Below are 54048 nucleotides of genomic sequence, written 5' to 3'. Positions count from 1 at the left end.
GCGGAATTCATGCGCCGCGCCCGCGAGCTGTGCGACCAGCACGGCGCGCTGCTGGTGCTGGACGAGATCCAGGTGGGCATGGGCCGCACCGGCGAGCTGTTCGCGCACTGGAACTGGGGCGTGACCCCGGACATCGTCAGCCTGGCCAAGGCGCTGGGCGGCGGCTTCCCGATCGGCGCCATGCTGGCCGGCCCGAAGGTGGCCGAGGTCATGGGCGTCGGCGCCCACGGCACCACCTTCGGCGGCAACCCGCTGGCCGCGGCGGTGGCGCGCGTGGCGCTGCGTACCCTGGCTTCGGATGGGATCAAGGCCAACGTCGCCCGCCAGTCGGCCGCGCTCAAGGCTGGGCTGGAAGCCATCGGCGCCGAGTTCGGCGTGTTCGAGCAGGTGCGCGGCATGGGCCTGATGATCGGCGCGGTGCTCAAGCCCGACTACGTGGCCGACATCGGCACCCTGCTGGACCTGGCCGCCGAGAAGCAGGTGCTGATCCTGCAGGCCGGCACCAGCGTGCTGCGATTCGTGCCGCCGCTGAACATCACCGACGAGGAACTGGCCGAAGGCCTCAAGCGCGTGCGTGCGGCGATTGCCGCGTACATGGCCGCGCGCTGAGGCAGGCCCGGCAGCCCGAGCCTGCCGCGTCGAGGAAGGGCAGGGGGGCGCACGGCTCCCTGCCTTTTTTCTTGCCCGCCTGCGGCCGCTGGCGGTGCGTTCCTAGCAGCTTCGGCAAAGGGAACGGCCACGGATGTCCTTCGGGCCGATGCAGTGGCGGGGGCCAGCGTGTTCGCGCCCAAGCGGCAGCCCGTTGACGGCCCCGGCGCGCCCGCGCCAAGGGGCGTGATTGGATGGCCCCGCTTTCTGCGGTTGGGTTGTTGAAGGTTTCTTTCGTGGATGGGCGCCGATCGCCGGCCCGTCTCTGTGTGATGGTGGACAGGGGAAATTGCATGCGGCAGATGAGTCGGCTCCCGGCGTGGGGCGGAAAGGTTGTGCGTTGGCTGTCGGCATGGGGTCCGCAATCGGCTCGCCATGCATATGGCCGCGCGCCTGGGCTGACGGGCGGGTGCGTCGCGCTGGTATTGGCGCTGCTGCTGTGCGTCCCGCAGCTGGCCCATGCCGTGCCCACCGACATCCAGCTCAGCAACCAGTCCGTGGGCGTCGGCGGCGGCCTCAATGCGACGGTGGGAACGTTCTCTACCAGTGATGCAGGGGTGGGCGAGACCTTCACGTACACGCTGGTGGCCGGTACGGGTGACACCGACAACCCGGCTTTCCAGATCTCCGGCAACAGCCTGCTGGCCAACAATCCATCGACGTTCACCCCGGGGACGCAGAAGAGCGTCCGCGTCCGCAGCACCAATTCGCAGAACGCCACTTACGAGAAGGCGTTCACCCTTTCGGTGATGCCGGCGAACCTGGTGATCAGCGCCGGCGCGGCGTCCGCTCCGCGCGTGGGGGACAGCTACAGCCAGAGCAATGTGGCAACCGGCGGTGTCGCGCCCTATACCTATGCGCTGAACGCCGGCGCGTTCGTGCCGGGCACCTCGCTCGACGCGTCGACCGGACTGGTGTCGGGCACGCCGACCGTCGCCGGCAGCTTCGCCTATCAGCTCTGGGTCACCGACAGCCAGGCTCCATCCGCCATGGCGGTCGGCGCGATCGTCAGCGTGACGATCGCCAAGGGCAACCAGACGGTCAGCTTCATGCCATCGCTGCCAGGCGTGGCGCAGGTGGGCGGGGCGCCCTACAGCGTGAGCGCGGTGGCAAGTTCGGGATTGACGCCGACGGTGTCGCTGGCTGCAGGCAGCAGTGGTTGCGTACTTGCGGGCGGCACGCTGACCTTCACCGCTGTCGGCACCTGCGTGATCAACGCCAACCAGGCGGGCGACAGCAACTGGAACGCGGCCGCGCAGGCCCAGCACAGCATCAACATCGGTGCGGCCGGTGGCATCGCCGCTGCGGTCGATTTCGCACCCGGTTCGATCGGCGTCGGCGCGGCCGGGCAGGTCACGATCACCTTCACCAATCCGAACGCATCGAGCAGCCCCGCCTTCAGCGTGCTGCTCACCTCGCCGGCGCTGGTCTCGCGGATTCCGGCGATGCCGGGGGGGAGCTGCACGGTCGGCGCCGCATCGGTGCCGAGCATGAACACCGTGCAGCTCACCAATGTGGTGGTGCCGGCCGGCAGCTGCACCGTCACCTTCGGTTACAACGGGGCCACGGCGGGTTCCGCGGCGGGGTTCGCGCTGGACGCGTTCACGCCCAGCGGGTATCCGACCACGCAGCCGACGGTTGGCAACAGCATCGTCGTGGTGCCGACGGTCATCACGCTCTCGCCGAACGCCGGCCCGGTCAGCCAGGTCGTGACGGTCAGCGGCACCGGCTTCAGCACGACGCCGGGCAACAACCTGGTCAGTTTCGGCGGCGCCGGCAACGGCACGGTCACGGCAGCGTCGGCCACCTCGCTGACGGTGACCGCGCCGGCGGCCGGCAGCGGCCCGGTTGCGGTGACCGTCGCGGTCAACGGCCAGACCAGCACCAGCAACGCCACCTATACCTTCATCGACAAGCCGGTGGCCGCGGACACGACCGGCGTCACGGTGCCGTACAACAGCACCGGCACGGCGATCGACCTCTCCGGCGCGATCACCGGCACCCATCACAGCATCGCGATCGGCAGCGCGGCGGCGCATGGCACCACCAGCGTCGCTGGCGATGTGGTGACCTACACGCCCACGGCCGGCTATTTCGGCACGGACAGCTTCACCTATACGGCCACCGGGACCGGCGGCACGTCCAACGTCGCCACGGTGAGCCTGACCGTCGCCACCCCCGCCGCGCCGGTTGCCGCGGACAGGGCGGTGCTGGTGCCGTATCAGAGTCCGGGGACGCCGATCGATCTGGCGTCCTCGATCACCGGCGTGCATGCAGCGATCGCCATCGCCACCGCACCGCAGCACGGCACCGCCAGCATCGCCGGCGATGTGGTCAGCTACGTGCCGGTGCCCGGCTACTCGGGCCCGGACACCTTCACCTATGTCGCCACCGGCCCCGGCGGGACCTCCGCGCCGGCGCGGGTCAGCCTGACCGTGAGCGTGCCGCCCCTGGAACTGGGCCCGACCAGCCTGGCGGCGGCCACCGCGTCCAACGCCTACACGCAGCGGGTGACCGCCAAGGGCGGTACGGCGCCGTACACCTATGCGGCCAGCGCGTTGCCTGCCGGCCTGGTCCTGTCGGCCGAGGGTGAGCTGTCCGGCGTACCCACCGGCGCGGGCAGCTTTGGCTTCGACATCACCGCCACCGACAGCAGCACCGGTGCCGGTCCGTTCTCCGTGACCCGCCACTACACGCTGGTGGTGGCCACGCCCAGCCTGCAGCTGGACCCGGCACTGCCGCCGGCCACCGGCGACGTGGGCTACCAGCAGCAGCTCGGTGCCAGCGGGGGAACCAGTCCGTACCGCTTCAGTCTGTCCAGCGGCGCGTTGCCGCCGGGGCTGACGCTGCTCGAGTCCGGCCGCATCGAAGGTGAGCCCAGCGCGGCCGGCAGCTACGACTTCAGCGTGCAGGTCACCGACGCGAACGGCTTCACCGGTGTGCAGGCCTATCACTTCCAGGTGCAGGCCGGCGCGCAGGTGATCTCCGCCTTCGTCGCCACGCCGGCCGAACCGGTCTACGTGCAGGGCGGGAGCTTCACCCTGGGCGCCAACGGGGGCGGCTCGGGCAATCCGGTCAGCTTCGCCTCCAGCACGCCGGCGGTGTGCACGGTCAGCGGGGCGACGGTGACGATGCTCGCTGCCGGCACCTGCGGGCTGACCGCCGATCAGGCCGGCAACGCGATGTACCAGGCGGCCACGCAGGTCCGGCTGGACGTGAACATCGCGGTGGGGACGCCGCAGCTGTCCTGGCTGGGCGACCTGACCCGGACCCAGGGCGAGGATGCCTTCGAACTGCCGGTACCGCACAGCAGCAGCCCCGGTGCCTTCAGCTATGCCAGCAGCAACCCGGCGGTGGCCACGATCAGTGGGCGTACCGTCACCCTGGTCGGTGAGGGCACCACCGTGCTGATGGCGACCCAGGCGGCGACCGGCAACTTCGCCACGGTCACGGTGCAGCTGCAGCTGACCGTCAGTGCCCGCCCCGATCCGACCCATGACGGGCAGGTCAGTGCTGGCCTGCAGGCGCAGGTCGATGCCAGCGTGCGCTTTGCCCAGGTGCAGGGCGACAACATCCGCGCGCGCCTGCGCCAGGTACGCAGCGGCACCAACGCCAGCAACTTCAACTTCGCGCTGGCCTATGCGGGCAGCCAGCAGGCCTCGGGCCTGACCCTGCCGGTCGGCCAAGCGGCGTTGCCGGCCCTGCCGCAGGGCTGGGGGCTGTGGCTGGCCGGTACCGCCACCTTCGGCAAGGTTGGCCGCAACGGGGGTGCGGGCGGTGGCTTCGATTTCGACACCGGCGGCATCACGCTCGGTGCCGACCGCGCGGTGGGCGAGAACCTGTTGTTCGGCATGGCCGGCAGTTGGGGCCGGCAGGACACCGACTTCGACGGCAGCCCCTCCAAGGTCGATGCCGACCAGCGTTCGCTGGCGGCCTACGGGCTGTGGCGGCTGGGCGAGCACCTGTTCGTGGACGGCCTGCTGGCCAATGGCCGACTGGACTTCGACCTGACCCGCTGGAGCGAGCCGGCCCATGCCAGCGCGCAGGCCTCGCGCAGGGGTGACCAGTGGTTCGGGTCGCTGACGGTCGGCTATGAGCATCGCAATGCCAGCGGCATGAGCGTGACCGGGTATGGCCGCTATGACGGGCACCGCGCGACCCTGGATGGCTACCGCGAGCATGGGCTGGGCATCTACGACCTGGGCTATGGCCGCCAGCGCGTGGACAACAGCGCCCTGGCGGTGGGCCTGGAAGGCAGCCTGAGCTTCAAGCGCGAGCGGCTGAACTGGCGTCCGTACTGGAGCATCGAGTACCGCAGCGCATTGGAGAACCGCGGCGATGTCGCGATGAACTACGTGCAGCGGCCGCAGGGCACCGATTACGTGCTGGCGATGCGCAGCTACAACGACGACATGCTGGCGCTGGGCGCGGGCATGGACCTGCAGCTGGACAGCGGCTGGATGTTCTCGCTGCTGTTCGGCCACGAGCAGGGCCGCAATGCGATGCGCAGCAACAGCATCGGCCTGCAGGTGCGGTTCGGCCAGCAGGGGGCCCACGTGCCGATGTTCGGCGAGGGCGATGAACTGGGCGTCGGCGATGACACGCGGCGTCGCTGCCGTGGCGGTGCGACGCCGTGCGCGGCGCCGGCGGGCACTGGCGGTGACCGGCTGCCGTAAGGCCGAGGATCGCGCCGGCGTTGTCCGGCGCGATCACGGCATGTGATCACGGTGTCGTGCGTCGTGGCTGCCGTTCAGAGCAGGTGGTGACGGCGCAGGACGCGGCGCAGTGACTGGGTGTGGTGCGCGGTGTCGGCGTGCAGGCCGGCAGCGCGTGCGCCCTGCACGTGGCGGAACAGGTGGTCAACGAACAGCGTGCGCGCCGGCGCGCTGCCGAGCCTGTCGGTCGCGGCCAGGTAGATGCGCGGGTCGGGCTTGCGCACGCCCAGCGCGGCGCTGCACAGCACCTCGATGCCGGGCAGCAGCGCGACGATGGCGGCCGCGCTCAGGGGGCCGTTGTTGGTCAGCACGGCGACGCGCGCATCCGCATCCGCGCGCAGCCGCTGCAGGGCGAGCGTGTCGCGGCGCAGGGCGCTGGCGTGGGTACGCGCGGCGGACCAGTCGGCAGCGGAGAGCCGGCTGCCGAGATGCCCGTTCAAGGCTTTCAGCAGCGCATCGCCGTCCAGTTCGCCACGCGCGTGCGCCAGCTCCAGGCCCTCGCCGCGCAGCAGCGCGTCGATCTGCGCCGGCGCGCAGCCGGCCGCGTCCGCCAGATGCCGCAGATGGCGCGAATGGTCGTAGTCGGCGAGCAGGCCGTCGAAGTCGAGCAGCAGGGCGTGGATCATGGGCAGGGGCAGCGCTCTGTAGGAACGCACTTCAGTGCGCGATGGGCTTTCACGCACGCACCGCAGGTGCCGGGCTTGCCCGGCACGGGCGCTGGTCTGGAAGGCCCATGCGGGGCGAGCCCCGCATCTACGGAAGCATCAGCCGGCGACCACCTTGAACGCCTCGCGCGCGGCGGCCAGGGTGGCGTCGATCACCGCGTCGTCGTGCGCGCTGGACAGGAAGCCGGCCTCGTAGGCCGACGGCGCCAGGAACACGCCGCGCTCCAGCATCGCGTGGAAGAAGCGGTTGAACGCGGGGATGTCGCAGGCGGTGGCCTGGGCGTAGGTCTCCACCTTCTCGTCGGTGAAGAACAGGCCGAACATCGCGCCGACGCGGTTGGTGGTGACGGCGACGCCGGCTTCGCGCGCGGCCGCTTCCAGGCCCTCGCACAGGCGCGCGGTGCGCGCGGCCAGCGCATCGTGGAAACCCGGCTGCTGGATCAGCTGCAGCATCGCCAGGCCGGCGGCCATCGCCACCGGGTTGCCGCTGAGCGTGCCGGCCTGGTAGATCGGGCCGGCCGGCGCGATCTGCTGCATCAGCTCGCGGCGCCCGCCGTAGGCGCCCACCGGCATGCCGCCGCCGATGATCTTGCCGAAGGTGGTCAGGTCCGGGGTGATGCCGTAGTGCGCCTGCGCGCCGCCCAGCGCCACGCGGAAGCCGGTCATCACCTCGTCGAAGATCAGCAGCGCGCCATGCTTCGTGCACAGCGCGCGCAGGTGCTGCAGGTAGCCCTCGCGCGGCGGGATGCAGTTGGCGTTGCCGACCACCGGCTCGATGATCAGGCCGGCGATCTCGCCGCCCTGCTGCTCGAACAGCGCGGTGGCGGCGTCGAAATCGTTGTAGGGCAGGGTAAGGGTGAGTTCGCTCAGGCCGGCCGGCACGCCCGGCGAGGTCGGCACGCCCAGGGTCAGCATGCCGCTGCCGGCCTTGACCAGGAACGAATCGCCGTGGCCGTGGTAGCAGCCCTCGAACTTGACGATGCGGTTGCGGCCGGTGGCGCCGCGCGCCAGGCGGATCGCCGACAGCGTGGCCTCGGTGCCGGAGTTGACCATGCGCACCATTTCGCACGAGGGCACCAAACGGGTGATGGTTTCCGCCATCGTCACCTCGGCCGCGCACGGCGCGCCGAACGACAGGCCGTTGCCGATGGCCTGCTGCACCGCTTCGCGCACCGCCGGGTGGTTGTGGCCGACGATCATCGGGCCCCACGAGCCGACATAGTCGATGTAGCGGTTGCCGTCCACGTCGAACAGGCAGGCGCCGTCGGCGCGCTGCACGAAGAACGGCTCGCCGCCGACCGACTTGAACGCGCGCACCGGCGAGTTGACGCCGCCGGGCAACAACTGCTGGGCGCGGGCGAACAGGGCGTGGGACTGGTCGTGGTTCAGGGACATGGCAGGCACGGGGTCAACGAAAGAATGCGCCCATTGTCCGCTTTCGCGCCGGGCGCCGCCATGCGCTGGGGCATGCATGACCAATGGCCTGCAAGGGCGCGCGGCACGCGTGCAAGAATGCGGGACGATCCGTCCCGAAGGGAGAGCCATGAAGTTCGATACGACGTTCAAGGCCGGCGCGCTGTCGACCGCGCTGCTGCTGGCCTTCGCCGCCACCGCCCAGGCCGGTACCGGCCCGGCGGAGATTTCCGAGCGCGCGCGCGCCATCCAGGCCAGGGCGATCAACCTGGACACCCACCTGGACACGCCGGCGCTGTTCTCCAAGCCGGGCTGGAAGATCACCGACCGCCATGCCTTCCAGGACGACGGCTCGCAGATCGACTACCCGCGCATGGTCGAGGGCGGGCTGGATGGCGGCTTCTGGGTGGTGTTCACCGGCCAGGGCGAACGCGACGCGGCCGGCAACCTGAAGGCGCGCGACGCCGGCCTCCGGCGCCTGTCCGAGATCCGCGAGATGGTCGCGGCCAACCCGGACAAGTTCGAACTGGCCACCACCGCCGACGATGCGGCGCGCATCAAGGCGGCCGGGAAGAAATCGGTCTACATCAGCATGGAGAACGCCTACCCGCTGGAGTACGACCCCAGCCTGCTGAGTTTCTATTACAGGCAGGGGCTGCGCATGATTTCGCTGGCGCACATCAGCCACAACGATTTCGCCGATTCGGCCGGCATGGGCGTGGCCCCGGAAGGCGAGCACGGCGGCCTGAGCGAGAAGGGCAAGGCGATGATCGCCGAAGCCAACCGGCTGGGCATCATCATCGACCAGTCGCACGCGTCCAACACGGTGTTCGACCAGATGCTGGAACTGAGCAAGGCGCCGATCATCCTTTCGCACAGCGGCGCCTACGACGTATTCGCGCACTCGCGCAACATCGACGATGCGCGCATCCGCGCGCTGTCGAAGAAGGGCGGCGTGATCCAGGTGAACTCGCTGGGCGGCTACCTGATCGACACCGGCGCCACCCCTGAGTACCGCGCCGAGCGGCGCAGGCTCTACGAATCCTTCGGCGGCCGCGACGACCTGGGCGACGCCGAGCGCGCGCAGCTCAAGGCGCGTCTGGCCGAGCTGGACGCGAAGTACAACATCCGCAAGGCCGATTTCGACGACTACATGCGCCACCTGCTGCACATCATCAAGGTGGCCGGCTGGGAGCACGTGGGCCTGGGCGCGGACTGGGACGGCGGTGGCGGCGTGGACGGCTACGAAGACATCGCCGCGCTGCCCAAGGTGGTGCAGGCCCTGCTCGACGCCGGCTACGACGAGCGGCAGATCAGCGCCATCCTCGGCGGCAACACCGTGCGCCTGATCCGCGAGGTGCAGGCCCTGGCCGACCCGGCGGCGGTCAAGGCGGCGCTGGAGTAAGCGCTGCTCAAGCCCCTCTCCCCATGGGGTGGGAGGGCACGGTCTGCGCGCCACGGGCGCGCGCCTTCGAGCGCCCACGCCGCTGGCGTGGGCCGGGGCGCGGAGCGGGGTTGGGGTGAGGGAGCACGGTGAAGTCCGTGGCGCTCTGCTATCAGAAGCGTCCACCGCGCCTGCATCCGTTCTTCCGGAAACCTCAGCAGGCGACGCATCCTTCGGCCGACCCTTCGGAAGGCTTGGCGGTGCAGCCCGGCAATCCGGCCGAGCTGCTCAAGCCCCTCTCCCGATGGGAGAGGGGTTGGGGTGAGGGTACGCGGCGAAACCCCGGGGCTTCGCCGTCGGGCGCTGCCCCTCGACGGTATCGGGGAAGCAACGCGCCGCGGCCGCTCAGCGCGGAGAAAAACACGCCTGGTAGCCGCGCAGCGCCGCCACCGGGTCGGCGGCGGCATACACGCCGCTGATGACCGCCAGCAAATCGGCGCCGGCGGCGACCAACGGCGCGGCGTTGTCCGCGGTCAGGCCGCCGATGGCCACGCGCGGCACCCCCAGCGCCGCGGCCTCGCCCAGCAGCGACGGGTGCGCGCGCCGCGTGGTGGCCTTGCTGCGGCTGGGAAAGAACGCGCCGAAGGCGACGTAGCTGGCGCCGGCGGCCACCGCGCGCTGCGCCAGCCCGATCTGGTCGTAGCAGGATGCGCCGACGATCGCGTCCGCGCCGAGCAGGGCGCGCGCCGCGGCGATGTCGCCGTCGTCCTCGCCCAGATGCACGCCGGCCGCGCCGATAGCCGCGGCCAGCGCGGCATCGTCGTTGACGATCAGCGGCACGCCAGCGGCGGCGCACAGGGCCTGCAGCGCCTGCGCCTGTTCATGGGCGGTGGCGGCATCGACCGCCTTGTTGCGGTACTGCAGCCAGGTGGCGCCGGCGGCGAGCAGCGGCCGCGTGCGTTCGAGCAGGCGCGCGGTGTCGGTTTCGTCGGGGGTGATCAGATAGACGCCGCGGGCGGCGGGCATGGGGTGGGGCATGGATGGCTACCTGTACGGCGGCGGGAATGGGACAATCTGCGGCCGCCCCTGTGTTGCCGTGATTATCCAATGTCCGACGCTTCCGCCTCCACTTTCCGCACCTGGATGTGCGTCGTCTGCGGCTTCATCTACCGCGAAGCTGACGGCCTGCCCGAAGAGGGCATCGCCCCGGGCACGCGCTGGGAAGACGTGCCGGAGACCTGGACCTGCCCGGATTGCGGCACGACCAAGGACGATTTCGAGATGGTGGAGCTGGACTGAGTCCGGCCGGCGCCGGGATGCCGCAGGTGCGGGGCTTGCCCCGCACGGGCGTTTCCGGTGACGCCGCATGCGGGGCAAGCCCCGCATCTACAGGTCAATGCAGCACGGGGCAGGCCCCACATGCATAACGTCAATGAGGCCTGCGGGCCAGGCCGCGCATGCCAAGGTCAATGCAGCTGCGGCCGTTCGCCGCCGAGATCGATCAGGCGTTCGCGCACCTGCGCGGCGTCGGCGGCATCGGGTTCGCGCCGCAGGTACAGCGACAGGTCCGCGCGCGCGCCGGCCAGGTGGTCCAGGCGCAGGTAGGCCAGGCCGCGGTCGCGCAGCGCATCGTTCTGCTCCGGCGCGAGCTTGAGGATGCGGTCGGCGCTGCGCGCGGCGCGGTCCCATTCCTCGCGTTCGGCGTAGACGCCGTACAGGTTGCGAAGCATGCGCATCAGGATCGCGCGCGCCGGCGCCGGGTCCAGGATCTGCGCCAGCACCTGGTCGTCGGGCGTCTCGCCGCCGAGGTTGCTGCGCGCGCGCTCGCGCAGTTCGTCCACGCCCAGCGGGCGGCCGCCGTTGAACGGGTCCATGACCAGCACGCCTTCTTCCACCGGCAGCCGCACCAGGAAGTGGCCGGGGAAGGAAATGCCTTCCAGCGGCAGGCCGAGCCGGCGCGAGACTTCCATCTGCACCAGCGCCAGCGAGATCGGGTTGCCGAGCCGGCGCGTGACCACTTCGTTGAGGTAGCTGTTGCGCGGGTCGTAATAGGCGTCGTGGTTGCCGCTGTAGCCCAGTTCGTTGAACAGGTGGTGGTTGATGGCGGCGACCTTCAGCGGCCACTCGGCGATGGCGGCCACTTCCACCCGCAGGTGGTCGGCGTGGGCCTGCAGCAGGCGGTCGCAGCGGGCCGGGTCCAGCTCCGGGTATTCGTCGCGTGCGATCAGCAGCGCGGTGGGCAGCAAGGGCAGTGCGTCGTCGGCCAGCTCGGCCAGCGCATCCCAGTGCGGCAGGGTGAGGCGTGTGTCGGACATGGCCCAAGACTGGCGGCAAAGCGCGGCCGGTTCAAGGCGTGCGGCCTGCGCATGCGCGGTAGGAGCGACTTCAGTCGCGATGGGGCTTTCCTGGTAACGCCCCTTCGCGACTGAAGTCGCTCCTACGTGGGCAGGTCATTTGGCCTTTGGGATGCCGGGGCCGAACACCAGTTCGGTGCCGTCTTCCAGTTTCAGCTTCGCCGCCTGGCCGGCGTTGAGTTCCAGCACGTAGCGCGCCGGTTTGAAGCTGGGGTAGGGCGGGCAGGCGTCGCCGGCCGAGCACGGCGGCACGTCGCGCTGCTGGCTGACCAGCCGGCGGGCGTCGTCGAAGTAGAGGATGTCCAGCGGGATGCGGGTGTTCTTCATCCAGTACGCCTGCGGTTCCAGGCGATCGTGGATGAACAGCATGCCGCGGTCGGCGTCCATGCGGTCGCGGAACATCAGCCCGCGCGCGCGGGTGGCGTCGTCCTGGGCCAGTTCCACCTGGTAGCGGGTGCCGGCCAGTTCCACCCAGTGCCCGCCGGCGCTGGCGCAGCCGCCGAGCAACAGCAACAGGGACAGGCAGGCGGCGAGGCGCGGCAGGGACATGGCGGGTTCCACGGGTGAAGGAGGCGCTGCGCACCTTCACGGATGCGCGCGGTGGCGTCAAGCGCCGCCACGATCCGGCGCCGGTGCGGGCGGCGCGGCGGCGAAGGCGGCCAGCAGGTCGGCGAACAGCGCGCGCACCTCCCCGCGCAGCCACGCCCGCGTGGCCGCGGACGGCTGCACGAACAGCTGGCAGGAAAGCGCCAGCGCCGCGGCGTCCAGGCCGAGCGGGTCGTCGTGGTGGCGGCCGAGCTGGAAGAAGCGGTCGTACAGGTCGAAGCGGCTTTCCAGCAGGTGGCCGAACCAGGCGCCGAGCGTGCCGTCGATGTCCAGCCCGGCGGCCCGTCGCGGTGGCGCCCAGCCGGCCGGCACGTACAGCGGCGGCGCCGGCGCCGGTCCCGCGCCTGCATGGGCATGCGCGCGGCAGGCCAGCCAGAAGCGGAACAGGCACAGCTCGGCGATCGCTTCGGCCGGCATGGGGTGCAGACGCAACAGGCCGGCGTAGCGGCTCCGGTAGTCCACATCCGTGTAGCCGTGGATGAGGGGTTCTGCTTCCGTGCCGGCGACGGGAACACGCTCCATGGTGCTTCTCCTTGGCAGGGCGGCGCTGCCCTGGCACGCGCCGCACGTGGGTCCATGCGCAAATGAAAGCAATTAGTTCATTCAAATGAAAGCGATTGGTGATTTCGTCACGGGCGTGGTCCGTAACGTTGCCGGCCATGAGCGACGAACGCTTCGAATTCTCCCGACGCTTGGGACAGGCGATGAGCGCGGCCGGTTACGAACCGCGGCCGGCGATCCTCTTCCGCCTGTTCAATGCGCGCTACACGGGGCGTTCGGTGAGTTTCCAGAGCGCTTCGCGCTGGCTGGGCGGTCGTTCCATTCCCGAACAGGACAAGCTGCAGGTGCTGGCCGACCTGTTCGGCGTGGCGCCGCAGACCCTGCGTTTCGGCGATGCGCCGCGCGTGGCCGAGGCCCGCGCCGAGTGGAACGCGGTGGGCGCGCGCGAACGCGCGGTGATCGACACCTTCCTGGGCCTGCCGGTGCGGCAGCGCGAACTGGTCGGTGAGCTGGTGAAGGCGCTGGCGCAGGCCGACAGGAAGTCCACGCGCTGACGGCGCGGCGCGCGATCGCGCGCGGCTGGACACATCCGCCGGTTCGATGCGTCAGGGAAGCATCCCGTCCGGAGATGCGCGCATGCTTCTTTCCCGTTCCCTTACCGCTGCATTGGTGCCGTTCCTGCTGCTGCTCGCGGGCAATGCCCAGGCCGATGCGGGCTGCCCGCCGCTGCCCGGCCTGGAGCACTGCGCGGCCGGCGCGCATGGCTGGGTCTACGGCCGCGATGCCGGGCAGGTGCGCCTGCTGGCCGGCGACCTGGCCGCCAGCGCCGACGCCTTCGCGTCACTTCGCCCGTCCACCCGCCGGCTCGCCGTGCTGCTGGATGCGCCGGAGGACATCGGTGCCGACGACCGCGCGCGGCTGGTCGCCGCCGGTGCCGCGCAGGTGGTCGACTGGCCCGGCATGCAGGCCTTCCAGGCCGCGCGGCAGTCGGCGGTGGCGGCCGACGATCCCGGCAGCCGCCTGCTCGCGGCCAACCCGGCCATCGCCCAGGCGATCTGGCGCAACCTGACCCGCCACGAGCTGGGGCATGTGATCTTCAATCTCGCCTACTGGCCCGACCTGGGCAGGACGTCCGGGCACGGCCATGCGCGCAGCCCGGACTGGCTCAACGAAGCGGCGGCGATGCTGCTGGAGGCCGACGAGCTGGCCGCCCCGCCGGCGGATGCTGCGCGGCATGCGGGCCGATCCGGCCCATCCGCTGCCCGGTCTTGCCGACTTCCTGGCCATGGCCAACCCGGCCCGCCCGGACGGACAGACCGCGCCGGCCGCCAAGGGCGTCAGCCTGGTCTACCGAAGCCCGGCCGAGGCCGGCGACGCGGCGGCCGGCGCGCGCTACTACGCGCAGGTGCAGGGCTGGGCCGATTTCCTGGTGCAGGCCACGGCCGCGGCGCGCCCGGGCGTGCTGGGCAGCCTCAGCGGGCGCATCGCGTCCGGCGGCCGTTTCGACGACTGGCTGGCCGACACCGGCCCGGCGTTCGGCCTGCCCGACAATCTGCCCGCCCTGGAACGGCAGTGGCGGGCCTGGCTGGACGCCACGGCCGGCTGAGGCGCCGTGGCAACCGTCGTCGCGTGTGCGGGCTTACAGCACCTGCGGCGGTTCGCCGCCGACGATGACCACGTCCGCCGGGCGCCGTGCGAACAGGCCCACGGTGACCACGCCCGGGATCTGGTTGAGCTGCTGCTCCAGCTTCACCGGGTCGGTGATGGACAGGTTGTGCACGTCCAGGATCAGGTTGCCGTTGTCGGTGACCACGCCGTCGCGCCACACCGGCTGGCCGCCGGTGAGCGCCAGGATCTCGCGCGCCACCAGGCTGCGCGCCATCGGGATCACTTCCACCGGCAGCGGGAACTTGCCCAGCACCGGCACCTGCTTGCTCGGGTCGACGATGCAGACGAACTGCCTGCTGGCCTCGGCGATGATCTTCTCGCGGGTCAGCGCGGCGCCACCGCCCTTGATCAGGTTCTTGCGCGGGTCGCATTCGTCGGCGCCGTCCACGTACAGCGACAGGCCGCCGGTGTGGTTCAGGTCCAGCACCTCGATGCCGTGGCCCTTGAGCAGGGCGGTGCTCTGCTCGGAGCTGGACACGGCGCCTTCGATCTGGTCCTTGATGCGCGCCAGCGCCTCGATGAAGTAGGCGACGGTGGAGCCGGTGCCGACCCCGACGATCATTCCCTTCTGGACGTATTCGATGGCTTTTTCGGCGGCCAGGCGCTTGGCTTCGGACATGGTGGACTCGATGGCGGTGGAGGAGTGCGTGTGTCGGTACGGTAGGAGCGGCTTCAGCCGCGATCGGGCGTTCCCAGGAATGCCCGTTCGCGGCCGAAGCCGCTCCTACGGGAGGATAGGAATCAGGCCGGCTTCTTCTTTTCCAGCGCCAGCAGCAGCTTCCACTGCGCGGCGGTGACCGGGAATACCGACAGGCGATTGCCCTTGGCGGTCAGCGGGAAGCCTTCGCCCAGTTCGTCGGTGTGCTGTTTGATCTCGTCCAGCGGGATGACCTGCGCCAGCTTGCGCTCGAAGGCCACGTCCACCAGGTACCAGCGCGGCTGTTCGCGGCTGGCCCTGGGGTCGTGGTAATCGGACTTCGGGTCGAACTGGGTGTCGTCCGGGTAGGCCTCGCTGGCCACCGTGGCGGTGCCGACGATGCCCGGCACCTTGGTGTTGGAGTGGTAGAACAGGATGCCGTCGCCGACCTTCATGCCGTCGCGCATGAAATTGCGCGCCTGGTAGTTGCGCACGCCGTTCCACGGTTCGGTGCCCACGCGCTGCAGGTCGTCGATGGAAAAGGCGTCCGGTTCGGACTTCATCAGCCAGTAGCGCTTGCGGGCGGTCATGCGTGCGACGGTTCCGGGTAGAGAGTGGCCTGCTCGGTGCAGATGGCATCCACCGCCACGTCCCAGTCCTCGACCGGCAGCGCCGGCACCTGCTGGGCGGCGAAGCCGGCGCCGACCAGCCAGGGCGGCGCGCTCTGCCGCTGGCGGAAAGCGAAGCTGCGATCATACCAGCCGCCCCCCATGCCCAGCCGCCGGCCCTGTGGGTCGAAGCCGACCAGCGGCGCGACCACCAGCGCCATGTCCTGCGCGTGCAGCGCGCGTTCCGGATCGACGTCCGGCTCGGGGATGCCGTAGCGGTTGGCGCGCAGCGGCTGCCCCGGCCGCCACGGTGCGAAACGCAGCAAGCGGCCGTGCAGCACCGGCAGGCAGTAGGTCTGGTGCGCGGGCAGCTGCATCTGCCAGCGGTGCAGGGCGATCTCGCCGTCCAGCGCCCAGTAGCCGGCCACCGGGCCGGACACATCGGCGAAGGGCAGGGCGAGCAGCCGGGCGGCCAGCGCCTCGGCGGCGGCGATGCGTTCGGCGGCCGGGATGTCGCGGCGGCGCTGGCGCAGGTGTCGGCGGAGGTCCTGGCGGTTGTCGGAAGTCATCGATGGTTCCGTGCAGGGAGCATTCAAGCCCCTCTTCGGGAGAGGGGTTGGGGAGAGGGTACGGGCGAAGCCTCGTGCAATCGAATGTCACGGGGCTTCGCCCGTACCCTCATCCGGCGCTTCGCGTCACCTCGCGCCGCGCCCCGGCCCGGCGCAGCGCGCCGGGCGTTCAGGCGTGTGCGAACCAATGGTTCGCAGGCAACACGCCTTCACCCCGGAGGGAGAAGGGAAAAAGGAACGGCGCCTTGCGGCGCCGTTCCGGAATAATTGCATTCTCCGCCATGACGATGCGTGCGAAACGACCTTGAACCCGGGGTTCAAGTGGGGACGCTGGGGAACCATCGGGCTTCCCGCTGCAAGGCGGACCTGCACACCCGGTGCCGTCGCGCCCCCGTGGTCGTCATTAAGGGACAAGGCGAATGTTTGCACACGCCGTCGTTCAGGGCAGAGAACGCGGCGCCAGTATAACGAGGTTGCGCGCGCATGGCAGCCCGTCCGCACGACGCGGACGCGACCGTTCATCGGATGAATGCGGCGCCGTCAGCGGGCGTCGTCGATGGCGTCGTCCACGCGCCGGTTGAGCTCGTTCATCGCGCTCTGGAAACGCTGCTGTTGCTGCGCCAGTTCATCGCGCATCAGGTGCAGCTCGTGGGCCAGGTTGAGCGCGGCCAATACCGCCACCCGGTCCACCGCGGCCATGCGGTTGTTGCCGCGGATCTCGCGCATGCGCGCATCGAGCATGCGCGCGGCGGCGGTGAGGCTGTCGCGTTCGGCCGGCTCCACGCCGACGGTGTATTCGCGGTCGAGGATGCGGACGCTGACCGGCTCGTTCTGGCTCACGTGTGCTGCTCCAGCGATTTGAGGCGGGTGATCATCGCTTCCACGCGCGAGCGCGCCTGCTCGTTCTTGGCCAGCAGCTGCGCGCGTTCGGCCACCAGCTGTTCCTGCTGCTGGCGCAGGCTGCGGTTTTCCTCGGCCAGGCGCCGGTTGCGCTCGAACAGCAGTTCAAGGCGGGCGGCCAGGGCCTGCAACTGGGCAGCGGGATCGAAGGCATCCATGCCCGGCACGATAGGCATGCGCGTCGGGGGTGGTCAAGATGGCGCGCACGGCGCCGTTGCTACACTGTGCAGCCGTTGCCGCGCCGCGCGCGGCGCGGGCCTTTCCCGCTTCCGCAGACCCAGGTGACATGACCGATCTTCCCGCCGTCAACGACATCCTCCAGGCCAGCCAGTCGCTGGACCTCGGCGCCACCCCGGCCGAACTCCACGGTGGGCTGTGCGGCTGGCTGGCCGCCGGCGGCGCCGACCTGCCGGCCTGGCCGGCCAGGGTGCTGGCCGACGACAACCTGCCCACGCCCGAGCCGGGCAGTGCGCTCGACCGCCTGCGCCAGGCCGTGGTGGCGCAGCTGGAAGACCGCGATTTCGACTTCGAACTGGTGCTGGCCGCGCCGGCGGCGACGCTGCAGGAACGCACCGACGCGCTGTTCGACTGGTGCCGCGCGTTCCTCGGCGGCTTCGGCCTGGCCGCGGGCAAGCGCCCGGCGCTGAGCGAGGAGGGCGAGGAAGCCCTGCAGGATCTGGCGCGGCTGGCGCAGGCCTCCAGCGACGAGTTCGACAGCGCCGACGAGGACGAGGACGCGCTGGCCGAGATCGAGGAATTCGTGCGCGTGGCGGTGCTGCTGCTGCACGGCGACTGCGTGATGGGCGCGCGCCACCGCCAGCGCCTGAACTGAGCCGCCATGCACACGCTGACCGGCATCGCCCCCGCCGAGTACGCGCACCGCCGCCGCCAGCTGATGGAGGCGGCCGGCGACGACGCCATCCTGGTGCTGCCGGCCGCGCCCGAGCGCGTGCGCAGCAACGACACGCATTACCCGTACCGGCAGGACTCGGACTTCTGGTACCTGTGCGGTTTCCCCGAGCCGGAAGCGGTGCTGGTGCTGATCCCCGGCCGCCGCCATGGCGAGACGATCCTGTTCTGCCGCGAGCGCGATGCCGAGCGCGAGGCCTGGGACGGCCCGCGCGAAGGCCAGGAAGGCGCGGTGGCGCGCTACGGCATGGACGACGCCTACCCGATCGAGGACCTGGACGACATCCTGCCGGGCCTGCTCGAAGGCCGTTCGCGGGTCTACTACCACTTCGGCCGCGACGCCGATTTCGACCTCAAGCTGATCGGCTGGGTGAACCGGGTGCGCTCGCAGGTGCGCCACGGCGCGCAGCCGCCGCACGAGTTCCTGGAACTGGGCCACCTGCTGCACGAGCAGCGCCTGTTCAAGTCGCCGGCCGAGATCGCGCTGATGCAGCAGGCCGCCGACATCAGCGTGCGCGCGCACCGCGCGGCGATGCGCGCCGCGCGCGCCGGCATCGGCGAATACGAGCTGCAGGCCGAGCTGGAACGCGAGTTCCGCCGCCACGATGCGGTGCCGGCCTACAACAGCATCGTCGGCGCCGGCGCCAACGCCTGCGTGCTGCATTACCGCGCCAACGGCGGCGGCAGCCGCGACGGCGATCTGGTGCTGATCGACGCCGGCGCCGAGTACCGCGGCTATGCCAGTGACATCACCCGCACCTTTCCGGTCAACGGCCGCTTCAGCGCCGAGCAGCGCGCCCTGCACGACCTGGTGCTGGCCGCGCAGGCGGCGGCGCTGGAACAGGCGCAGCCGGGCATCGCTTACGAGGAAGGCCACCTGGCCGCGGTCGAGGTGCTCACCGAGGGCCTGTTGCGGCTGGGGCTGCTGAAGGGCGACCTGGAAGAGAACCTGATCGAAGGCCATTACAAGCGCTTCTACCGGCACAAGACCGGGCACTGGCTGGGCCTGGACGTGCACGACGTGGGCGACTACAAGCTGGCCGGCGAATCGCGGCTGCTGGAGGCGGGCATGGTGTTCACCATCGAGCCGGGCCTGTACGTGTCGCCGGACGACAGCAGCGTGGAGGCGCGCTGGCGCGGCATCGGCATCCGCATCGAGGACGACGTGCTGATCACCGGCGACGGCCACCGCGTGCTGACCGGCGGACTGGAACGCAGCGTCGAGGAGATCGAGGCGTTCATGGCGCGAGCGGATTCGTAATAGGAGCGCACGTAGGAACGCAGGCAGGAGCGCACTTCAGTGCGCGATGGAGCTTTACCGGGAAGTCCTCATCGCGCACTGAAGTGCGCTCCTGCGGTGCTCCTGCGATGGCTTCTGCAAGCCTCTGCACGGTCACGGATTTACGGAGAACCGGATGTCAGTGAATTTCCCCCTGCGCCTGCTGCTCGCCGCAATGCTGGCCTTCGCCTCGCACGCCGCGGCCGCCTCTTCCCATGCCGATCCCTACGCCGACGTGCTCGACCTGCACGGCACGCCGGCCAACGCCGCCGATCGCAGCTTCAACGTGTTCTTCGACGCCGGCGCCTGGCACGGCTACAGCCTGCCGGCGGCGGGCGATGCCGGCAGCGGCTTCTCCGGGCCGTTCGTGCACAGCCTCGGCGCCGGCCGCTGGGTCGGGCGGCGGATGGCGAGGGTGGAACTGAAGGACGCCGCCAGCAGCACGCCGCTCGCGCTGCGCGAGGTCGCCAGCCACAGCCTGCCCGGTTGCCTGGAGCGGCGTTTCGAGGGCGACGGCGTGCGCCTGCGGCAGGTGCTGTACTTCGCCGATGCACGGCGCGCGCTGGTGCGCATCGAACTGGAGGCATCCACCGCGCGCAGGCTGGATGTCGCCGTGGAAGGCGAGTCGATGCCGGCGCCGGGCGATGCTCTCGCGCTGCGGGGCGATGCGCTGCTGCAGACCTTCGCCGGCAGCGGCGAAACGCTGCTGACCCGGCTGTACGCCACGGGCGGAGAGATGCGGCCGCGGCAGGAACGGCAGGGCTATCGTTTCGCCACGGCCGTGCCGCTGCGATTGCAGCCGCTGGCGCTGGTGCTGGAGCAGTCCCTGTCGCCCGAAGCGGGCGGTACCGTGCCGCGCCTTGCCGATGAGCCGGCGCTGTGGCGGCACAACCGCGCGCGCTGGGAGGGCTACCTGCGGGCGACCGCCGCCGCGCACGTCGAGGGCGTGGATGACTCGACCGCGCGCCGCATCGCGGTCAAGGCGGTCCAGACCCTGATCGGCAACTGGCGCTCGGCCCGCGGCGACCTGCGCCACGACGGCGTCATCCCGTCGTACTCGGCCGACTACTTCAACGGCTTCTGGGCCTGGGATTCGTGGAAGCATGCCGCGGCGCTGGCGTGGTTCGCGCCGGACCTGGCGCGCGACCAGATGCGCGCGATGTTCGATTTCCAGGCCGCCAATGGCATGGTCGCCGACAGCGTCTACCTGGACGCGAAGGAGAACAACTGGCGCAACACCAAGCCGCCGCTCGCGGCCTGGGCGGCGCTGGAAATCCACCGCGCCACCGGCGATGCGGCCTTCGTCGCCGAGATGTACGACCGGCTGGTGCGCTACCACCGCTGGTGGTTCGCCGAGCGCGACCACGACCGCAACGGACTGGCCGAATTCGGCGCCACCGACGGCACCCGCATCGCCGCGGCATGGGAAAGCGGCATGGACAACGCGGTGCGCTTCGACGAGGCGAAGATGCTGGCCAACGGCGAGGGCGCGTGGTCGCTGGACCAGGAGTCGGTGGATCTCAACGCCTATCTCTACCGCGAGAAACGCGATCTGGCCGAACTGGCCGGCATCCTCGGCAGGACCGCCGAACGCGATGCATGGCGGCGCGAGGCCGAGGCGATGAAGCAGCGCATCGGCACCCGTTTCTTCGATGCTGACGCCGGCTGGTTCTTCGATGTGCGCCTGGGCACGGGCGCGCGCATCGGCGTATTCGGCGCCGAGGGCTGGACGCCGTTGTGGGCGGGCCTGGCCAGCGAGACGCAGGCGAAGGCGGTGATCGCGACCATGCTCGACCCGGAGCGATTCGCCACGCCGATGCCGCTGCCGACCCTGGCGGCGGACGATGCGCGCTTCTCGCCGATCAAGGGGTATTGGCGCGGGCCGCTGTGGCTGGACCAGGCGCGTTTCGGCGTCGAGGCGCTGCGCCGTTACGGCCATGTGGCCGAGGCCGACGCGCTGAGCGCGCGCCTGCTGCTGGTCGCTGACGGCCTGGCCGCGCAGGCGCCGATGTACGAAAACTACGACCCGACCACCGGCAAGGGCTACCAGGCACGCAACTTCAGCTGGTCGGCGGCGAGCTACCTGTGGCTGCTGGGCATCGGCCGCGAATGACGCATCTGCAGGAGCGCACAGAGGGGCATGCGGGGCCGTAGGTACCGGGCTTGCCCGGTACGGAGCTTCACCGCGAGAGCATGCGGGGCAAGCCCCACATCTACGCCCCGTAGGTACCGGGCTTGCCCGGTACGGAGCCTCACCGCGAGGGCATGCGGGGCAAGCCCCGCATCTACGAACGATGGGCCCAGGCCGCGAACGCCGGTGGGCGAGGTTGTCGCCTCGCCGTCGGTGCGCAGCACTTCTTCCTCGATGCGGGCGCCGCCGCAGGGATGGAAAAAATCCACGCAGTCCGGTTTCACGCTGCTGGCTTCCGCTCCATCAAGCCAGGGGTAATCGCGGCTGAAGCCGCTCCTGCGCCGGGCGAGCCGCAGGCACGGCCCGGATTACACCGCGAACACCGGGCGGGTGAGGTTGTCGGCCTCGCCATCGGTGCACAGCACTTCGTCCTCGATGCGGATGCCGCCGTAGGGGCGGAAGAAGTCCACGCGTTCCCAGTTCACGCTGGCGGCGTTGCCGGCCTGCTTCACCTCGTCCAGCAGCATGTCGATGAAGTACAGGCCAGGTTCGATGGTCACCACCATGCCCGGTTCCAGCACGCGGGTCATGCGCAGGTAGGGATGGCCGGCCGGGCGTTCGATGCGGCCGCCGCGGTCGCTGGCGGCGAAGCCCGCCACGTCGTGCACCTGCGCGCCGATCAGGTGGCCGATGCCGTGCGGGAAGAACGCCGCGCTGACGCCGCTGGCCAGCGCCGCTTCCGGCGAGACGGTGATGACGCCGAAGTCCTTGAGGATGCCCATCAGCGCCAGGTGCGCATCGACGTGCAGCTGTTTGTAGTCGAAGCCGCCGCGCACCGCCGCGCACAGTGTCTGCTGCACGGCGTCCACCGCGTCGATCAGCGCCTGGAACTCCTCGTGGCCGGTGGCGGCATGGGTGCGGGTGATGTCGCTGGCGTAGCCGTACGCGGAGGCGCCGGCGTCGATCAGGAAGCTGCGCGCCGGCTGCGGCGCGGCGTGGCCGAGGTCGGTGTAGTGCAGCACCGCCGCGTGCTCGTTGAGCGCGATGATGTTCCCGTAGGGCAACTCGTTGGTGTCCTGGCCCACGGCACTGCAGTAGGCCATGTGGATGGCGAACTCGCTGGCGCCGGCGCGGAACGCGGCCTCGGCGGCGCGGTGGCCGCGCACCGCGTGCACCTGCGCCTGGCGCATCAGCGCGATCTCGTAGGGCGTCTTGAACGCGCGCTGGTATTCCAGGTAGTCGATGACCGGCTGCGGGTTGTTGGGCACGAACTGCCTGCCAGACGCCTGGCCCAGCGCGCTCTGCGGCTCGCCGAGGATGGCGCAGCGCGCCGGGTCCTTCGGCAGCAGCGCCAGCGCTTCTTCCGGCGTGCGGATGACGTGGACGTCGAAATGCCCGACCCACCAGCCGCTGGGCGCGGCCGGCACCGCGTGCCAGTAGTCGTGCGGCTGGTGGTAGACCAGCTGCGGGCGGCGGCCGGGCGTGTACACCAGCCAGCTGTCGGGCAGGCGGGTGAGCGGCAGCCAGGTCTTGAACTGCGGGTTGACCGCGTAGGGATAGTCGCGGTCGTCGAACAGCTGGTAATGCAGGCGGCCGCTGGGCACGACCAGGTGGTCGAAGCCGCCGCGGGCCAGGGCTTCGTCGGCGCGGCGGGCGAGCACGGCCAGGTGGTCGGAATACAGGGCGCCGGGATCGGGCAGGTTCATCGTGGGGCTCGCGGCAAGACTGGAATCGAGCCACGATTCTGCCGCAATCGGCGCCGCGCCGCTGTGCCGGTTCCGTCGCTCAGGATGCCGGAAGGCTGGATTCGATCCACTGCCGCAGGCGTTCGCGGTGGCCTTTTTCCAGGGTGAGGAAACGGAAGCCGGCCCAGAAGTGGCCCGGCGCCTGCGCGGCTTCGCGCCACAGCAGGTGCACGCCGACGTCGATCGGCTGCTCGCCGCCGCGGCCGTCGGGGACCGGGAAACGCAGCTGGTAGAGCGCGTCCTCGTTGAGCGGTTCGGAAGCGATCAGCAGCATGCCGGTTTCGGATACGTTGCCGAGCCGGCCGACCACGCTGGCGGTCATCGTGTCGGTGACCGGCACCAGGGCCGGTACCTGCAGGCGGGGGGCGCGTCGGGTTTCGGGGATCATGCGGACTCCGGAGCGGCGTGGCCGCCGGCGAGCGAGCGCAGGGCGCGCACGGTGGCCTGCCAGGCGCGGTCGATCAGGCGCCCGCGGTCCTCGGTGACGACGCGCAGCTGGCCGCACGCCATCAGCCGCGCCAGCGCGTCGAGCGAATGTTCGGCCACCTTCTGCCCGCGCTGGTTGACGAACAGGGCGTGGTCGGTGACCAGGCTGTACCAGGACAGGCGCAGGCGTCGGGTGTCGCCCTGCTGGTTGGTGGTGAATTCGAACCAGGTGCCGAACGGCAGCGTGCGCAGCTGGCGGTAGAAGCCTTCCTCGGCCGGCGTGCGCTCGGGCTGCGGTGGCGCCTGCAGATCCTGGCCGTCCTTGCCGGCGCCGCCGCCGAGCCGGGCGCGGGCCTTCAGCCGGGCGGCCAGTTCGGTACGCGAGGTGATCTCGTCCTCGCCGCCGGGCGTGGACAGGCGGCGGGCGATCGCGCCGGCCTCGTCCTCGTGGTAGCCGACCTGCAGCAGCGATTCCTCGATCTGCGCGCACAGCGCCGGATCGGCCGCGCCCTCGGCGCTGGCGGTGATCTGGCCGATGCGGCGCGTGGCCTCCTGGCGCTGGCGCCATTCCTCCGAATCCTCGCCCTGGCGCAGCAGGGTCAGGGTCAGCACGTCGCTCCAGGCTTCGTGCAGCAGGGTCTGCACGAACTTGGGCGGTTCGGCCGCGCGGCACAGCTGGCCGATGGTGCGGCCGGCCAGCTGCTTGGCCGCCTCCAGCCGTTCCTTGCCGCGCGCGGCCTCGATCTGCCGGCGCTCGGTGACCTCGGCCTTGCGCACCGCGGCCTGCAGGTGCGACTGCACCTGGCGGTTGGCGGCGGCGAACACCGCCTCGTCGCCCTGGTATTCGGCGACGACGCGTTCCACCGCTTCGCCGAGCTTCTGCAGCAGCACCGGGTCGCCGTCGTCCTCGCCCAGCCAGACCGCGCCGGACTCGGCCACGGTGTTGAGCAGTTCGCGCGCCGGATGCTGGTCGCGGACGAAGAACGCCTCGTCGCCGACGGCGGCGCGCGCCAGCGGCACCTGCAGGCGGTTGAGCAGGTCGGCGGCGGGGCCGTCGGCGCGCACCTCGCGCTGGATCTGGCCGTAGAGCATGCCGAGCAGGTCGAGCGTATTGCTGTCGCGCGGCGAGAGCGCGGCGCTTTCGCCGTGCGTGCTCGGCGCGCACCTGCGACACAGCAGCGCCTTCTGGAGGTCGCCGAAGCTGCGGCGCGTGCCTGCCGCCGCGCCCTGCGGCTGCAGGCGCGCGAGCACGTCCATCACCGCCTCGCTGGGAACGGCGCGCGCGGGAGGAGCGGGCGCCGTGCGCGCTGTGCCGCCGCGCCCATCGCAGCCATTGCCCCCATCGCGCCCATCGCGCCCGGATCGGTGCCCCCGCCGCGGGAAGTCGCTGGCCGGCCAGCGCCGCCAGTCCGGCCAGCATGTCCGCGCCGGCGAGCGCTCCCGGGGCAGCGTCGCCGGCGCCACCGGCCGGCAGGTGCTGCGCCAGCAGCTGGCGTGCGGTGTCGAGCAGCTGGTGCAGCGAAGCCATGCCGGCCACCGCGCTGCCCGCGGCCGGCATCGCAGGCGCGGGCAGGGGTGTTCCCGCTGGCGGCGGCAGCGCGGCTTCGGCCCATGACGCCGCCGGTGCCTGGCCCTGCCAGTGGGTCAAGGGGGCGCGGGCGGGCGGGCGCGGCGCCCGCCTGCGCGGGACCCGCCGGCGCGCCCGCGGCGCGGCGCGGTCCCGAAGGACGCGGCAGGTAGGGGATGTAGACCAGCCCGGGCAGCACGCCTTCGCGCGCCAGCAGGATGTTCAGGCGATCCAGCAGCTCGACATGCCGTTCCATCGCCTGCCGTTCGAACACGTGGTAGAGCTGCTGCTGCGCCTCCAGGTTCAGGCCCAGCCGCTCGCCGCAGGCGCGCAGGATCCGGCACAGCGCGTACGGCCCGACCGGCAGGCGTTCGACGTCGAACGCCGGTTGCGCGGCGAGCACGCCGAAACGCTGGCCGAGCAGCTGCAGGTGCGACTGCGCGCGGTAGCTCTCGCGCCGCGCCATTTCGTGCAGGACGATGTCGCGGTCGATGTCGGTGTCGTTGACCAGGGTCATCGCCGGTATCGCCGCGGCCGGCGCCGCGCCCGGCGCGGCGGGTTCGCGCAGCCGCGCCAGATCGTCGGCGAGCGCGTCCAGGAACCAGCCGGGGAACTCGGCCGCGTGCACGCCCAGCTGGCGGATCTGCGCGTAGGTGTCGGCCTGGACCTGGCTGTTGCGCGCCTTCTCGGCCAGGCCGAACAGTTCGCGTTCCAGCTGCACCATCGTCAGCTGCAGCGGCGAGGCCAGCACCTGCGCGGCGATGCCATGCGCGGCCAGGAGCAGCTGGCGCACGCGCTCGGGAACCTGCGCGCCGTTGAGCCGGGCGAGCGCCTGGCTGGAGGAGGTTGCTGTGATGCCTGACATCCGATGTGCGTTCCGCGCCCCCTGGGTGGGCGATTTCTAACATTTCGACGCTGGCGCCGCCACTTGTGGCGCGCCGCGGCGCCCTGTTCAGGGCAGGAACAGTTCGACCACGTCGTTGGTGAAACGCCGCCCCAGTTCGGTGGGGACGACACGTTCGCCGTCGTGCAGCAGCCAGCCGCGCTGCACCGCGGTGGCCAGCGCCGGCCGCAGCACGGCGCGGTCCAGGCCGGTGCGCGATTCGAAGTCGCGCAGGCCGAAACCTTCGTGCAGGCGCAGCAGGTTGAGCATGTATTCGAACGGCAGGCGCGCGGCGTCGATCACGTCGTCGCCGCCGATGGCGGCAGGCGTGCCGGCGCTGTCCATGAACGTCTGCGGGTGCTTGTGCTTCCAGCGGCGCAGTACGTGCTGCTGCGCGCCGGAACTGATCTTGCCGTGCGCGCCGGCGCCGATGCCCAGGTAATCGCCGAAGCGCCAGTAATTGAGGTTGTGCGCGCACTGCCAGCCTTCGTGGGCATAGGCGCTGACCTCGTACTGGCCGTAGCCGGCCTGCGCCAGCAGCGCCTGGCAGTGCTCCTGGATGTCCCAGGCGCTGTCCTCGTCGGGAATGCCCTGGGGCGGCCGCGCGAAGAACACCGTGTTCGGCTCCAGGGTCAGCTGGTAATGCGAGATGTGCGTGGGATCCAGCGCGAAGGCGCGTTCCAGGTCATGTTCGGCCTGGGCCAGGGTCTGCTCCGGCAGCGCGTACATCAGGTCGATGTTGAAGTTGCGGTAGCCGGCGTCCTGCGCCAGCTTGACCGCGCGTTCGGCCTCGGCGCTGTCGTGGATGCGGCCCAGGCGCCGGAGCGCGTCGTCGTTGAAGGTCTGGATGCCGAAACTGATGCGGTTCACGCCGGCGGCGCGGTAGCGATCGAAGCGGCCGTGCTCGGCGGTGCCGGGGTTGGTCTCCAGCGTCACTTCCAGGTTCGGCGCGAACCGCAGCCGCGCGCTGGCCTGCTGCAGGAAGCGGTCGATGGCCTCGGGCGGGAACAGGCTGGGCGTGCCGCCACCGAAGAACACGCTGTTGACCACCCGGCCCCAGACCAGCGGCAGGTCCTGGTCGAGATCGCGGATCAGCGCGTCCACGTAGGCGTCGAACGGCAGCGCGCCCTTGCCGGCGTGCGAGTTGAAATCGCAGTACGGGCATTTGCGCACGCACCAGGGCAGGTGCACGTACAGCGACAGCGGCGGCGGGACCAGCTGCACGGTGCCGGTCGCGTCGCAGCCGCAGGTGTCGTCATGCACGTGGGAAGGCGCGCTCATCGCCGGGGCTCAGTGCGCCAGCTGGCGGGAAAGCCGCTGCAGCAGCAACCGCAGCGCGATGGCGCGATGGCTGCGCGCGTTCTTCTGCTCCGGCAGCATCTCCGCCGCGGTCAGGCCCAGTTCCTCGTCCAGGAACACCGGGTTGTAGCCGAAGCCGTGGCTGCCGCGCGGCGCATCGATGATGCGGCCTTCCCAGCTGCCTTCGCAGATCAGCGGCTGCGGGTCGTTGGCATGGCGCAGCAGCACGATCACCGCGTAGAAACGCGCGCCGCGGCGTTCGGCCGGCACCTCGCGCAGCGCGTCGAGCAGCTTGGCGTTGTTGGCCGCATCGTCGGTGGGGCTGCCGGCGTAGCGCGCGCTGTACAGGCCGGGCGCGCCGTCGAGCGCGTCGACGATCAGGCCCGAATCGTCGGCCAGCGCCGGCAGGCCGGTGACCGCGCAGGCGTGGCGCGCCTTGATCAGCGCGTTCTCGACGAAGGTCAGGCCGGTTTCCGGCACGTCGTCCACGCCCAGCTCGCGCTGCGGCACGATCTGCAGCGGCAGGTCGGCCAGCATGGCCTGCAGTTCCTTCAGCTTGCCGGCGTTGCCGCTGGCCAGGACCAGTTTCATTGCTTGGGCTCCAACAAGTCCCAGGTGTTGCCGTACAGGTCGCGGAACACCGCGACGGTGGCATAGGGTTCCTCGCGCGGGGCTTCGAGGAACTCGACGCCGCGTGCGGTCATGGCGGTGTGATCGCGCCGGAAATCATCGGTGTGCAGGAAGAAGCCGACCCGGCCGCCGGTCTGGTTGCCGATGCGGCTGCGTTGTTTCTCGTCGCTGGCACGGGCCAGCAGCAAGGCGACGCCGCTGCCGTCGGCCGGCCCGACCACCACCCAGCGCTTGTCGCCCTGGGCGACGTCCTCCAGCAGCTGGAAACCGAGCTTGCCGGTGTACCAGGCGATGGCCTCGTCGTAATCAGCCACCACCAGCGTGACCAGGGCGATGCGCCGGCTCATGCCTGGGCCAGTGCCGCCTGCTGCGCGGCGAACAGTTCGCCGATGCCCTTCTCGGCCAGCGCCAGCAGCGCGTCCAGTTCGTCGCGGCGGAAGGCATGGCCTTCGGCGGTGCCCTGCAGTTCGATGAAGCCGCCGCCGTCGTTCATGACGACGTTCATGTCGGTGTCGCAGTCGCTGTCCTCGGCGTAGTCCAGGTCCAGCACCGGCACGCCCTTGTAGACGCCGACCGATACCGCCGCGACTGCGCCGAACACCGGGTTGCGCTTGATCTCGCCGCGCTTGAGCAGGGTGTTCACCGCGTCCACCAGCGCCACGTAGGCGCCGGTGATGGCCGCGGTGCGGGTGCCGCCGTCGGCCTGCAGCACGTCGCAGTCCAGGGTGATGGTGCGTTCGCCCAGCGCGTTGCGGTCGATGCAGGCGCGCAGGGTACGGCCGATCAGGCGCTGGATTTCCAGCGTGCGCCCGCCCTGCTTGCCGCGCGCGGCCTCGCGGTCGGAGCGGGTATGGGTGGAGCGCGGCAGCATGCCGTACTCGGCGGTGACCCAGCCTTCGCCCTTGCCGCGCAGGAACGCCGGCACGCGGTTCTCGACGCTGGCGGTGCACAGCACGCGGGTATGGCCGAAGCTCACCAGCACCGAGCCTTCGGCGTGACGGGTGAAGCCGCGTTCGAGGGTGACGGTGCGCAGCTGGTCGGCCTGGCGGCCGCTGGGACGGGAAAAAGTCATGGGAAGTCCGGATTGCGATGGGGTTCCTTCTCCCACCGGGAGAAGGCGCCCCGGAGGGGGCGGATGAGGGTACGGGCGCAGCCTCGTGGCAATGAGCCGTGTGCCGGGGAAAAGGGTTGCTAGGGTACCATTCGCCCTTTGCAACGCACCGGAAATCCACATGATCCGAAGCATGACCGCCTATGCCGGCGGCGAACGCGCCACGCGCTGGGGCACCCTCGGCTGCGAGCTGCGCTCGGTCAACCACCGTTTCCTCGAAGTGGGGGTGCGGCTGCCGGAGGAACTGCGCGCGCTGGAACCGCAGCTGCGCGAGCGCGTGGCCGCGCGCATCAGCCGCGGCAAGGTGGACCTGGTCATGCGCCTGCGCGCGCCGGAGACGGCGCCCACGCTGTCGGTGGACGAGGCGCTGGTCGAGCAGCTGGGCGAGGTGGCCCAGCGCCTGCACGGGCACTTCCTGAACATGCGCGTCAGCTTCACCGAACTGCTGGCCTACCCGGGCGTGCTGCGCGGCGAGGCGGTCGACGCCGCGGCCCTGCACGCCGAGGCGCTGGCGCTGCTGGACGAGACCATCGACGGCTTCGTCGCCGCGCGCGAGCGCGAGGGCGCCAAGCTGACCGCGGCGATCAGCGAGCGCGTGGACGCCATCGAACGCATCGCTGGCGAGGTGCGCGGACTGATCCCCGCCATCCGCGAGGGCCAGCGTGCCAAGCTGGCCGCGCGCCTGGCTGATCTGCCGCACCCGGTCGACCCAGGCCGCGCCGAGCAGGAACTGGTGCTGTGGCTGCAGAAGCTCGACGTGGACGAGGAGCTGGACCGCCTGGGCAGCCACATCGGCGAGATCCGCCGCGTGCTGCGCCAGCGCGAACCGGTCGGCCGGCGCCTGGATTTCCTGCTGCAGGAATTCAACCGCGAGGCCAACACGCTGGGCTCCAAATCGGTGGACAGCCGCACCTCCAACGCCGCGGTCGAGCTGAAGGTGCTGATCGACCAGATCCGCGAGCAGGTGCAGAACCTGGAGTAGGGCTTCGACGTTAAGCCCCTTTCAGTCGCAGCCTGCGCTATGGCTCGCTAGTTTTTTCATTTCCCGTAGTTCCATTGCAATCTCGCTCGGAGTTCTACAGATATCATCCGGTTCTGCATCGTACTTTCCTCTTGCGCGTGCATTGATTGCTTTTAGCTCGTCTTGGCACTGGCTGGAAAGCCTCGCCGTATCTGCGGATTCGATCCATCTTGTTAGCTCCAGTCTGCGACTAACGATGTAACAATGAAAGTCACTGGAGAGGCCGGCGTCAAATCGAAATCTTGTCAGCTCAACGAGACTTTTGGGGTGCAAGTCGAGCACGACTTCCGCCGATTAGGGAAAGGCCGAGCTCGGCTCCGTCCACCCCAAAGCACGCGTAGGGGTTCTCCGTGCACAAATATCGACTGTTCGTGCTGCGATGAGAGATAAGTGAGGCGAGAATGGAGTGCTCGGCGGTCTTTAGGTCAAGAGAAAGTTTTTCATCGAAATCTTCAGCATCTGCTGATGGTGGCATCATAAGAGTTGTAAGGAGAGCGAGGAGGAGTTTCATGTTCTTCATGGCGTCACCAGAATCGTGGTGGAAGCTTCGGGAAGAAGTTGTCCCTTACCTGTAGCGTGCTACCGGGTTCGGCATCAATGAGTTTATTGATCCTCTGCATGTCTGACGAAGTTCCCGTGATGCAGCCCTCCGAGCAGAATGTTGGACCCATGGATGGTCCAAATGGATTGAGGCAGCTGTGGGTGCGGAATAGGTCGCGGCCGTGAACTTGTGTCCCCGGCGCCGGTGCGAGTGCCCTGCCGTTCGGCTTCGATGTCCATTCGTCGGTCCAAAGCCAGTTTCCTGTGGGGATTGGCCCACGGTTCGGTATGCTCGTACATGACGGATTGTCTTTGCACTGCTTCCCATTGCCATTGTTTCCAGGCGCGACAGGGATGGATACGATTTCGTGTCCAGGCACATCTGGGTAGCAAACGAGTCGTTTGTCAGCTATTGCGTAAAAGCAGCTGGCTAAACAAAGGAATCCGTCAGAATAAGCGGTGCGCTGGCGGCATAGCCATAGGTGGTGAGTCCACCTGACAACCCGATTGGATCGGATTGCGCGTAACGCCCTGAACTGGCGTCATAGTCCCGGAAGTAGTTGTAGTTGAGGCCACTCGCCGCATCATAGCGCTGCCCGGGGAAACGCATGTCGAGCGTGAACGCGACACTGTCCCCGTCGGGATCTTCGTTCGGGGCGCTGTCGCCGAAGGCTTCGCCTTTCAGGTCCCACGCCCACACCGCGACGTCCCGGGCCGGCTCGATGACCACGCGCGGCGTACCCAGGTGATCGGGCTGGATGTAGTGCAGACGTCCGGCCGCCGGCGAGGCGCCGACGAGCAGGCCGACCGGGAGGTCGTCCATCCACACCGCCTGCTGGATCGGTGAGCCGGAGCCGTCGTAGTCGCCCAGCCAGCGTCCCGCCTCGTCGTAGACGCTGTAGGTGCTGGAGCTGCCCAGGTAGCTGCGGACCCGCTCTCCGTTGCCGTTGTAGGCGTACTGGCGCAGGGTGACGCTGCTGGCCTTCACCTCGCTCAACCGGTTGGTCGCGTCGTAGGTGAAGGTCTTCACGGTGCCGCCGATCGACGTCGTGTTGCCGGCCGCGTCGTAGCCGCGGGCGACGGCGTCGATGGACGCGAGGTGATGGCTGCCCGGTGCGTACAGGTAGGCCTGGGTGCCCGCGGCGTTGGCGAACGAGGTGCGGTTGCCCGTGGCGTCGTAGGTGTAGGCGTCGATCGGCGTCCCTGTCGGGCCGTCACGGAACGCGGTCAGGCGGTTGAGGTTGTCGTAGTCCAGGGTGGCCCGCGGCGGCGATGCCAAGGCGCCATCATGCAGCTTCTGCAGGTTGCCGACGGCATCGTAGGCGAACCCCGCGTCGAGGCCGCCGGAGGTGGTATCGAGGATCGAGGTGGCCCGATAGTCCAGGTCGAGGGAGCGAGCCAGGTATCGGGCGTTGCCGTAGCTCCATCCCGTCGCTGCGCCAAACGGCGCATAGGTAGCGCCGGTCAGCAGCACTTCGCGGCTCTCGCCCGGGCCGGTGACGCCGACCTGCGCGATCCGCTCCTGTGCATCGCGCCCGTAGTCGACGACGGTGCCGTCGGGGTAGGTCAGGGTGAGCAGGTCGCCGCTGGGGGTGTAGGTGTAGCGCACCACGAACGTGAGCCCGTTGGTGACCTGGACCTTGCGCGCCACCTGGCCGAAGCGGTCGTAGCAGTAGGACGTGCTGCCGCTGGCGTCCGCGATGCCGGTGAGCCGGCCGAGCGCGAAGGTCTCGCCGCTGACGCAGGCCGAGGCCACGGTGTCGTACTGGTAGGTCACGACCAGCGCCGGCGCCCCGGTGAAGCTGACGCTGGTCAACCAATTGAGGGCGTCGTAGCCGTAGGTCGAGGCCTGGCCGCGCGCGTCGGTCTGGCCGGTGTGATTGCCGCCGCTGTCGTAGGTGGCAGTGCCCGTGTCCGGCTCCTGCTCATGGCTTCGGTGAACACGAAGGATCTCTCAATTCGTACCCACCGTGGATTGCCCGTCACTCTTCAACCACTCCTCCACCGACGCAACAAAGGGTTTGATTTCCGGATGTTTTTGAAGCCAAACCTCACCAAGAAACTGAGGCAAGGACAGGCCATCCAGCGTCTTGACGATCTGCTCCTTGTCCCCGGCCTGAAGTAGTAAATGGGCTCTGGACATTACGTCCTGAGAGAACTCGGCGTATGGCTCGCCGAGCTCCGTGCCCCAAACCTTCTGGATGGCCGAGATCAGTCGCCCGAGCGCGGCTCGCAGCGACGTCCCGATTCTAGGCATTCACGGTTCCTGCGTCATGGGGAGCATGGAGCGACCAAGTGGCAGCTGTTGTGCTCCTCCGTGCTTCGCCTCATCAATTCTCCCATAGTGATTTTTGTGTTACCTGCCACCGGCCATTTCTCTTCCGCAAGAACGCATCGATATTTTTGCCGGAGGGGTACAGGTACGCATTGACGAATGCTGCATCCGCATCGAAGTACATCTGTTCGATCAGAATGAATTCGGAGCCTTTCGAAATCCCTGGGTTCGAGGGCCTGACAAAACGAAGATGATCACCGCTGTTGCTGCATTCCTCCAATTCTGTCGGCATGTTACGCCAGTAGATCAGCAGCCTCGGTTCTTCGAAGAAGCCACTCGCATAGAGCTTAATCTCTGGATCACGCTGGACCGCCTCAAGCAAGTCGAGAGGTGGGCATACCCCTTCCATTGGAGCCATCAACGGGCGTGAACAACTGATGCCGGATAGCGAGAAGAGGGTGCTCAGGAAGAGCGCCCGTGCATTAGTTCCTCGAGATCGGAGTGCCGTAGACAATGTTTTCATAACGCCAGCCTTCTTCGATCGTGCTTCTATTTCTGTTCCAGAAGTATTCTGCAAAATGAACCAGTTCATGCTCAATGGTGCGGTTGAGAATATCCAGTAGTTCGGGGCTTCGGTCGCCGGCTTCGAATCTATCGAAGTAGCTCCGGTGCACAAAGAGTTCACCGGAGCCATTCCTGTAGCTTCCGTGATCGTGTTTCAGCCAATCCGGTGTCACTACCGGGCCGGAACATGGGTCCAGTAGCTCATCCAAGTGTTTTCTTCCGATGTTCGCGGCGCGGGAGAATCCGTCGTACTTCGCCGCCGTCATCCGTTCTCGCATGGCATTGATGTAGTTCACGGTGTTCGGATACTGGCGCTTGACCCAGGGATGGAAGCGCAGCAGGCCGGGTGGGTCGACGTATGAAAGAGGTGCGCCTCCAACGTAGGCATAGGACGATGTGCCCCCCGCCAAACCGATGGGGTCGGACTGGACATATCGGCCCGAGGTTGCGTCGTAGTCCCGGAAGTAGTTGTAGTTGAGGCCGCTCGCGGCGTCGTGGCGCTGCCCGGGGAAACGCATGTCGAGCGTGAACGCGACACTGTCCCCGTCGGGATCTTCGTTCGGGGCGCTGTCGCCGAAGGCTTCGCCTTTCAGGTCCCACGCCCACACCGCGACGTCCCGGGCCGGCTCGATGACCACGCGCGGCGTACCCAGGTGATCGGGCTGGATGTAGTGCAGACGTCCGGCCGCCGGCGAGGCGCCGACGAGCAGGCCGACCGGGAGGTCGTCCATCCACACCGCCTGCTGGATCGGTGAGCCGGAGCCGTCGTAGTCGCCCAACCAGCGCCCCGCCTCGTCGTAGACGCTGTAGGTGCTGGAGCTGCCGAGGTAGCTGCGGACCCGCTCTCCGTTGCCGTTGTAGGCGTACTGGCGCAGGGTGACGCTGCTGGCCTTCACTTCGCTCAACCGGTTGGTCGCGTCGTAGGTGAAGGTCTTGGCGGTGCCGCCGATCGACGTCGTGTTGCCGGCCGCGTCGTAGCCGCGGGCGACGGCGTCGATGGACGCGAGGTGATGGCTGCCCGGTGCGTACAGGTAGGCCTGGGTGCCCGCGGCGTTGGCGAACGAGGTGCGGTTGCCCGTGGCGTCGTAGGTGTAGGCGTCGATCGGCGTCCCTGTCGGGCCGTCACGGAACGCGGTCAGGCGGTTGAGGTTGTCGTAGTCCAGGGTGGCCCGCGGCGGCGATGCCAAGGCGCCATCATGCAGCTTCTGCAGGTTGCCGACGGCATCGTAGGCGAACCCCGCGTCGAGGCCGCCGGAGGTGGCATCGAGGATCGAGGTGGCCCGATAGTCCAGGTCGAGGGAGCGAGCCAGGTATCGGGCGTTGCCGTAGCTCCATCCCGTCGCTGCGCCAAACGGCGCATAGGTAGCGCCGGTCAGCAGCACTTCGCGGCTCTCGCCCGGGCCGGTGACGCCGACCTGCGCGATCCGCTCCTGTGCATCGCGCCCGTAGTCGACGACGGTGCCGTCGGGGTAGGTCAGGGTGAGCAGGTCGCCGCTCGGGGTGTAGGTGTAGCGCACCACGAACGTGAGCCCGTTGGTGACCTGGACCTTGCGCGCCACCTGGCCGAAGCGGTCGTAGCAGTAGGACGTGCTGCCGCTGGCGTCCGCGATGCCGGTGAGCCGGCCGAGCGCGAAGGTCTCGCCGCTGACGCAGGCCGAGGCCACGGTGTCGTACTGCCAGGTCACGCCCAGCGCCGGCGCCCCGGTGAAGGTCACGCTGGTCAACCGATTGAAGGCGTCATAGCCGTAGGTCGAGGCCTGGCCGCGCGCGTCGGTCTGGCCGGTGCGGTTGCCGCCGCTGTCGTAGCCGTAGGTGGCGATGCCCGTGTCCGGGCTGTCGAGCTGCAACAGGTCGCCGAGCGCGTTGTAGGTGTAGTGCGTCTGTAGGCCCTTCGGATCGGTCAGCTGGACGATCCGATCCAGCGGATCGTAGGTGGCCACGGTCTGCGCCGCGATGCCGCCCACGTCCTGCACCGTGCGGGCGAGGCGGTTCAGCGGGTCGTACTGGTGGCTGGTGATGCGGCCCAGCGCGTCGGTGACCGTGGTCGGGTTGCCATTGCCGTCGCGCGCGTAGTCGGTCGGGTTGCTGGACGCATCGGCCGTGGTCTCCAGCCGTCCCAGCAGGTTGTAGACCCGCGATAGCGAACGCCGGAGCGTGTTGGCCGCATCACGCGTTTCCTCGGCGATGCGATGGCCGGCCGCATCGAGCGTGTAGGCGATGTAGCTGCCGTCGTTGTCCGTGACCCGCACCAGCCGTTGCGCGACGTCGTAGGTGAAGTCCAGGTAGGCGCCATCCGGCTGGGTGACCCGCTTCACCTGTCCGTTGGGCCAGTACGTCGTGCGGGTGATGCGATCGTCGGTCTCGACGCTGTTGTTGGGGCCGCGGACCTTCACCGCGGTCAACCAGCCGCGCGGGTGGTACTCGAAGTCGGTGACCACGCCGTTGGGGTCGGCGATGGACAACGGGCGTCCGTTGCCGTCGTAGCGAAGAAACTCGGTGACCCGGCCCAGCGCGTCGGTGACCTTCCACAGGTCGCCCTTGCGGTAGGGGCAGGTGGCCGGTGACGCGGCGCAGCTGCTGTGGTTGGCCTGGTAGTAGGTGTAGCCGGTCAGGTCGGTGACGTCGGTGCGCGGCCCGTCCACGCTGATCGGCAGGCCCACGAACGGACAGGTGCCGCCACTGACGCCGCTGGCTTCGCAATAGGCGTGGGTGACGGTGCGGCTGGTCGTGGCGACCGGATCGGTCCGGGTCTGCGTGAGGACCTGGCCGCGGCTGTTGTAGGTCAGCGTTTCCTTGGCGACCAGCGTGCTGGTGGCATCGTAGATCCGATGCTCGGTCGGCTGCCGGAACGTGGCGTGCCAGTCGCTCTGCACCGTCCGCTTGTTGCCGGTGGTGTCGGTGGCCGCCTCCACGCGCTGGGTGAGCAGGCCCCGCGTGTTGTAGGTGGTCTGGGTGACGTTGCCCTCGAAGTCCGTGACGCTGGCCGGGTAGCCGTTGGCGTCGTAGGTCCGCGCCGCGGCCGCGTTTGCGCAGCCATCGCAGGGCGCGTCGAGCGCGGTGAGCCGGGCGACGCGCTGGCTCGCGGCAAAGGTGTAGTCGCGCACCTGGCCCAGGCTGTCGGTGATCGTCGCCGAGCCGTCGCCGTTGAACTGCAGGGAGGTGCGATCGGCGGTGCCGGTGGCATAGGGGCCGTGCACGCTCAGTACCGCACGCCGGTTCGCGTCGTATCCCCAGCTGGCGTAGCGGTTGCCGTTCTCGTCGGTGATCCCGGTCAGGACATGCGGCTGCGATACGCCGCCGGTCTGGCCAGACTCGTTGTAGTGGTACGTGCGGGTGTCGGTGCCCGATGCCGTGTTCGGATAGGTGGCGCTGACCAGGTCGCCGCCGCTGTAGCCGAAGGTGATGACCGCCCCGGCGTTGTCCGTCAGCGTGGTGAGCTGCCCCGCCGAGTAGCCGAAGGTCAATGTCCGGCCCTGCGGATCGGTGACCCGCAGGAGCCGGGAACCCCCGGTATAGGTCAACGTCTGCACCAACCCTTCGGGCGAGGTGATCGTGGTCAGCTGGCCGAACTCGTTGTAGGCCTCGACGGTGTCGTCGGCCCGTCGGCCCGTCGGTACGTCGCCGAAACCAGTGCGCCGCTGGATACCGTGGCGGTCAGACGCTCCGGCACATCGGCGTCGCCGACCCAGCTGGAACCGACCAGGGTGAAGGTCTGGATGGCGCCGTTGGGCCGGTAGACGCGGATCCGGGTGATGGAGCTGCCGGCGAACATCGGCACCACTCGGGCGGCATAGCTGTGCGTCCAGCCCACGCCGATCGGCTGGGGCCGGTTGTCGGACACGCGATGGCTGTTGTAGTAGCGCGTGAACTCCAGCGGGAACACGCCGGCGCCGAGATAGTCCGGCTCGCGCTGGCGCTTGTTGCCGGTGGCGCTGGCGATGGGATTGGACTGGTTGCCGCCATCGGCGGGGCAGTCGTTGTTGCACTTGGGGATGCCGCATTGCCCGGTTTCCGGATCGGCCAGGCCGCCGAGCGGGCAGGGCGGCGTGGTGCCGTTCGGACCGTAGACCATCACGTCCACGATCTCGACACCGAACCACACGTTGAACTGTTTCTTCTGCAGCGTGCCGCGGCAGATGACCTCACCGCCGAGGTCCGGCCCGACATAGGCCGAAATGATGCGGTGCGGCAGGCTGCTGGCGGCCGTGTATCCGTCCAGGCGACGCTGCAGCTCGCCGGTGAGGCAGGCTTCCTCGGCGTTGGGGTAGTGGGTCTGGCTGGGATCGGCCCGTGAATCGAGCCAGTAGGTTTCCGCGTGCGTGGACGCGGTGAACAGCAGGATGGCACTCGCGATTGAGCCGGTGAACAGCGAGCGGAGTCTCAGAAAGGTACGCATTGCCGTCGTCCTCCATGAACGAGGCAGACGCGGTCAGCAGAAGGACCGACCGTGCTGCCATGCAAGTCGAAATCGCCTTCTTCAGCAGAACCACGCAACCGGTGGTTCGTTTCCCGATGGCGCGGCGATCGACCGCGCTATGGGGTGGGATACCCCCTTGCCTAGGGCTTGTCAAATCGACGGCGCGCCCTTGCGCGCTGTCGAGGCGTGATACGCCTCCGTACGGAAAACCTGTGCCGGGCACCCCGTGGGGTGAATTTCAATCCCGCAGCGCGTCGCTTTGGATGAAGACCGGCGCGCAGATGGCGTCTACAGCCAACCGCGCATCGCCAAGAAAACATGCTGCGTGGCACCAGCCACGAAATGGTCCAACAGCCGGATGTCGGCTACCGCGAGCGCCTCCTTGACCAGGCGGGAGACCGCGCGATCACCCTCGCTCTCGGCCGGCGAAGTACAGCAGCAGCCATTCGCGCAGGGCGCCGGGCGAGTCGACGACGAGCCACGGGGGGCGGCTGTAGGAACTGGGGTCAAGAGTCTCGCACCGGAGTATCTGTAGCGCGCAAGGGCCGATGGTCAGGCGAGTGCGGAGGCGTGGTACGTCGAGCAGGCGAGAGATCTGGCTTCCAGACAGATCCTGAGCAATAGGGTAGAGAGCCCGTTATCCGGGCTGCGGAAGAAAGAGCCCACAGTGGAAATGTCCGAGGTGTAGGGCATCGCCATCGCCGCGTCTTGGTGGGCAGCATCCCTTCTACGAAAGCTCAAGTCGCGACGTCTTCCGTACGCGCTTATGTTGGCGGCGACCGTTCTCATGAGAGAGGATGATCACCGAGGTGCATTTCATTCGCACGAAGGGCAGGTCGGGGTGGCGAAGACCTTCGAGAATCCGGATTTGCCTAGGCTGTGAGGTCGGGTTTGAGTTGCTTGCACTCGCTCTTTCTTTGGGGAAGCCGATGCCGAAGCCGAGGGGCAAAGCTGGCGGCATGGCAGCGCGAGGAATGGGACTCAAGCGGCCCTCCAAGAACTGCCCCTTTCGGTCAGATGTTCCGCGCTATCTGCATCCACAGCGCTACCAACAGATCGCAAGGAGCTGGTGGAGCATGGTGGCAACTTCCGTTGTCACGAGACGGTCCACTTCGACGAGAGCGCCGAGTACGGGAGCGATGTCTGGCTGCAGACGCAAGGGCGGCCCAATCAGCTGATGCAGATCATGGAGAGGTTGGGAGTCTTTGATCCGGCTCGGCTTGACCAGTTGGCTCCGGTGTACCGTACTCGCGGAAGCAAGAGCGCTTGCCCCTTGATGCCTGCATGCCTCTGCTAAAATTGCAGTCGCGTACGACGCTGGTTCGTTTGCCCGATCAGCCTCCAAGACGTCCCAGGCAAGCTTGGACATGGTGTGGGGGAATCTGTGGGGGATTTCGTGAGAGGCCGAAAAGAAGTTATTTCAAATCAGATGGTCGCGCCCTGCTTCCGCGAGCAGGTGCAGAACCTGGAGTAGGTCCGCCGGCCGCGGCGGGTTTGGCCGCCAGCGTCTTGTCAGCGGGCGCTGGCAGTTATTGGGACAGGGCGTTGGCGATCACTGCGCGCGTCCGTTCTTGTAGAACGTGCGGTCCGTCTCGCGTGCGCCGCTGCCGTCGGGCAGGCTGGCCATGCGGCGCACCGGGCCCTGCAGGAAGCCGCCCACCAGTTCGCCTTCGCGCCATTGGCGCATGCCGTCGTCCAGGCTCAGCATTTCGACCAGGCGACCGGTGCCGCCCGGCGCCAGGTCGGCGCCGCGCTCGTCCAGGCAGCGCAGGTAGCGGTCACGGCCGTCGCGGTCTTCGATGCTCTCGGTATTGAGCGCACCATTGGGCCAGTAGCGCAGCCAGCGCTTGCCGCCGGCGTGCGGCGCGATGCGCAGTTGCGGCGAGCCGCCGGGGTAGAAGTGTTCGCTGCACAGCTCCTGGCCATGCCAGTACAGCGATGCGCTTTCGCGCTGGCCGTTGGCGAGGAAAGTCTCGTGCAGCCCGTGGTGGCCCAGGCCCAGCGCCAGCCGGTCGTTGCGCACGGCCTGGAGGGCGCCGCTCATGAAGTTTTCGCCGGTCGTCCAGCTGCTGCTGGCCTGGCTGGGGTAGTGGATCCAGTGGCGGCTGCGCTCGTCGCCGAAGCCGGCCGTCTCGCACTGCAGCAGCGTGCGGTCGGGCGAGAGCCAGACCACGTCGCAGCCGCCGTCTTCGTTCTCGAAGACATTGGGGCCCAGGGGAAAGCCGTCCACGAAACGCAGGCGGTGGGCACCGTCCGCGAGCGCCACGTGCTCGACGCCGCGGCCGCGCAGGCCGGGCACGGGCGCCAGGGCGAAGTAGCGCTGCGGGTCGCGCACGATGTCTTCCTCCAGCCGCTGGCGGAGGGCGTGGTGCAGGGCGAAAAAGGCTGTGGCGATGGCTACCATGCGCTCCTCGTGCGGGGCCAGCAGGTCGTCGTCATCCTCGTCTTCCTCTTCCTCTTCCTCTTCCTCTTCCTCTTCGTCGTCTTCGTCTTCTGCGCGGTACGCATCCGCCACCGCGTTCCAGATCGCGTGCGCCTCTTCGATCAGCGGCAGCGCGGGTGCGTAGACCGGATTGGCCGCGATGATGCCGGGCATGGCCGCCGCATCGTCCAGGTGCGCGGCCACGTTGGCGAAGTATTGGTCCACGCCGCCATTGGAGACCTGCGCGTCGAACAGGTCGAAGTAATAGACCGCGCGCACCAGCGGCGCGAAGCCGTCCGGCCCGGATGCGTGCAGCGCATCGACGATGGCGCGGCTGAAGTACGGGGCAGAGCGGAGCAGCGCGGGCCAGTCGATAGGGGGAAGCAGTGCCGGGTTCATCCCATGTCCTTGTGCTGTTTCAGGAAGGTCCTGCAGACCTCGGGCCGGTTCAACAACCGGGCCGACCGGTCCTCCATCGCCTCGGTGTCATCGGCGTCGGGGGCGGTGATGAACAGTACCGCGCTGTGCGGTCCCTGCCGGTACCGGCCGAAGAGGCCTTCGCCGTCCAGCTGCCCCAGCGCCTCGGTCATGGCCTGGTGCACCTGCGCCTTGAAGGCGGCCAATGCAGTCGCATCGCTGGAGGCCGCCGCGCGGGCCGCGTGCAGTTGGCGGCTGATGGGCTGGAACGGCTCCCACGCCCAGGCTTCGTAGGCCCATTCCGGGCTGGCCCACTGGTAGTACGCACGCTCCTGCCGGCCGGGCTTTTCCAGCGTTGCCAGAGTGGCCTGGTATTGCTCCAGCGAATTGGCGGCGGGTGCGACGGTGGTGCAGTCCTCGTCGGTGTAGAGGGCAAAGGCGTAGAAGGCCTCGTCGCCATGCTGGGCGAGGAGGGTGGAGAACGATTGCCGCGCGGCGGCGGTGATGTCGTTCGTCAGGGCGGGCCAGTCCATGCTCTTCCTTCTTGCGGGCTGCGGTATGGATGGTCGCCAGCGCCTTCTGGAAGGCGCTGGGGGCCATCTGGGTTCATGTCACCTGCACGAAGAAAAGACCGCTGCGGTCGATGCCTTCGGCGGCCTGCGCGGGCAGATACAGATAGCCCACGCCGTCGGCCAGGAAGAACAGGCCGCGCAGCGGCTTGGGCAGGTCGCCGCCGTCGATCTGCCACGCGAAGGCCAGGCCGCCGAGGTCCAGGTCTTCGTTCTGCAACCAGTCCGGCGCGCCGCCGATGAAGGACAGCGCATCGCCGCCGCCAGTCCGTGCGTGGAGGCCGTGCGCGGGCAGTTCCAGCGCGCCGTGCACCAGCGTACCGGCCGCGTGCACCAGCACCTGCGTGGTGCCGCTGCGCAGCAGCGCCAGCTCGGCCGGGTCGCCGTCATAAGTGATGGCGTCGAGGTAATACGTTCCCGGCGCGTAGGTGGTGAAGACCGAGGCGACGCGGCCCGCGCCGATGGCGATGCCCGCATGCTCGGTCAGGAAGGCGGCGGGCAGCGAGGCGGCCAGCACCAGCGGCTGGCTGGCCCGAGGGGCCGTGCGGCCACGGCGCCACGCCGCCGATCAGCGCGCCGCCGCCCAGGCGGGGGGGCCGAGGGATGGGGGGTGTCAGGGATGATGGCGAGGGGTGTCGGCATGGTCTTGTCGCGCGGGTGCTGGCCGCGTGCGTGGTGGAGATACGAGGGCTTCGCCGGGCTGGTCTTCACCCAGGTCCCAGGCATGGATGCTGCCCGTCGCCGCATCGACCTGGTAGTAGCCGACCAGGTTGCTGCCCGCTGGCGGCAGGCCGTCGCCGCGCCAGCGCAGCGCGATCACGAAGCGCGCGGCAGCGTGCGGCTGGTGTTCGCAGACGTAAGTGCCGTTCCTGCCGGGGCCGGCCAGTTGCCGTGCCTGGGCCGCTTTGACCAGCCGCTGGCAGGCGCGATCCGCATCGATGGGCAGGTCGGCAGGTGCTGCCAGGCCTGGCCAGGCGACTGCCGCGAGCACGATCCCGCGCAGCTTCATGCGCGTGCGCCCTGCCCGCTCCGTGATGCCGTGGCCGCCCCCAGCGCCTGGGTGCTGGGGGCGGCATGCAGCCACAGTTCCCACCAGGCGTCGCCATCGCCCGTGCCGAGGTGTTCGTACAGTGCGAGCCAGCCGTCCGGCGTGCGCCATCGGCCATGGAGCGTGCGCCAGTAGCGGCGATGGCCGATGCGATGGCAGCGTCGATCTGCTCGGGCGGGTTCGTGCAGCAGCACTTCGAAGCGGGTGGCGGTCAGAAGGGGCATGCACTTCTCTTTGTTAATAGCTGCTTTGCGCTTGCTGGATGGGTGCTGGAGCCTGTTTTGATTCATATCCAGCCCTCCAGCGCGGCGATGGCGCTGGTTTTCTGCAGGAAGCGCGCGTGCTGCAGGGCGTTGCTGCCGCCTGCCACCAGCCCGTCCAGCCGCGCGCCGCTGGCGTGGATGTGGCGCAGCAGCGCGGCGTCGTCCTGTTCCACCGCATGGCACAAGGCGATGCGCAGGGCGTAGGGGTGCGCGGGCAGCGTGCCGGCTTGCAGCAGGGCGCGCCAGTCGATGAGCGCGCGCCGGTAGTGTGCGAGCAGGGCGTCGGCCAGCGGCGCGGGCAGGCCGTTGCCGCGGCAGGTGTCCAAGTAGGCCAGCAGCTCCGAGCCGGCTCGGTAGCCGTCGCCGGGGGCCAGCGGGTCGTCGTGCAGCGCCAGGCGGGCGAAGGCGGCGGGCAGGCTGGGGGCGAAGGTGGTCACTGCGTCTTCGGTGAGCGCGGGGGCCCAGGCGGGCGGCAGGCCCATCTTCCAGGCCAGCACGCCGCCGTCGTCGGGCGCGCCGGGCGAGGTCACGGCGTAGATGCGGTCGCAGTATTCGAAGCCGCCGATGGGCAGATAGGCCAGCTTGCCGTTCCACTCCTCGCCCGCGTCCTCGGCGGCCTCCCAGGCTTGTTCTTGCTCGTTTTCGATCCAGCCTTGCAGGTCGCGGTAGAAGCGGCTGCCGTCGTAGAACAGCTCGCACCAGGCCACGGCCTCGATGCGTGGGCCTTCGCTGGTGTCCACTTCCAGGCTCAGGTGGTAGTCCAGCCGCCCGCCGGCGGTCTGCCGCCACAGCGCCAGCAGCGCGGGCGGCAGCGGCCCGGCGCAATGGGCCTGCACGGCGGCGATGGCGTCTTCGGCCATGGGCGGCTGGGCGTCGAAGATGACCCGCCCGGCGAACAGCGCGATGCCGTGGGCGCGCAGTGTGCGGATGTCGGCTTCGGAAAATCCGTGCGGCGCGGTCATGGCGGCTGGGCTCATAGGGGGGCGCCGTGTTCCCGGCGCACCTGCGCCAGCGCGGCTTCTTCGGCGGCCGTGTCGGCGTCCACCTCGGTCACCAGCAGGCGGATGCCGGGGGCGTCGGCGAACACGCCTGCGTGCTCCAGGCGGGCGAGCAGGTGGCGCAGGGTGTCCAGAAAGCCCTCCGGGTAGCCGGCGTGCCGCGCACGCTCGGCTTCGTAGCGTGCGCGCACGGGTTCGTAGCGCGCGCGCCAGAGCGCGGCGCTGGCGGGCAGCTCGGCCTCGGCGCATTCGTGTTCCCAGTCGGGCGGCTCAAGGGCAGCGCGCGCCGGGTCGCGGGCCAGGCTGATGTGCACGTCGCCCCACGCCGCACTGCAATTGAAGGCGAAGCCGGCGGGCGCGCCGGGCCAAGTGCGGCGCGTCTCGGCCAGCGTGTGCAGGGTGAGTTCGTGCAGCAGCGCTTCGAAGCCGGTGGCGGCCAGGAAGGCGCTCCACGGGCTCGCCGGCGGGGAAAGGGCGGGTGTCATCTGCTTCTCTTTTGATAGCTGCTTGCGCCTGATGGGCGGGCGCTACAGGGTGTTTTTATGTGAAGCCCGTGGGTTCGACAGGCGCCGCAGCAGCCCGCCCACTGCCATGCCCGCGGCGCTGGCGGCCAGCAGCACCCAGCCGGCCACGGTCCGCAGCCAGAAGGAACTGCCGATCTCGGCCTGCGTGGGGTCGGCCGCGCTGTAGCGCACGGTGATGGATTCGCCCACCTCATGGATGGCCTGCCCCTGGCGCACCAGCGCATCCGTCACCTGGAAGCTGCGCCCGTCGTGGGTGGTGAACTCGACGATGCTGCGTGCGCCCGGGCCGCGCTTGAGCTGCACGTTCTGCTGCCCCACCACACGGCCTTGCGCCGTGCGCAGGTCGCTGCCGCCGCCCAGGCCGAACACCATCCAGGCAGCGCCCAGGGCCGTCAGCAGGCTGGTCAGGAACACGAACATGCCGAGCAGGCCAAGGAAGCGGCGAAAAGGAGAGGCTGGAGAGGTCATCGCAGCACCAGCGGTTCTTCGGCGCCGCTGCCGGCCGTCCAGGCCAGGTGGCACAACGGCATGTGCCAGGTCTGCACCACGGGGCTGGTGGCGGCGCCTTTCACGTGCACGTACAGCGGGCCGAGCGTTTGCGCCATGGCGTCGTGCCAATCCTGCGAGGCCGTCGCCCGCACCGCGTTGCGCGCCACGAGGTCGCCCTGCACGTACAGCAGTTCTTCGCGCAGGTGGAGGCTGTCGCAGTGCAGGTCGCCCAGCACGATCAGGCCGTCCACGCCATGCAGGTCGATCCCGCCCATCGAAAGGTTGCCATCGACGACGACCAGACCATGGCGCTGGCGGTCCCAGGGCTCGCCGAAGGCCACGCCGCGGTGCAGCAGGTCGAGGTCGCCCGCGCAGGCGGTGTCGCCGTCGAAGACGAGCACGGCATCGTCCTCGTCCAGCCGGTCGCCGATGAGGTCGTCGAACTGGTCGCCCAGCAGGCGGTCGATGGCGAAGTCCTCCACGGCCTGCACGAGCGGAAGGGTACGGTGGTGGGCGGGGATCATGAAGGCTCCTGAGATACACAACGGGGGCGCAATGTCAGTCTTCGCCGTTTACTGGATCGGCAACAGCTTGTCGGGCTCCTGCCCGCGTGCGCGCATGCGCTCGCGCTCCTCGTCGCGCGAAGGCGGCGGCCAGGCCACGCCCATGCCGACGATGCGGTCGCGGACCTGCAGCATGCGGCGCTGCGCGGGCGAGCCGCTTTGCTGGCGCCCGATCTGGAACTGCAACTGGCCCGCGAAAGACACGCCGTTGATGTTGACGAAGTGCGGGCTGGCGCCCCGGTCGAGCAGGAACATCACGTGGTCGAGCTGCATGCTTTGCAGCGCGTCCATCAGCGCGGTGTTGCCCAGGCTGTCCTTTCGGTCGATGCTGGCGCCGCGCTCCAGCAGCAGCGCAAGCGTGGCGGCGGAGCCCTCGCTGGCGGCATCAAGCAGGATGGGTGAACTGCCGAGCACGGTGTCCGGACTGACGCCGGCGTCGAGCAGGGCCTGTACGTACAGTGGGCTTGGGGCGCGCAGCGCCACGCCGAGCACGCTGCCGAAGTCGGGCACCTCCTGCGCCGGGTCGGCACCCGCGCGTACCAGCGCGGTGATGATCTGGAGCTGCCGGGGTTTCTCGCCCATGGCGCTTTGCAGCGCGAAGAACAGCAGCGTCATGTCCTGCGCGCCGGGGCGGTTCAGCCCCTCGCGGCCGAGGCGGCGCGCCAGCGGATCGATGTCGGCGAGGGCGCCCTGGCGAATGGCCTGTGCCAACGCCAACTGGTCGCCGGTGAAATAGGTGTGCGGCGACGACACCTTGGCGTGGCCGCAGCCAGCGGCCAGGGATTGCAGGGCCAGCACCAGGGAATACAGCAGGGCGCGCAGGCGCATGGTGGACTCTCTGTGTCAGTGAAGGTATGGCGGGCCAGTCAGCGGGTTCGTATTGCCTTGCTGCACCGCTCCGCTCGCGGTTTTGAGAATGTCCAGCGTGCCGGGCAAGCCCGCCATCTTCGCCTGGTAGTGCTCCAGCGAATTCCAGCATGGCGCCAGCGTGCCCTCGAGCGGATGCCGGAGCCGGCCGGCATGCAGCGCGAACGGCATGTGGCGATTGCCAGGAGGCCGCTGGATGGCCCGGGGAGCGTCGTCGTCAATCCGGGGCATGGCCGATCCCGCTCCCGCATGGTCGCCAGCCGCGCTCGCTCGCTTCCGGCCGCCATCCGGCTGGAAGGACATGGCGTCGGCTTGGGCGATGGGCAGGGATCCACGTCAGCCGGCCAGCATGCCGATCAGCGCGGCGACCAGCAACGCGGAGACGCCGACCACAAGCCAGATGGGTAGAGGGCCCTTGTTCGGCGCGGCCGCCATGCGCTCCTGGGTCGGGCCGGACAACTCCTTCATTATTTCGACGGCACGGTTCCAGTCGCGCTCATGCAGTACGTACACCCTGCCTGCGCTGCCGATCGGACCGGCGATGCTGGACAGGGAGGTGGTCTCGGCATCGGAGCAAAAGGTTTCGATGTCTTCGCCAGCCAGGGCGATACGCAGCGAATGAATGAACGCAAGGCTGCTGGATGAGCAGAGGAGTTTCATGTGATCCCGACGGCGAACGCCGCGATGGCCCCGGCAAGGGGGAATGGGGGGGAGTGGGCGCTGGTTGGAGAAAGTCGCATGCTACGCCGTTGATGCCATGGCGTCGTCGATCCAGTCGACGTAGCAGCCAAGGCGGACGCCCAGGCTGGTCTGGCCGTAAACCCCCGGCCGGAACGTGGCGGGGTTGCCGTCGACGCGTTTCCAGGAGGTCAGCCCCGCCAGTTCCCAATGGCCGTCGACGTTGACCAGCATCGGCCCGCCGCTGTCGCCATTGCCGGCCATGCCCTCTAGTGGCAGCGCCGCGGGCGGTGCGTCGAATACGTATTCCAGCCAGCGGCCTTCCGCGCGGGTGATGGTGTTGAAGGCATGACGCAGCTCGGTGCGGTTGGGGCCTTGCGGATCGTGACCGCGCACGCCGGTCCCGGTGGCGCCCTTGCCGACGATCCGCACGACTTTTCCCATGGGGCTGCCGGCATGGATCGCGATGGGTTGGACCCCATCGACGGGGTCGGCGAGTTGCAGCAGGGCGATGTCGTCGGAGGCTGCGACATCGTCCATCAGCCGGGTCGCATCCCCCGAGGCCAGCGCGGCGTCGACGAGTTTCTGCGGCAGCTTCCGGTAACCGGGATGGATGACCACGCGCTGTACCCGCCTCGGCACCCCCGCGATGGACACTTCGCCGAGCGCTGGTTGCCAGGCGATGGCGTGCGCGGCGGTGAGCACCCAGCGTGGGGAGATCAACACGCCGTGGCCCTCGCCCGGCAGGTCGGCGAGCGCAGGCAGCGCGGACGCCGGTATCCGGTAGCGCGCATCGTCGACGTCGTCGCGAATGACGATGGCACCGGCCACGGACGGCACCGCCAACAGCAGCGCAAGGGCAGGGCGCAGCAGCGGCATTCCCCGGCTCATGCTTCCACCGGCGGCAGCCCGCGCCGGGCCAGGCCTGCGTTGTACAGGAGATGCCGGTATGCATTGGGGCAGGCGTGACCTTCGGTCGTGCCCCAGATGTCCTCGTATTCGTCCGCGACCGTCAAACCGGCACCGATCAGCGCGGCGCGCACCCTGGCGAAGTCGTCCTCGTCGCAGGAGATCGCCAGATAGTTGCCGATGCCGTCGGCGACCAGCGCGTACTGGCCTTCGCTGTCCAGCCGCACCACCGGTGCCGTCGCCGGGGGCGTATTGGCCAGCCCCCGCCACAGGCCGACGAAGCCCTCGTTGTCCTGGCCGAACCAGGAGATCAGCACGTTGGTCGCGCACATCGCCTCGACGTTGGCCATGATGTGGGGGTCGGCGCGGTCCTTCTCGGTCAGGTAATGGAAGTTGGAAGGCTCCGTCCAGTTCGGATCGTCGACGAGTTCCAGCCCGAGCGGAGCGACCACTTCGTGCAGGCGGGCAAACTGGTCGCGCAGGCGGTCGAGATCGGCGGTCAGCATGGAGAGTACGTCCTGGCGGGTTCCTTGGCTTGAACGGAATTTAATGGGGACGGCGCTCACCGCAACGCGCATCGGGCGGGCCTGAGCGGATCGGGCGTAGCCGGGCAGGCGTATATGCCCTCGTGCAGTGTCATGGCGGTTCAGCGCTGGATGAAGTCAGGGCTGTTCTTGGGCTCGTGCCCAGCGGTTTGCACGCTGCAGTAGCGGGTCAGGGGGCGATGCCTGGATCGACGGACTGGTTGCGCTGCACGATAGGTCCGCGGGCGCCGAACGGCGACCCTCGACCCGAGGCGTACGTCAGGCCATGCGCGAGCGGACTTGGCGTCTCTCGCGCGCATAGCCGCCCGGCGAGCGGCCCACGTAGCGGCTGAACGCGGTGCTGAAGGTACTTGCCGACGAATAACCCACACGCTCGGCGACCTTCTCGATCACCAGATCCTGCCGATCGAGAATGTCCTTCGCGATCGCCATCCTCCAAGCAAGCAGGTACTCCATTGGCGACATGCCGACCGCACGGGTGAAGCGTTGGAAATAGGCCGACCGCGACAACGCCGCGACTCTGGCCAGTTGCTCCACCGTCCACGCGCGAGCCGGATCGCGGTGCAGCTCACGGATCGACAGGGCGAGGCGCTCGTCCGCGAGGCCACGCAGCAGGCCGGCTGGCGCGGCATCGCCCGGCGCCGCGCGCAAGGCTTCGATGAGCACGATTTCGACCAGCCGGGCCAGGATCAGGTCGCGCCCCGGCTTCGATTGCATGGCTTCCTCGCGCACGAGACGGACCAGCACCCCCAACCGGTCCTCGCCGCGGACATGGATGATCGGCGGGAGCAGCGTCACCAGCAGCGCCGTGTCGGGCGAATCGAAGACGAAATAGCCGCCCAGCATGCGCACGTCGGGTTCCCCCTCAAGCGCGCCATGCCGAACTTCATGGCCCTGGTCGGCGATGGTGGCAGGATCGACATACTGCGGCCGGGCGGGCTCGAACCCCGACAAGACGAATCCTGGCGTCGCGGGCAGGAACACGAAATCACCTGCCTCCAGCCGCAGCGGATCCGCGCCATCGACCTGCAGCAGGCACGCACCGTCGGTCACCACGCAGAAGCCCGGGTGTCCGAACGGCGCGTAGCGGACGCTCCAATGTCCTGCGCCGCAAATGCTCTTGCCCATGACCTTGTTGGGTCGGAGCAGGGTGATCAGCTCAGCCAGTGGATCGATCATGTCAGGACTTTGGCGAATGTTTTCTGGACTTTACATGGTCGAAAGTGCTTTGTCGCAGGCCTATCGTGGTTGCACCCACCCTCACGGAGTTCCCGCAATGAAGACCGTTCTGATCACTGGCAGTTCTTCCGGCTACGGGCTCGAAACCGCCCGCTATTTCCACGACCGTGGCTGGAATGTCGTCGCCACCATGCGCCGGCCGGGTCCCGGCATCCTGCCCGCGTCTGAGCGCATCAAGCTGGTCGCGCTGGATGTCACCGACGCCGGCAGCATTGCGCGCGCCATTGCCGCGGCCGGCCCGATCGACGTGCTGGTCAACAACGCGGGCATCGGCGTCGTCGGTGCCTTCGAGGCCACGTCGATGCAAACGGTGCGCGAGGTGTTCGACACCAACACCTTCGGCACGATGGCGATGGTGCAGGCGGTGATTCCGCAGATGCGCGAACGTCGCGCGGGCACGATCGTCAATGTCACCTCGAGCGTTACCCTGGCCAGCATGCCCCTTGCCGCCGCCTACACCGGCAGCAAGGCCGCGGTCGAAGGCTTCACCGGGTCGCTGGCGCACGAACTTGGCGCATTCGATATCCGGGTCAAACTGGTCGAACCCGGCTATGGCCCGACCACGCGCTTCGCCGAGAACGGGGCCGAACGCATGAGCGGCCTCATCCCGGACGTCTATGGGGACTTCGCTCGTCCGATATTCGAAGCATTTTCCCGCCCGCAGGCCACGACACAGCCGCAAGACGTGGCCGAGGCCGTCTGGCAGGCCGTACACGGCGCGTCCGGCCAGCTCCATTTTCCGGCCGGCGCCGATGCCGTCGCATTGGCGGGGCCGCGGTGAACTCCGCGGCACGACTTGCCCGGTCCGCAAGGCGGCCATGGCATTCCGTGCCGGCTATCGGCTTGCTCCTGGCTGCAGCGCTTGCGGCTGCCTCGGGGGCACTGCCTGCGAAGCCCAGACAGACGGCGTGATCGGGCTCCGCCAACTGGATGCCAGGCCGCCTGGCTTCCGACACGCTCAGTACATTGCCGTCAGGATCATCGAACCAGGCGATCTTCGCCATGCCATCAGGGACGGGCCAGATGCCGTTCCCGTCCTGCACCATGCCGTCACGGACGGTGGAGGTGACGCCCTTGTCGCGTAGCGCCTGTACTGCTCCGCGGATGTCGCACATGTTCCAGCCGACCTTGAAATCAGGCATCACGGTGAGGCGGATTACGCGTTGTCCATGCCGGTAAGGTCGTCGAACGGATCGGGGCTGCGCAGCGTCAGTCCCCGTTGATCGCAATAGAAGCCCAGTGCGCGTTCCCGGTCGGCGGCGTAAGGAAAGCTCGCCGGTCCGGTCGACCTGAGATCGCGGTTTCCATTCCCTGCGGCGGTGATCGGCCGTGTTTCCAGGGGGGGATGTCTGTTGCAGGATCAGGTCCGGCGCCTGCTTCAACCAGTGCCGCGCTTGATCTTCTGCGGTGCGATGCCGGCGATGATGACCTGGGGACCCTGCAGCGCGGTCGGGATGTGGGGGAAGGGGCAGGCATCCCCGGGGTTCGATGCCGGGCATCTTCTTGAAAATTTCTGCACGCGGGGTGTGAGATTGCACGCCCCGGTGCGAATCATGGTTCCAGGAGGCGCGAAGACCGTGCCGGGGAACCCATGGATACCATCGCCGCCATCATGCCCACCATGACCGCGAACGACGCCCAAGATGCCTTCGGCAAGCTGCTGCAGCGGCATTCCGGGATCGTATACAAGGTCGTCAACAGCTATGCGCGCGGCGCCGACGAACGCGCCGAGCTGGCGCAGGAGATCGCCGCGCAGCTCTGGCACGCCTGGCCGAAGTATGACCCGACACGCAGCTTCAGCACCTGGATGTACCGGATCGCGCTGAACGTGGCGATCAGCCACTTGCGCAGCATGGAACTGCGGCGGCGGCACGACGCGGTGCCGCTGGACGACGCCCTGCATGACGTGGCCGACGGTAGCGCCGCCGACCCCGAACAGGAACAACGCCTGCGCCTGCTGCAGGGCTTCATCGCCCGCCAGCCTCAGCTGGACCGCGCCTTGCTCCTGCTCTACCTCGAGGAGCGACCGCAACGTGAGATCGCCGAGATCCTCGGCATCACCGAAAGCAACGTCTCCACCAAGATCGGACGCCTGAAACAGCGCATCCGCGACGAATTCTGAAAAGAAGCGACATGGACACCCCGATGGAACTCGACGACTTCAAATCCGCCTGGCAATCGCTCGACCGCCGGTTGCAGCTGGAGGGCGCGCTGAAGCTTCACGAACTGCGCGAGCGCAGGCTGAACAGAGCGCGTGGCAGCCTGTATCCGCTGTTCTGGGGCCAGGTCGCGCAGATTCTGTCCGGCATCCCCTTCATCCTGCTCGCTTCGCTGCTGTGGATGAGCCAGCCGGCGCATGCATCCTCGATCGTCGCCGGCATCCTGGTACACGCCTATGGCGTGGTCCTGATCGTCGCTGCAGGCCTGGTGCTCGGTGCGCTGCGCAAGGTGGATTACGCCGCACCGGTGCTGGATATCCAGAAAAAGCTGTTGCGCGTGCGCATGCTGTACATCCGCAGCGGCATGGTCGCGGGCCTGCCGTGGTGGTTCCTCTGGATCTCGATACTGCAGGTGCTGGCCGGACTGGGCGACGTGGACCTTTTGACCAAGGCGCCGTCGTTGGTTTGGATCGGCTACGGCATCGGCGCCGTCGGCCTGCTCGTCACCTGGTGGTTCCATCGCTGGGCGCGCCGCCCGGAACGTGCCGGGTTGGGCAGGAGGATGGACGACAGCCTGAGCGGGGGCAGCCTGCGCAAGGCGCTGGCGCAACTGGACGAACTGCAGCGCTTCGAGCGCGACTGAGCGCTCGCTTTCCCTGGGCCGGCAGTGCCGGCCTGCATCCACGAATCGTGCTTGGCTGCAAACTTTTTGCCTGCGGTGCGGCCCCATGCATCCCGAAACATCGGAGACTTTCCATGCAACCGTCGATTGTCCCCCCGTCCCGCGAACGCCTGCACGGACTGGATGCGGTGCGCGGCATCGCGCTGCTGCTGGGCGTGATCGTGCATGCCAGCATGTCCTGGTTGCCCGGCGCGCAGTACTTCTGGCTCACCCACGACACTTCGCCCAGTGATTTCGCCGGGCTGGTGTTCTACGTGCCGCACATGTTCCGCATGCTGTTGTTCTTCCTGCTCGCAGGCTTCTTCGCGCGGATGGCCTGCGAAAGGCGCGGCGCCAAGGGGTTCATCCGCGACCGGGCGCGCCGCATCGGCATGCCCCTGCTGGTCGGTTGGGGACCGATGCTGGCGACGATCCTCGCGGTCGGCGCATGGGCCGCGTGGCTGGCCAACAACGGCCAGTTGCCGCCTCCGCCGGAAACGCCGCCGCTGTCGCCCAGCCATTTCCCGCTCACCCACCTGTGGTTCCTGTACGTGCTGCTGCTCTGCTACCTCGCGGCGCTGGCGCTGCGCGCGATGCCTGGTCGCAGCGATGCCGTGCGGCGCATGGTCGATGCGGGGGTGCGCATGCTGGCCTCGCCGATCGGTCCGCTGCTGCTGGCGTTGCCGCTGGGTGCCGCCTTGTGCGCGCATGCGCAGTGGTACGCCTGGTTCGGCATCCCGACGCCCGACCAGTCGCTGTATCCCAACCTGGCCGCGAGCATCGCGTTCGGCAGCGCTTTCGGCTTGGGTTGGCTGCTGCAGCGGCAACCGGTCTTGTTGCAGAACTGGGCCATGCGCTGGCCGCTGCATCTGGCGATCGCGCTGCTGGCTACCGCCGGCTGCCTGTGGCATGCCGGGCTCGCGCCGCGACTGGTGCCGGCGGCGCAGGACATCGCGACCCTTGCCTATGCCGTGTCCTATGCCATCGCCGGCTGGAGTTGGACCTTCGCCCTGGTCGGCCTGGGTCTGCGCTTCCTGTCCGCGCACAGCCCGTGGCGCCGCTATCTGGCCGACGCCTCGTACTGGATCTACCTGGCCCACCTGCCGCTGGTGATGGCGCTGCAGGTCGCGATGTCGCGCGTGCGATGGCCGTGGTACGTGGAATTCGCATCGGTTCTGCTGGCGGCGATCGTGGTGCTGCTGGTCAGCTACGACCTGCTGGTGCGCAACACCGCCATCGGTGCCTGGCTCAACGGGCGGCGCAAGCCGCGCGGGTTGGAACGCCGCTGAAGTCCTGCCGGAAGTTGGCGTGACTTCACCAGAATGGGGCCGGTTGGGCGGGTTCCAGATTTTTCTTGACGCATGAAGGTGGCAGCTCGGGGGCTGCCTTCCACCAGGAAAACAGGTTCTGCATGCTCTTCGACATCGAAACCGAACGTCGCGCCATGGCGTTGTTTCGCCGCCTTCTGGAAATCGAACCTGCCAGCGATGCGGTGCTCGAATCTGAACTTGCGCGTAGCGACGTCAATGTGGCCGCGCGCGTGCGTGCCATGCTGAATGGCCATCGAAGCGCGACGTCGCGCTTCGAACGCAGCTGGCAGGCCGGAGAGGCGGGCCAGCTGCCGGCAAGACTTGGGGCTTACACCCTGACACGCGAGCTGGGGCGCGGCGGCATGGGGGTGGTGATGCTGGGCGAACGATATATCGCCGGGATCGCACGGCGCGTAGCGGTCAAGCTGATCCGGCCTTGCCAGTTCGATCCCGAGCGGCGTGCACGCTTTGCACTGGAGCGTGAGCTCTTGGCACGCCTGCGCCACCCGCACATTGTGCAACTGCTCGACCGCGGCGAAGGTCCGGATGGCGAGCCGTGGTATGCGATGGAGCTGGTCGAGGGTTTGGCGCTATCGGCGCATTGCGACAGGCGGGGGCTCGAACTGCGCGAGCGCATCGGCCTTCTGGTTGATCTGTGCGAGGCGGTCGGCCACGCGCACCGACACTCCATCCTGCATCGTGACATCAAGCCATCGAACGTGCTGGTTACCACCGATGGGCAAGTCAAGTTGATCGACTTTGGCATCGCCGGGACAGCCGAAGCGGGAGGCGGTGGCCCGGTCCACGATCTGCTGCCGATGACACCGCGCTACGCCCCGCCGGAACACTTGCAGGGAAAACGCCCGACCACCGCCAGCGATCTGTGGCAGCTGGGCGCGGTTGCGTTCGAAGTGCTGGTTGG

58 protein-coding genes and 1 other RNA gene (2 of these 59 only partly in view) are annotated in these 54048 nt (G+C 68.9%); 15 read left to right on the top strand and 44 right to left on the bottom strand.

Features of this window, described 5'->3' with window-relative positions:
* Positions 1–609 carry the final stretch of an acetylornithine transaminase gene (locus ABTV91_RS16325; RefSeq protein ID WP_433852362.1) on the top strand. 618 nt of this gene lie to the left of the window's left edge, so 609 of the gene's 1227 nt are visible here — the last part of the coding sequence; its start codon lies beyond the left edge, outside the window; its stop codon occupies positions 607–609.
* Between the two features lie 464 nt (positions 610–1073).
* Positions 1074–5324, top strand: coding sequence for an autotransporter domain-containing protein (locus tag ABTV91_RS16320; protein WP_433852361.1), 4251 nt, complete (start codon positions 1074–1076; stop codon positions 5322–5324).
* 74 nt (positions 5325–5398) lie between these two features.
* Here the strand turns inward: ABTV91_RS16320 and ABTV91_RS16315 are convergent, their stop codons facing one another.
* Together ABTV91_RS16315 and hemL are read right to left on the bottom strand one after the other, a co-directional pair.
* On the bottom strand, positions 5399–5989 hold the full coding sequence (locus ABTV91_RS16315) for an HAD-IA family hydrolase (protein ID WP_433852360.1): 591 nt from the start codon (positions 5987–5989) through the stop codon (positions 5399–5401).
* A gap of 138 nt (positions 5990–6127) precedes the next feature.
* Complete coding sequence (gene hemL / locus ABTV91_RS16310; protein WP_433854211.1) at positions 6128–7417, bottom strand: glutamate-1-semialdehyde 2,1-aminomutase; 1290 nt, start codon at positions 7415–7417, stop codon at positions 6128–6130.
* A 154-nt stretch (positions 7418–7571) separates the two neighbouring features.
* Here hemL and ABTV91_RS16305 point away from each other — a divergent pair, with 154 nt between their 5' ends.
* Positions 7572–8846 carry a dipeptidase gene (locus ABTV91_RS16305; RefSeq protein ID WP_433852359.1) on the top strand — a complete coding sequence of 425 codons (1275 nt, stop codon included), beginning with the start codon at positions 7572–7574 and terminating at the stop codon, positions 8844–8846.
* 384 nt (positions 8847–9230) lie between these two features.
* Here the strand turns inward: ABTV91_RS16305 and thiE are convergent, their stop codons facing one another.
* Complete coding sequence (gene thiE, locus ABTV91_RS16300; RefSeq protein ID WP_433852358.1) at positions 9231–9863, bottom strand: thiamine phosphate synthase; 633 nt, start codon at positions 9861–9863, stop codon at positions 9231–9233.
* Between the two features lie 69 nt (positions 9864–9932).
* Here thiE and ABTV91_RS16295 point away from each other — a divergent pair, with 69 nt between their 5' ends.
* Positions 9933–10124: a rubredoxin gene (locus tag ABTV91_RS16295; RefSeq protein ID WP_433852357.1), complete on the top strand. Its 192-nt coding sequence runs from the start codon at positions 9933–9935 to the stop codon at positions 10122–10124.
* 167 nt (positions 10125–10291) lie between these two features.
* Here ABTV91_RS16295 and ABTV91_RS16290 read toward each other — a convergent pair whose 3' ends face one another.
* From ABTV91_RS16290 to ABTV91_RS16280, 3 genes are all read right to left on the bottom strand, one after another.
* Positions 10292–11140, bottom strand: coding sequence for a SirB1 family protein (locus ABTV91_RS16290; RefSeq protein WP_433852356.1), 849 nt, complete (start codon positions 11138–11140; stop codon positions 10292–10294).
* Positions 11141–11275: 135 nt separating this feature from the next.
* Positions 11276–11728, bottom strand: a complete 453-nt coding sequence (locus ABTV91_RS16285) for a DUF192 domain-containing protein (RefSeq protein ID WP_433852355.1) — start codon at positions 11726–11728, stop codon at positions 11276–11278.
* A 57-nt stretch (positions 11729–11785) separates the two neighbouring features.
* Entirely contained in the window at positions 11786–12307 is a 522-nt protein-coding gene (locus tag ABTV91_RS16280; RefSeq protein ID WP_433852354.1) for a hypothetical protein, read from the bottom strand.
* Positions 12308–12444: 137 nt separating this feature from the next.
* Here ABTV91_RS16280 and ABTV91_RS16275 point away from each other — a divergent pair, with 137 nt between their 5' ends.
* Positions 12445–12840, top strand: a complete 396-nt coding sequence (locus ABTV91_RS16275) for a hypothetical protein (RefSeq protein ID WP_433852353.1) — start codon at positions 12445–12447, stop codon at positions 12838–12840.
* Between the two features lie 286 nt (positions 12841–13126).
* Here ABTV91_RS16275 and ABTV91_RS16270 read toward each other — a convergent pair whose 3' ends face one another.
* Positions 13127–13522, bottom strand: coding sequence for a hypothetical protein (locus ABTV91_RS16270; RefSeq protein WP_433852352.1), 396 nt, complete (start codon positions 13520–13522; stop codon positions 13127–13129).
* Between ABTV91_RS16270 and ABTV91_RS16265 the strand changes: the two genes are divergently transcribed.
* Positions 13521–13892, top strand: coding sequence for a hypothetical protein (locus ABTV91_RS16265; protein WP_433852351.1), 372 nt, complete (start codon positions 13521–13523; stop codon positions 13890–13892). The genes ABTV91_RS16270 and ABTV91_RS16265 overlap by 2 nt on opposite strands.
* A gap of 33 nt (positions 13893–13925) precedes the next feature.
* Here ABTV91_RS16265 and rpiA read toward each other — a convergent pair whose 3' ends face one another.
* From rpiA to ABTV91_RS16235, 6 genes are all read right to left on the bottom strand, one after another.
* Positions 13926–14573, bottom strand: coding sequence for a ribose-5-phosphate isomerase RpiA (gene rpiA / locus ABTV91_RS16260; protein ID WP_433852350.1), 648 nt, complete (start codon positions 14571–14573; stop codon positions 13926–13928).
* Positions 14574–14695: 122 nt separating this feature from the next.
* Positions 14696–15181, bottom strand: a complete 486-nt coding sequence (locus ABTV91_RS16255) for an EVE domain-containing protein (protein WP_433852349.1) — start codon at positions 15179–15181, stop codon at positions 14696–14698.
* On the bottom strand, positions 15178–15768 hold the full coding sequence (locus ABTV91_RS16250) for a 5-formyltetrahydrofolate cyclo-ligase (RefSeq protein WP_433852348.1): 591 nt from the start codon (positions 15766–15768) through the stop codon (positions 15178–15180). Before ABTV91_RS16250 ends, ABTV91_RS16255 begins: the two co-directional genes overlap by 4 nt.
* Before the next feature lie 269 nt (positions 15769–16037).
* Positions 16038–16222, bottom strand: a non-coding RNA gene (ssrS, locus tag ABTV91_RS16245) — 6S RNA.
* 86 nt (positions 16223–16308) lie between these two features.
* Positions 16309–16608 carry a cell division protein ZapA gene (locus tag ABTV91_RS16240; protein ID WP_433852347.1) on the bottom strand — a complete coding sequence of 100 codons (300 nt, stop codon included), beginning with the start codon at positions 16606–16608 and terminating at the stop codon, positions 16309–16311.
* Positions 16605–16826, bottom strand: coding sequence for a TIGR02449 family protein (locus ABTV91_RS16235; RefSeq protein ID WP_433854210.1), 222 nt, complete (start codon positions 16824–16826; stop codon positions 16605–16607). The genes ABTV91_RS16240 and ABTV91_RS16235 overlap by 4 nt, the downstream gene beginning before the upstream one ends.
* A gap of 128 nt (positions 16827–16954) precedes the next feature.
* On the opposite strand from ABTV91_RS16235, the gene ABTV91_RS16230 reads away from it, so the two are divergent.
* The 3 genes from ABTV91_RS16230 (at position 16955) to ABTV91_RS16220 (ending at position 20969) form a co-directional block, all read left to right on the top strand.
* Positions 16955–17500 carry a YecA family protein gene (locus ABTV91_RS16230; protein ID WP_433852346.1) on the top strand — a complete coding sequence of 182 codons (546 nt, stop codon included), beginning with the start codon at positions 16955–16957 and terminating at the stop codon, positions 17498–17500.
* A gap of 6 nt (positions 17501–17506) precedes the next feature.
* A complete protein-coding gene (pepP, locus tag ABTV91_RS16225) occupies positions 17507–18838 on the top strand; it encodes a Xaa-Pro aminopeptidase (RefSeq protein WP_433852345.1) in 1332 nt (443 codons plus the stop codon).
* A gap of 154 nt (positions 18839–18992) precedes the next feature.
* Positions 18993–20969, top strand: a complete 1977-nt coding sequence (locus ABTV91_RS16220) for an MGH1-like glycoside hydrolase domain-containing protein (RefSeq protein ID WP_433852344.1) — start codon at positions 18993–18995, stop codon at positions 20967–20969.
* Between the two features lie 386 nt (positions 20970–21355).
* On the opposite strand, the gene pepQ is transcribed toward ABTV91_RS16220, so the two are convergent.
* The 8 genes from pepQ to rph form a co-directional block, all read right to left on the bottom strand.
* The gene (gene pepQ, locus ABTV91_RS16215) at positions 21356–22693 is read right to left on the bottom strand and encodes a Xaa-Pro dipeptidase (RefSeq protein ID WP_433852343.1); all 1338 of its coding nucleotides are present in this window, start codon (positions 22691–22693) and stop codon (positions 21356–21358) included.
* 79 nt (positions 22694–22772) lie between these two features.
* Positions 22773–23120: a PilZ domain-containing protein gene (locus tag ABTV91_RS16210; RefSeq protein WP_433852342.1), complete on the bottom strand. Its 348-nt coding sequence runs from the start codon at positions 23118–23120 to the stop codon at positions 22773–22775.
* Entirely contained in the window at positions 23117–24415 is a 1299-nt protein-coding gene (locus ABTV91_RS16205) for a DUF1631 family protein (protein WP_433852341.1), read from the bottom strand. The genes ABTV91_RS16210 and ABTV91_RS16205 overlap by 4 nt, the downstream gene beginning before the upstream one ends.
* A complete protein-coding gene (locus ABTV91_RS16200) occupies positions 24415–25590 on the bottom strand; it encodes a DUF1631 family protein (RefSeq protein WP_433852340.1) in 1176 nt (391 codons plus the stop codon). Before ABTV91_RS16200 ends, ABTV91_RS16205 begins: the two co-directional genes overlap by 1 nt.
* An 87-nt stretch (positions 25591–25677) precedes the next feature.
* Positions 25678–26889, bottom strand: a complete 1212-nt coding sequence (gene hemW, locus ABTV91_RS16195) for a radical SAM family heme chaperone HemW (protein ID WP_433852339.1) — start codon at positions 26887–26889, stop codon at positions 25678–25680.
* A 9-nt stretch (positions 26890–26898) separates the two neighbouring features.
* Entirely contained in the window at positions 26899–27498 is a 600-nt protein-coding gene (gene rdgB / locus ABTV91_RS16190; protein ID WP_433852338.1) for an RdgB/HAM1 family non-canonical purine NTP pyrophosphatase, read from the bottom strand.
* The gene (locus tag ABTV91_RS16185; protein WP_433852337.1) at positions 27495–27884 is read right to left on the bottom strand and encodes a VOC family protein; all 390 of its coding nucleotides are present in this window, start codon (positions 27882–27884) and stop codon (positions 27495–27497) included. Before ABTV91_RS16185 ends, rdgB begins: the two co-directional genes overlap by 4 nt.
* Positions 27881–28609: a ribonuclease PH gene (gene rph / locus ABTV91_RS16180; protein ID WP_433852336.1), complete on the bottom strand. Its 729-nt coding sequence runs from the start codon at positions 28607–28609 to the stop codon at positions 27881–27883. The genes ABTV91_RS16185 and rph overlap by 4 nt, the downstream gene beginning before the upstream one ends.
* A 160-nt stretch (positions 28610–28769) precedes the next feature.
* Here rph and ABTV91_RS16175 point away from each other — a divergent pair, with 160 nt between their 5' ends.
* On the top strand, positions 28770–29630 hold the full coding sequence (locus ABTV91_RS16175) for a YicC/YloC family endoribonuclease (protein ID WP_433852335.1): 861 nt from the start codon (positions 28770–28772) through the stop codon (positions 29628–29630).
* Between the two features lie 21 nt (positions 29631–29651).
* Here ABTV91_RS16175 and ABTV91_RS16170 read toward each other — a convergent pair whose 3' ends face one another.
* The 23 genes from ABTV91_RS16170 to ABTV91_RS16060 form a co-directional block, all read right to left on the bottom strand.
* Entirely contained in the window at positions 29652–29951 is a 300-nt protein-coding gene (locus ABTV91_RS16170) for an Imm57 family immunity protein (protein ID WP_433852334.1), read from the bottom strand.
* Positions 29920–30144, bottom strand: coding sequence for an Imm57 family immunity protein (locus ABTV91_RS16165; protein WP_433854209.1), 225 nt, complete (start codon positions 30142–30144; stop codon positions 29920–29922). The genes ABTV91_RS16170 and ABTV91_RS16165 overlap by 32 nt, the downstream gene beginning before the upstream one ends.
* A 495-nt stretch (positions 30145–30639) precedes the next feature.
* A complete protein-coding gene (locus tag ABTV91_RS16160; RefSeq protein ID WP_433852333.1) occupies positions 30640–32025 on the bottom strand; it encodes an RHS repeat-associated core domain-containing protein in 1386 nt (461 codons plus the stop codon).
* 138 nt (positions 32026–32163) lie between these two features.
* Positions 32164–32466, bottom strand: a complete 303-nt coding sequence (locus tag ABTV91_RS16155; RefSeq protein ID WP_433852332.1) for a hypothetical protein — start codon at positions 32464–32466, stop codon at positions 32164–32166.
* Between the two features lie 73 nt (positions 32467–32539).
* Entirely contained in the window at positions 32540–32893 is a 354-nt protein-coding gene (locus tag ABTV91_RS16150; RefSeq protein ID WP_433852331.1) for a hypothetical protein, read from the bottom strand.
* 73 nt (positions 32894–32966) lie between these two features.
* Complete coding sequence (locus ABTV91_RS16145; RefSeq protein WP_433852330.1) at positions 32967–36569, bottom strand: RHS repeat-associated core domain-containing protein; 3603 nt, start codon at positions 36567–36569, stop codon at positions 32967–32969.
* A gap of 35 nt (positions 36570–36604) precedes the next feature.
* The gene (locus ABTV91_RS16140; RefSeq protein ID WP_433852329.1) at positions 36605–37444 is read right to left on the bottom strand and encodes a DUF6531 domain-containing protein; all 840 of its coding nucleotides are present in this window, start codon (positions 37442–37444) and stop codon (positions 36605–36607) included.
* Between the two features lie 309 nt (positions 37445–37753).
* Positions 37754–37975: a JAB domain-containing protein gene (locus tag ABTV91_RS16135; protein ID WP_433852328.1), complete on the bottom strand. Its 222-nt coding sequence runs from the start codon at positions 37973–37975 to the stop codon at positions 37754–37756.
* Between the two features lie 1042 nt (positions 37976–39017).
* Positions 39018–40286, bottom strand: a complete 1269-nt coding sequence (locus ABTV91_RS16130) for a DMP19 family protein (protein WP_433852327.1) — start codon at positions 40284–40286, stop codon at positions 39018–39020.
* Positions 40283–40837, bottom strand: coding sequence for a DUF4303 domain-containing protein (locus tag ABTV91_RS16125; RefSeq protein WP_433852326.1), 555 nt, complete (start codon positions 40835–40837; stop codon positions 40283–40285). Before ABTV91_RS16125 ends, ABTV91_RS16130 begins: the two co-directional genes overlap by 4 nt.
* A 73-nt stretch (positions 40838–40910) precedes the next feature.
* Positions 40911–41390 carry a hypothetical protein gene (locus ABTV91_RS16120; RefSeq protein ID WP_433852325.1) on the bottom strand — a complete coding sequence of 160 codons (480 nt, stop codon included), beginning with the start codon at positions 41388–41390 and terminating at the stop codon, positions 40911–40913.
* Between the two features lie 96 nt (positions 41391–41486).
* Positions 41487–41882, bottom strand: coding sequence for a hypothetical protein (locus tag ABTV91_RS16115; protein WP_433852324.1), 396 nt, complete (start codon positions 41880–41882; stop codon positions 41487–41489).
* Positions 41879–42145, bottom strand: a complete 267-nt coding sequence (locus ABTV91_RS16110; protein WP_433852323.1) for a hypothetical protein — start codon at positions 42143–42145, stop codon at positions 41879–41881. The genes ABTV91_RS16115 and ABTV91_RS16110 overlap by 4 nt, the downstream gene beginning before the upstream one ends.
* 62 nt (positions 42146–42207) lie before the next feature.
* On the bottom strand, positions 42208–43146 hold the full coding sequence (locus tag ABTV91_RS16105; protein ID WP_433852322.1) for a hypothetical protein: 939 nt from the start codon (positions 43144–43146) through the stop codon (positions 42208–42210).
* Between the two features lie 11 nt (positions 43147–43157).
* Positions 43158–43667, bottom strand: coding sequence for a hypothetical protein (locus tag ABTV91_RS16100; RefSeq protein ID WP_433852321.1), 510 nt, complete (start codon positions 43665–43667; stop codon positions 43158–43160).
* Positions 43668–43709: 42 nt separating this feature from the next.
* A complete protein-coding gene (locus ABTV91_RS16095) occupies positions 43710–44174 on the bottom strand; it encodes a DUF3592 domain-containing protein (RefSeq protein WP_433852320.1) in 465 nt (154 codons plus the stop codon).
* Positions 44171–44719, bottom strand: a complete 549-nt coding sequence (locus tag ABTV91_RS16090; RefSeq protein ID WP_433852319.1) for a hypothetical protein — start codon at positions 44717–44719, stop codon at positions 44171–44173. The genes ABTV91_RS16095 and ABTV91_RS16090 overlap by 4 nt, the downstream gene beginning before the upstream one ends.
* Before the next feature lie 48 nt (positions 44720–44767).
* Positions 44768–45586, bottom strand: a complete 819-nt coding sequence (locus ABTV91_RS16085; RefSeq protein WP_433852318.1) for an ankyrin repeat domain-containing protein — start codon at positions 45584–45586, stop codon at positions 44768–44770.
* Positions 45587–45601: 15 nt separating this feature from the next.
* A complete protein-coding gene (locus tag ABTV91_RS16080; RefSeq protein ID WP_433852317.1) occupies positions 45602–45796 on the bottom strand; it encodes a hypothetical protein in 195 nt (64 codons plus the stop codon).
* Between the two features lie 165 nt (positions 45797–45961).
* The gene (locus tag ABTV91_RS16075; RefSeq protein WP_433852316.1) at positions 45962–46285 is read right to left on the bottom strand and encodes a putative signal transducing protein; all 324 of its coding nucleotides are present in this window, start codon (positions 46283–46285) and stop codon (positions 45962–45964) included.
* Positions 46286–46366: 81 nt separating this feature from the next.
* Positions 46367–47182 (bottom strand): S1 family peptidase, encoded by an 816-nt coding sequence (locus ABTV91_RS16070; protein WP_433852315.1) that lies wholly within the window; start codon positions 47180–47182, stop codon positions 46367–46369.
* A gap of 8 nt (positions 47183–47190) precedes the next feature.
* A complete protein-coding gene (locus ABTV91_RS16065; RefSeq protein WP_433852314.1) occupies positions 47191–47718 on the bottom strand; it encodes a hypothetical protein in 528 nt (175 codons plus the stop codon).
* Between the two features lie 297 nt (positions 47719–48015).
* Complete coding sequence (locus tag ABTV91_RS16060; RefSeq protein ID WP_433852313.1) at positions 48016–48936, bottom strand: AraC family transcriptional regulator; 921 nt, start codon at positions 48934–48936, stop codon at positions 48016–48018.
* A 97-nt stretch (positions 48937–49033) separates the two neighbouring features.
* Between ABTV91_RS16060 and ABTV91_RS16055 the strand changes: the two genes are divergently transcribed.
* The 5 genes from ABTV91_RS16055 to ABTV91_RS16035 all read left to right on the top strand — a co-directional run.
* Positions 49034–49777 carry an SDR family oxidoreductase gene (locus ABTV91_RS16055; RefSeq protein WP_433852312.1) on the top strand — a complete coding sequence of 248 codons (744 nt, stop codon included), beginning with the start codon at positions 49034–49036 and terminating at the stop codon, positions 49775–49777.
* 810 nt (positions 49778–50587) lie between these two features.
* Positions 50588–51118 (top strand): RNA polymerase sigma factor, encoded by a 531-nt coding sequence (locus ABTV91_RS16050; RefSeq protein WP_433852311.1) that lies wholly within the window; start codon positions 50588–50590, stop codon positions 51116–51118.
* 23 nt (positions 51119–51141) lie between these two features.
* Positions 51142–51798 (top strand): serine/threonine protein kinase, encoded by a 657-nt coding sequence (locus ABTV91_RS16045; protein WP_433852310.1) that lies wholly within the window; start codon positions 51142–51144, stop codon positions 51796–51798.
* A 113-nt stretch (positions 51799–51911) separates the two neighbouring features.
* A complete protein-coding gene (locus tag ABTV91_RS16040) occupies positions 51912–53105 on the top strand; it encodes an acyltransferase family protein (protein ID WP_433852309.1) in 1194 nt (397 codons plus the stop codon).
* Positions 53106–53227: 122 nt separating this feature from the next.
* A protein-coding gene (locus ABTV91_RS16035; protein ID WP_433852308.1) for a serine/threonine-protein kinase crosses the window boundary here: on the top strand, positions 53228–54048 show its 5' portion. Its footprint extends 280 nt past the window's final position; only the first 821 of its 1101 coding nucleotides appear in the window; it begins with the start codon at positions 53228–53230; its stop codon lies beyond the right edge, outside the window.

The sequence above is a fragment of the Stenotrophomonas nitritireducens genome (assembly GCF_050984405.1).
In the GTDB taxonomy this organism is placed as follows: Bacteria; Pseudomonadota; Gammaproteobacteria; order Xanthomonadales; family Xanthomonadaceae; genus Stenotrophomonas; species Stenotrophomonas nitritireducens_B.
Note: the sequence above shows the minus strand (reverse complement) of the source record. Positions and strands in the feature narration are given on the sequence as shown.

Excerpts from the sequence above, each read along its gene's own strand:
- ABTV91_RS16250 (WP_433852348.1), bottom strand. The coding sequence starts at position 15,768 with ATGACTTCCGACAACCGCCAGGACCTCCGCCGACACCTGCGCCAGCGC.
- ABTV91_RS16285 (WP_433852355.1), bottom strand. The coding sequence starts at position 11,728 with ATGTCCCTGCCGCGCCTCGCCGCCTGCCTGTCCCTGTTGCTGTTGCTC.
- ABTV91_RS16090 (WP_433852319.1), bottom strand. The coding sequence starts at position 44,719 with ATGATCCCCGCCCACCACCGTACCCTTCCGCTCGTGCAGGCCGTGGAG.
- ABTV91_RS16280 (WP_433852354.1), bottom strand. The coding sequence starts at position 12,307 with ATGGAGCGTGTTCCCGTCGCCGGCACGGAAGCAGAACCCCTCATCCAC.
- ABTV91_RS16105 (WP_433852322.1), bottom strand. The coding sequence starts at position 43,146 with ATGACCGCGCCGCACGGATTTTCCGAAGCCGACATCCGCACACTGCGC.
- ABTV91_RS16100 (WP_433852321.1), bottom strand. The coding sequence starts at position 43,667 with ATGACACCCGCCCTTTCCCCGCCGGCGAGCCCGTGGAGCGCCTTCCTG.
- ABTV91_RS16270 (WP_433852352.1), bottom strand. The coding sequence starts at position 13,522 with ATGCCGCGCAGCATCCGCCGGCGGGGCGGCCAGCTCGTCGGCCTCCAG.
- ABTV91_RS16290 (WP_433852356.1), bottom strand. The coding sequence starts at position 11,140 with ATGTCCGACACACGCCTCACCCTGCCGCACTGGGATGCGCTGGCCGAG.
- thiE (WP_433852358.1), bottom strand. The coding sequence starts at position 9,863 with ATGCCCCACCCCATGCCCGCCGCCCGCGGCGTCTATCTGATCACCCCC.
- ABTV91_RS16175 (WP_433852335.1), top strand. The coding sequence starts at position 28,770 with ATGATCCGAAGCATGACCGCCTATGCCGGCGGCGAACGCGCCACGCGC.
- ABTV91_RS16055 (WP_433852312.1), top strand. The coding sequence starts at position 49,034 with ATGAAGACCGTTCTGATCACTGGCAGTTCTTCCGGCTACGGGCTCGAA.
- ABTV91_RS16275 (WP_433852353.1), top strand. The coding sequence starts at position 12,445 with ATGAGCGACGAACGCTTCGAATTCTCCCGACGCTTGGGACAGGCGATG.
- ABTV91_RS16045 (WP_433852310.1), top strand. The coding sequence starts at position 51,142 with ATGGAACTCGACGACTTCAAATCCGCCTGGCAATCGCTCGACCGCCGG.
- ABTV91_RS16150 (WP_433852331.1), bottom strand. The coding sequence starts at position 32,893 with ATGGAAGGGGTATGCCCACCTCTCGACTTGCTTGAGGCGGTCCAGCGT.
- ABTV91_RS16165 (WP_433854209.1), bottom strand. The coding sequence starts at position 30,144 with ATGCCACCATCAGCAGATGCTGAAGATTTCGATGAAAAACTTTCTCTT.
- ABTV91_RS16255 (WP_433852349.1), bottom strand. The coding sequence starts at position 15,181 with ATGACCGCCCGCAAGCGCTACTGGCTGATGAAGTCCGAACCGGACGCC.
- ABTV91_RS16155 (WP_433852332.1), bottom strand. The coding sequence starts at position 32,466 with ATGCCTAGAATCGGGACGTCGCTGCGAGCCGCGCTCGGGCGACTGATC.
- ABTV91_RS16205 (WP_433852341.1), bottom strand. The coding sequence starts at position 24,415 with ATGGACGTGCTCGCGCGCCTGCAGCCGCAGGGCGCGGCGGCAGGCACG.
- ABTV91_RS16075 (WP_433852316.1), bottom strand. The coding sequence starts at position 46,285 with ATGAAACTCCTCTGCTCATCCAGCAGCCTTGCGTTCATTCATTCGCTG.
- ABTV91_RS16230 (WP_433852346.1), top strand. The coding sequence starts at position 16,955 with ATGACCGATCTTCCCGCCGTCAACGACATCCTCCAGGCCAGCCAGTCG.
- ABTV91_RS16235 (WP_433854210.1), bottom strand. The coding sequence starts at position 16,826 with ATGGATGCCTTCGATCCCGCTGCCCAGTTGCAGGCCCTGGCCGCCCGC.
- ABTV91_RS16110 (WP_433852323.1), bottom strand. The coding sequence starts at position 42,145 with ATGCCCCTTCTGACCGCCACCCGCTTCGAAGTGCTGCTGCACGAACCC.
- pepP (WP_433852345.1), top strand. The coding sequence starts at position 17,507 with ATGCACACGCTGACCGGCATCGCCCCCGCCGAGTACGCGCACCGCCGC.
- ABTV91_RS16265 (WP_433852351.1), top strand. The coding sequence starts at position 13,521 with ATGCGGGCCGATCCGGCCCATCCGCTGCCCGGTCTTGCCGACTTCCTG.
- ABTV91_RS16305 (WP_433852359.1), top strand. The coding sequence starts at position 7,572 with ATGAAGTTCGATACGACGTTCAAGGCCGGCGCGCTGTCGACCGCGCTG.
- rdgB (WP_433852338.1), bottom strand. The coding sequence starts at position 27,498 with ATGAAACTGGTCCTGGCCAGCGGCAACGCCGGCAAGCTGAAGGAACTG.
- ABTV91_RS16185 (WP_433852337.1), bottom strand. The coding sequence starts at position 27,884 with ATGAGCCGGCGCATCGCCCTGGTCACGCTGGTGGTGGCTGATTACGAC.
- ABTV91_RS16125 (WP_433852326.1), bottom strand. The coding sequence starts at position 40,837 with ATGGACTGGCCCGCCCTGACGAACGACATCACCGCCGCCGCGCGGCAA.
- ABTV91_RS16140 (WP_433852329.1), bottom strand. The coding sequence starts at position 37,444 with ATGCGTACCTTTCTGAGACTCCGCTCGCTGTTCACCGGCTCAATCGCG.
- rpiA (WP_433852350.1), bottom strand. The coding sequence starts at position 14,573 with ATGTCCGAAGCCAAGCGCCTGGCCGCCGAAAAAGCCATCGAATACGTC.
- ABTV91_RS16065 (WP_433852314.1), bottom strand. The coding sequence starts at position 47,718 with ATGCTGACCGCCGATCTCGACCGCCTGCGCGACCAGTTTGCCCGCCTG.
- ABTV91_RS16040 (WP_433852309.1), top strand. The coding sequence starts at position 51,912 with ATGCAACCGTCGATTGTCCCCCCGTCCCGCGAACGCCTGCACGGACTG.
- rph (WP_433852336.1), bottom strand. The coding sequence starts at position 28,609 with ATGACTTTTTCCCGTCCCAGCGGCCGCCAGGCCGACCAGCTGCGCACC.
- ABTV91_RS16210 (WP_433852342.1), bottom strand. The coding sequence starts at position 23,120 with ATGATCCCCGAAACCCGACGCGCCCCCCGCCTGCAGGTACCGGCCCTG.
- pepQ (WP_433852343.1), bottom strand. The coding sequence starts at position 22,693 with ATGAACCTGCCCGATCCCGGCGCCCTGTATTCCGACCACCTGGCCGTG.
- ABTV91_RS16050 (WP_433852311.1), top strand. The coding sequence starts at position 50,588 with ATGGATACCATCGCCGCCATCATGCCCACCATGACCGCGAACGACGCC.
- ABTV91_RS16080 (WP_433852317.1), bottom strand. The coding sequence starts at position 45,796 with ATGCCGTTCGCGCTGCATGCCGGCCGGCTCCGGCATCCGCTCGAGGGC.
- ABTV91_RS16315 (WP_433852360.1), bottom strand. The coding sequence starts at position 5,989 with ATGATCCACGCCCTGCTGCTCGACTTCGACGGCCTGCTCGCCGACTAC.
- hemW (WP_433852339.1), bottom strand. The coding sequence starts at position 26,889 with ATGAGCGCGCCTTCCCACGTGCATGACGACACCTGCGGCTGCGACGCG.
- ABTV91_RS16115 (WP_433852324.1), bottom strand. The coding sequence starts at position 41,882 with ATGAAGCTGCGCGGGATCGTGCTCGCGGCAGTCGCCTGGCCAGGCCTG.
- ABTV91_RS16130 (WP_433852327.1), bottom strand. The coding sequence starts at position 40,286 with ATGAACCCGGCACTGCTTCCCCCTATCGACTGGCCCGCGCTGCTCCGC.
- ABTV91_RS16200 (WP_433852340.1), bottom strand. The coding sequence starts at position 25,590 with ATGTCAGGCATCACAGCAACCTCCTCCAGCCAGGCGCTCGCCCGGCTC.
- ABTV91_RS16295 (WP_433852357.1), top strand. The coding sequence starts at position 9,933 with ATGTCCGACGCTTCCGCCTCCACTTTCCGCACCTGGATGTGCGTCGTC.
- ABTV91_RS16095 (WP_433852320.1), bottom strand. The coding sequence starts at position 44,174 with ATGACCTCTCCAGCCTCTCCTTTTCGCCGCTTCCTTGGCCTGCTCGGC.
- ABTV91_RS16060 (WP_433852313.1), bottom strand. The coding sequence starts at position 48,936 with ATGATCGATCCACTGGCTGAGCTGATCACCCTGCTCCGACCCAACAAG.
- ABTV91_RS16220 (WP_433852344.1), top strand. The coding sequence starts at position 18,993 with ATGTCAGTGAATTTCCCCCTGCGCCTGCTGCTCGCCGCAATGCTGGCC.
- ABTV91_RS16070 (WP_433852315.1), bottom strand. The coding sequence starts at position 47,182 with ATGCCGCTGCTGCGCCCTGCCCTTGCGCTGCTGTTGGCGGTGCCGTCC.
- ABTV91_RS16085 (WP_433852318.1), bottom strand. The coding sequence starts at position 45,586 with ATGCGCCTGCGCGCCCTGCTGTATTCCCTGGTGCTGGCCCTGCAATCC.